This is a genomic window from Serratia sp. LSHTC3, from assembly GCF_057197125.1.
In genome coordinates, this window is record NZ_JBXUNP010000001.1 from 1,300,554 (window position 1) to 1,356,353 (window position 55,800).

The following is a 55,800-nucleotide window of genomic DNA, read 5'->3' on the forward strand; positions in this document are numbered from 1 at the left end:
ACACACCAACATCGGCATGTTGCGCGCTCGCTTCAATTACTACTGCCAGTCGATCGTCAAGAACTTCTACAAAGAGCATTTCGTCCGTTTCGATCGGCAAATCGTGCTGGTCGACTGCCTGCAGCCGCTCAACAGCGGCCCGCAGGCGTTCAACGACATGCGTCTGGCGCTGACCCAGCTGATGCAGAGCTTCCATTACGGCAAGCGCACGCTGTTTCGCCGCTTGTTCTCGCCGACCATCGACAAACTGATGTTCGCCGCCACCAAAGCGGACCATATCACCGCCGATCAGCACGCCAATCTGGTGTCATTGCTGCAACAGCTGGTGCAAGAGGCGTGGCAGAATGCGGCGTTCGAAGGCATCAGCATGGATTGCGTCGGCCTGGCCTCGGTGCAGGCGACCGAGAGCGGCATCGTCGATCATCAGGGGCAGCGTATCCCGGCGCTGAAGGGCAACCGCCTCAGCGACGGCGCGCCGCTGACGGTGTTCCCTGGCGAAGTGCCCGCCCGCCTGCCGGGGCCGGCGTTCTGGCAGAGCCAGGGGTTCCACTTCGATGAATTTCGCCCGCGCGCCATGAGCGTGGACAGCCCGTTGCCGCATATCCGTCTGGATGCGGTGATGGAATTTTTACTGGGAGACAAATTGCGATGAGCGAGCCGATCAAACCGCGTATCGATTTTGACGAGCCGCTGCAGCCGCCGCAGGAACCGGCGTTGCGCGCCGGCGTCGCTTTCGACGCCGATCAGGCGGAGAGCTTCTTTCCGGCGGCGCCGGAGCTGCAGCAGGAAGAGGAGGAAGGGCGCGCCGAAGGCATCATTAACGCCGCGCTGAAGCCGAAACGCAGCCTGTGGCGCAAAATGGTGACCGCCGGGCTGGCGCTGTTCGGCGTCAGCGTGGTGGCGCAGGGCGTGCAGTGGGTGCATACCGCCTGGGTGCAGCAGGACTGGATCGCCATGGGCGGCGGCGTGGCCGGCGGCCTGATCGTGTTCGCTGGCGTCGGTTCGGTGGTCACCGAGTGGCGGCGTTTGTATCGGCTGCGCCAGCGCGCGGAAGAGCGCGACGTGGCGCGCGAGCTGTTGCACAGCCACGGGCTGGGGCAAGGGCGCGAATTCTGCGAGAAGCTGGCGCGCCAGGCCGGGCTGGATCAGGGGCATCCGGCGCTGCAGCGCTGGCAGGCCTCGCTGCATGAAACGCAAAACGATCGTGAAGTGGTGGAGCTGTACGCCAAACTGGTGCAGCCGGTGCTCGACAATCAGGCGCGGCGCGAAATCAGCCGCTCCGCCGCCGAATCGACGCTGATGATCGCCGTCAGCCCGTTGGCGCTGGTGGATATGGCGTTTATCGCCTGGCGCAACATCCGTTTGATTAACCGCATCGCCGCGCTGTACGGCATCGAACTGGGCTACTTCAGCCGCATTCGTTTGTTCCGGCTGGTACTGCTCAATATCGCCTTCGCCGGCGCTTCCGAGCTGGTGCGCGAAGTGGGGATGGACTGGATGTCGCAGGATCTGGCGGCGCGGCTGTCGGCGCGCGCGGCGCAGGGCATTGGCGCCGGGCTGTTGACCGCGCGGCTGGGCATCAAGGCGATGGAACTGTGCCGCCCGCTGCCGTGGCTGGAAGGGGAAAAACCGAAGCTTGGCGATTTCCGCAGCCAGCTGATCGGCCAGTTGAAAGATACGCTGAAAAAGGGCGACGGCAAGGCCAAATAACCCCACGACGGCGCTCTCAGGAGCGCCGTTTTCTGAGCGGTGCCGACGCCGGACGTAATCGAGACTTGACGACAGTCGATCCCCCTGTGATTGCGTGATAAATCTCTGAAAAATTAATTATGATTGTGATAACTCTCTGTTTGCAGGCTAAAATGACGCCGATGCTGTTATTCACTTGCGTTTAAAATCAGCAACCACGGCAATAAATCAGAGTTCTGTCAACTTTTGCTGACAGATCGCTTCTACCGCCCGGTGCGAGGGAGTATCATCATCGCTAACGATCCCCGCACCTGCAGAGATAAGGCCAACACTGATGCGTTTGGAAGTATTTTGCGAAGACCGCCTCGGTCTCACTCGAGAATTACTCGATCTTTTGGTATCGCGCAGCATTGACTTACGTGGCATCGAGATCGATCCCATCGGCCGCATTTACCTCAATTTCTCCCAGCTGGATTTCGATACTTTCCGCGCGTTGATGGCGGAGATCCGCCGCATCGCCGGCGTAACCGACGTGCGCACCGTCAGCTTTATGCCTTCCGAACGCGAGCATCGCGCGCTGCGTGCGCTGCTGGAGTCGATGCCGGAGCCGGTGTTCTCTATCGATATGAAGGGCAAGGTCGAGCTGGCCAACCCGGCGGCGCAGGCGCTGTTCAGCCTGAGCGAAGACAAGATCCGCAACCAGACCGCCGGGGCGCTGATCGGCGGCTATAACTTCAGCCGCTGGCTGGAGAGCGAGCATACGGCGCCGCACTCAGAACGGGTGGTGATCCGCAGCCAGGACTTCCTGATGGACATTACGCCTATCTATCTGGAGGACGAACAGCAACAGCCGGCCGCGGTCGGCGCGGTGGTGATGTTGAAGTCCACCGCGCGCATGGGCCGCCAACTGCAAAATCTGTCGGTGAACGACGATACCGAATTCGACCACATCGTCGCGGTGAGCGCCAAGATGCGTCACGTGCTGGAGCAGGCGCGCAAGCTGGCGATGCTCGATGCGCCGCTGCTGATCGTGGGCGATACCGGCACCGGCAAGGATATTCTGGCCCGCGCCTGTCACCTGCGCAGCCCGCGCGGCAAGCAGCCGTTCCTGGCGCTGAACTGCGCCGCGCTGCCGGATGACGTGGTGGAGAGCGAGCTGTTCGGCCATGCGCCGGGCGCTTATCCCAACGCGCTGGAAGGCAAAAAAGGCTTCTTCGAGCAGGCCAACGGCGGTTCGGTGCTGCTGGACGAGATCGGCGAAATGTCGCCGCGCATGCAGACCAAACTGCTGCGTTTCCTCAACGACGGCACGTTCCGCCGCGTCGGCGAGGAGCATGAGGTGCACGTCGACGTGCGCGTGATCTGCGCCACCCAGAAAAACCTCACCGAGCTGGTGCAGCGCGGCGAATTCCGCGAAGACCTCTATTATCGCCTCAACGTGCTGACCATCACCATCCCGCCGCTGCGCGAACGTCCGCAGGACATCATGCCACTGACCGAGCTGTTCGTGGCGCGCTTCGCCGATGAGCAGGGCGTGGCGCGGCCCAAGCTGGCGAACGATCTGGGCGGCTTCCTCAGCAAATACGGCTGGCCGGGCAACGTGCGCCAGCTGAAAAACGCCATCTACCGCGCGCTGACGCAAACCGAAGGCTACGAACTGCGGCCGCAGGATATCGTGTTGCCGGAGTTCGAGGTGGAGATGTCGTTGGGCGACGAGGTGCTGGACGGCTCGCTGGACGACATCAGCAAGCGTTTCGAGCGCTCGGTGCTGACGCGCCTGTATCGCACCTATCCCAGCACCCGCAAGCTGGCGAAGCGCCTGGGCGTTTCCCATACCGCCATCGCCAACAAGCTGCGCGAGTATGGCCTGAGCAGCCGTAAAGGCGGCGCCGAGGGCGAAGAATAAGAAAGGCGCCTTGCGGCGCCTTTTGCGTGTTTCCAAAGCCGGCGAACGCCGGCTTTGTTATTTCAGCGCTGCCAGCGCCGCGTCGTAATCCGGCTCGGTGGTGATTTCGTTCACCAGCTCGCTGTACAGCACGTTGTCCTGGCCATCCAGCACCACGACCGCACGCGCGGTCAGGCCCGCCAATGGACCTTCGGCGATTTCAACGCCGTACGCCTGCTTGAACTCGGCGCCGCGCAGGGTGGACAGGGTGATCACGTTGCTCAGGCCTTCCGCGCCGCAGAAACGAGACTGGGCGAACGGCAGATCGGAGGAGATGCACAGTACCACGGTGTTATCCAGGCCGCTGGCCAACTGGTTGAATTTACGCACCGACGTCGCGCAGACGCCGGTATCGATGCTTGGGAAGATGTTCAGGACTTTGCGTTTACCCGCGAAGCTGCTCAGCGCTACGTCTGACAGGTCTTTGGCAACCAGCGAGAAGGCCTTGGCCTGTTCGCCCTGCTGTGGCAGTTTGCCCGCTACGCTGACCGGATTGCCTTGAAAATGTACTGTCTGAGTCATTGCTAGATTCCTTTTACAGGTGTTTATACAAAGGGTATGAACCTGATGGAACGGCGCGCCGGCGACGGCTATTAACATCAGGTTCACACCCTGGCGCCAGTTTATGACAAGCGGGGCGGATTGGATATCAAAGTTTGCTAAATAGTTGTATATATTAGGCTGTTCTATAAAACATCACCGGCGCATCAGCCTGCCTGGATGCGCAGTTTTCGCTCAGGAGCCGTTATGAGAGACATGCGTTTTTACCCGGAAGCCTGGCCGCTGCACACCGCCTTCGTGATCGCGCGCGGCAGCCGCACCGAAGCCCGGGTGGTGGTGGTCGAAATCGAACAGCAGGGCGTGCGCGGCGTCGGCGAATGCACGCCGTATCCGCGCTATGGCGAGAGCGAGGAATCGGTGATGGCGCAGCTGGCTGAGATGGCGCCGGCGATCGCGCAGGGCATCACCCGCGAGCAGCTGCTGACGCAGATGCCGGCGGGCGCGGCCCGCAACGCGTTGGACTCGGCGCTGTGGGATCTGGAGTGTCGTCTCCACGGGCAAAGCCTGTGGCAGCGCAGCGGCGTGACGGCGCCGGCGCAGATCAGCATGGCGCAGACCGTCAGCATCGGCACGCCGGAAGCGATGGCCTTCGCCGCGCGTGAGCTGGAGCGGCAGGGCGCCACGCTGCTGAAGATCAAACTCGACGATCACTATATCAGCGAGCGGCTGGTGGCGATCCGCGCCGCGGTGCCGCAGGCGACGCTGATCGTCGACGCCAATGAATCCTGGCAGGCGGAAGGGCTGGCGGCGCGCTGCCAGCTGCTGGCCGATCTTGGCGTGGCGATGCTGGAGCAGCCGCTGCCGGCCGGTGACGACGCCGCGCTGGAGCACTTTATCCATCCGCTGCCGATCTGCGCCGATGAGAGCTGCCACACCCGGGCCGATCTGCCGCGGCTGGCGCAACGCTATCAGATGGTTAACATCAAACTGGACAAAACCGGCGGCTTGACCGAGGCGTTGGCGCTGGCGCAGGCCGCGCGCGAACAAGGGTTCGCCATCATGCTCGGCTGCATGTTGTGCACGTCGCGGGCGATATCCGCCGCCTTGCCGCTGGCACCGGCGGCGCGCTTCGTCGATCTGGACGGCCCGACCTGGCTGGCGCGAGACGCTGAACCGGGCCTGGCGTTCGAATGCGGGGCGATCGTCGAGCTCGCCCCGTAGGGATTAATCCGGGTAGGTCAATAGCTCGGTCATCGCGTCGATGTAACGCTCGCTGGCGGCATCGGCGGAGATCGGCGGGAATTCGGCGGTGATGCAGGGCAGCGACAGATCCGCGCACCAGCTGCCGAACGAGCCGGGCGTTTCATAACCGACGCTGGTCACCAGCGGCAGCTCGAACTTGTGCGACAGCCAAACGCCGAGCCGCGAGCTGGCGGGATCTTCAATGCAGGCCAGCGGCTCATGGAACGACACCACCCAATGCGGCTTCAGGCGATGGATCAGATGACACAGCGCCTGGGTTTCCGGTTCGGAGCCGGGGCGCCCGCCGGTGGAGAGCCTAACGTCGCGCACCGGCGCCGCGCTGTTCCAGCGATAGACGGTGTCGCCGGAGCGCCAGTTGGCGGCCGGGAAGTTGCGGTTCAGATCGACGCCGTTGGCATTGGCGCGCAGCCCCAGCTGGCAGCCGTCGGGGTTGACCGCCAGCACCACGTGGTGGCGCAACTGTTCGGGGGCGATGCTGCGCAACGCGCAGGACAGGGTTACGATGGCGGCGCTCTCATCGCCGTGGGTGCCGGCGATGATCAGCCCGGTCTGCGGGCCGCTGACCGCCGCCGGGAAATAGAGCAGCGGCGCGCCCAGCAGCGAGCTGCCGTAGTTCTCTCCTGCGATGGCCAACTGGCCACGTTCACTGCGCGGTCGATGTTCGGTCATGGTGTTGTCCCTGAGTTAAAGGCCGAGAGTCATTGTCATTTTATTCAGTGTATTACGCTTTGAGACATCTTTCCCATCGCAATTGTGCGGCGTTTGCGCGATCTGTGATGCGGTAGCGGCGAAAACGCCAATTAAACCGCACCTGGCCTGAGGCTGTTGTTATACTAACGGCAGAGCTAAGCCAATCACCCGCAAGAGGATTTAACATGCCAGTAGCCAGAATCATCGCCAGCTATAGCGAAAATGAAAATGACACCATTACGCTGCTGTGCGGCGTAGACGCTGAAAACCAGATCCGCCAGGGGGAATGGTTCGGCGTGGTGAAAAACGACGACGGGCGCGGGGACGAATCGAACTATCCGTTCACCCTGCATATCGATTACCAGAAAGATGCCTTCTATCTCGACTACGGCTACGACGACGCGGATGCGCGTCAGCTGCAAAAAACCGATATCTCGGCCCGTCCGCTGGCCGAGAAAGGCTTTTTCACCGTGTTCGATGAAGAAGAGGGCGAAGAGTTCAGCTACCGCATCAACAGCATCCACCTGTACGACTGACGGTCGCTGCCGCAATCCCACCCGTGCCGCCCTGCGCCGCACGGGTTTTTTATCGCCTGAATCGCACTTTTTGCAACTTCTCGCCCGTGAGCGCTAGGCCGGACGGATCTTGTGCTATATGATAAAAAATTCAGATGGTTAACGGGGGACAAATCATAATGACGGGAAAAATAATGCAACGGGGTTTTCGTTTGGCGCTCTGCGCGGCGGCGATCGGCGCCTGTATGAGCAGCGCCATGGCGGCGCAGGTTCCCCCGGGCACCGCGCTGGCGGACAAACAGGAAATCGTGCGCCACATTAAAGACGAACCGGCCTCGCTCGATCCGATCAAAGCGGTGGGCTTGCCGGAGGCGCAGCTGGCGCGCGATCTGTTCGAAGGGCTGGTCAATCAGGACGCCAACGGCAAAGTGATCCCCGGCGTCGCCACCCGCTGGCAGACCAGCGACAACCAGACTTATATCTTCCATCTGCGTAAAGACGCGCGTTGGTCAAACGGTGACCCTGTCACGGCAAAAGACTTCGTCTACAGCTGGCAGCGGCTGGTAGAACCGAAAAATCTGTCGCCGTTCGCCTGGTTCGCGCAGCTGGCGGGGATCCAGAACGCCGAGCAGATCATCAGCGGCAAACTGCCTGCCGATCGCTTGGGCGTGTCGGCGCCCGATGACTACACGCTCAAGGTGCAGCTGGATAAGCCGGTGCCGTACTTCGTCAGCCTGACGGCCAATTTCAGCCTGTTCCCGGTGAATAAGGCGGTGGTGGAAAAATACGGCAACGACTGGACCAAGGTCGGCAATCTGGTGGGCAACGGCGCGTTCAAACTGCAGGAGCGGGTGGTGAATGAGAAGCTGGTGCTGACGCCTAACGACCATTACTGGGATCATGCGCGCACCGTGCTGACCAAAGTGACCTTCGTGCCGATCAACCAGGAATCCAACGCCACCAAGCGTTACCTGGCGGGTGACATCGACATCACCGAATCCTTCCCGAAAAACATGTATCAGAAGCTGCTGAAAGACATTCCGGGGCAGGTGTACACCCCGGATCAGCTCGGCACCTATTACTACGCGTTCAACACCCAGCGCGCGCCGACCAACGATGTGCGGGTGCGTCAGGCCTTGTCCTACGCCATCGATCGCAAGATTATCGCGGAAAAAGTGTTGGGCACCGGCGAAAAACCGGCCTACCACTTTACGCCGGACGTGACCGCCGGGTTCAAACCGGAAGCGAGCTTGCTGCAACAGCAATCGCAGGCGGAGCTGGACGCGCAGGCCAAGGCGTTGCTGCAGGCGGCCGGTTACGGCCCGAACAACCCGCTGAAGCTGACGCTGCTGTATAACACCTCTGAAAGCCACCAGAAGATCGCCATCGCCGTGGCCTCGATGTGGAAGAAAAAGCTGGGGATTGACGTCAAGCTGCAGAATCAGGAGTGGAAAACTTACATCGACAGCCGCAATACCGGCAATTTCGATGTGATCCGCGCCTCCTGGGTGGGTGACTATAACGAGGCGTCGACCTTCCTGTCGCTGCTGACCTCCACCCACAGCGGCAATATCGCCAAGTTCAAGAATGCGGACTACGACAAGCTGCTGGCGCAGGCGGGGCGGGAAACCAACCCGGCGGCGGTGACCGCCGATTACAACAAGATGGAACAGATCATTGCCGATCAGGCGCCGATCGCGCCGATATATCAATACACCAATGGCCGCCTGATCAAACCGTGGGTAAAAGGCTACCCGATCACCAATCCGGAAGACGTGGCCTATAGCCAAACGATGTATATCATCAAACACTGAGTGGGCTTATTTATCGCCCCCACGCAATGCGGGGGCGGTATTTTTTCTCGGCGGCGAAACCACGAGGCTAATTAATTTTTCCATGCGATAAACCCCGTTTAATAATAAACGGGGTTGCCATCATCACATTAATATTGTCTATTTCAGAGCGCGGTTACGCTTACAGACAGTCCCGCATGGCGTCCACCACTACGCGGCCGCTCATATCGGTCTGAGTAATGCGGTAGCTGGTGGGATAAGAGCGACGGGTACTGAAACGATCGTGGACGGAGACCTTGCCAATCTGCAGACCGGCGGCGTTTTTCACCACGAACTCACTGATCTCTTCCTGGCCCTGGTTTTGCAAATGAATATTGCTGATTTTTTCCAGCGTATCGCTGGCGTTTATTTTTAAATGGTCGCGTAACATAACTACCTCCTCGTAGTGAGAAAAGTATATGCCCCTAAAATTTGCGCTGAAACAGCTTTGTGTTGATTTATTATTATCATTTTGAATTAAAATTGATAGCAATATGTTAAGTCATAATAATAACGGCATTACCAGCGCTTTATCGGTGATATTGTCTGATTTATCGGCAAGGGTTTATTTCATTGCCGTTATTATTAGTCTGCATTAATGGGAAACAGCGCGTGCCTGGCCGCCGGAGCCGGAAAGACGCAGGCGACGTTGTGCCCACAGCCGGGTACGATCGTTAACCGATGCGGTTTGTCCGGCGCCAGATAACGTCGGTCATAGTCGGCATAGGCCAGGGCGCGCTGCAGCCGATAGGGACCCTGTAGCTGGGCGGCGCAGGACTTGTCGAGTATCCGATAGTAGGCGCCCGGCGCGGTGCCGGTATCATCGGCGGCGGCCAGATAGGTGATATCGGCGGCGGCGTAGCGCCGGCGGGCCGCGTCGGCGGTGCGCTGCAGGTGAGCGGGAAACGTTTCCAGGCCGTATTTCCAGCGGTTGGCCTGTGGACACTGTCCGGCGTCCGGCGTTTGCCAGCGGAAGCGGCAGGTTGTTTCACTGCCGCAGTTTCCCCAGCTTGTGGGCAGAGGGCGCAGGCGATCAAAATAGAGCCAGCTGCCCGGATCGGCGACGACATAGCGCAGACGCACTCCGCTTGGCGGGTTGGCGAAGCCGACATAATGCTGCACGAATTGGGCGCCGGCGGAAAAACCGGCCACGGTGATCGACTGCAGCGACGGCCAACGCCGTTTCAGATCGGCCAGCAGGTTATCCATGGCGTTGAACGAGCCGGTTTTCCCGCCATTATCCAAACCGCCTGCGATCCACGAGCCGCAGCGCCAGAGAGCGTCACCGTCTTGCGGCTGGGGCAGACCGGCGGAATGGCAGCGGGCGGCGAGTTTCACCGGCACCTGGAACAGCGGAGCGACCAGCAAGCTGTTGTCTCCCGCTCCCTGCGCGGCATCGATCGCCGCTTGCAACGTCTTGGCGGCGTCGCGTGGATGCCCGTGCATCACCACCAGCGCGGTACGCGGCTGGGGGGATCGAGCGCGAGCGACAAAATAAGGCAGGGAACCCGCCGCCGTCGGCGCGTGGTAGGGCGTGGCGAGACGTTCTAACACCGGCTCTGCGCGAACCGATTGGCCGAACAGCAGCAGGGTGGCCATGGCGATGCCGCGCAGACGGCGCAGCCTCGTCAGGTTCGGCGCAGCACCGTGCGCATTTGTCTCAGGACTTCCCGGCATCGTTGTTCCTCACGCGCGCGTTGATAGTAGCGATAAAAGGCGCGTTCCGAACTGAGGTTACCCGCGCGTGCCAACTGCCTGAAGGTCAGGAATGCCAGGCTGAACATAATCATAATAAATAATAGGCCGGGGAACAGCAGCTGCCAGCCGTCGGTGATGCGTGCATTAGGCAGATAGCGGAGTGAATGGGGCGTAATCAATACCCCAAACTGCTGCAGCCCCCATTGAGTCAAAGCGGGGAACAGCACCAGCAGCGTAACGAACACCAAATACAGCAAAAAATAGCGGCAGGAAAGCAGGAAACGTTTGAAAGCGTTATTGGCGCTTGGCCGCAACACGAAGCCAGCGGGCGTGGCGCGCAAGATTTGCTGACGGCCACCGGTGAAGCGATAGCGTTCCAGCGCCGCTACGCTGTCCGGTAACGCCAACAGCAGCTGCAGCGCAGTGAGGCTGGCGCTGCTGTTGCCGATATAGTCGCGAAAGCGCAACAGGCGTATGGGGGCGCTTTGGGGCTTCTCGACGGATTCGAGCAGGTTTAGCAGCTTATCGTGGTTTTCCCGCCGAATGCGGAAGGGCGTTTTGACGAGGGCGAAAAACATCGCGCCAAAGGCGCCTACGGTGGGTACGACGATGTCCAGAAAAGTTTTTAGCATGGCGATCTCCTGCGGTTCTCCGTTCGTTCCTTGCGGCAGAAGTATAGATCACGTTTATGGGACAACGAGAAAACTGGCGTTACAGCTTGGCCTTTGATCTCCAAAGCGTTAACGCTAGACTCAGCAACATAAGCAAGACTGAGGGGATAAATGAATGGATGTGATTGAGGGGAGCGAGCTGCAGGTCGCCGATGCGGTTTACGCCTACCAGCTGGATGGCAAGGGGGGCGTCACGCCGATCGAGCGGGATGACAAGATCACCTGCGACGCGCCTTGCTGGCTGCATCTTGATTACGCGCACCCGGCCAGCGCCGAATGGCTGAGCACCACGCCGCTGCTGCCGGACTCGGTGCGCGAAGCGCTCTCCGGCGAAAGCTCACGGCCGCGCGTCAGCCGCCAGGGCGAAGGCACCATGATCACGCTGCGCAGCATCAACTTTAACGCCAACTCACGGCCGGACCAGTTGGTCACCATTCGCGTGTACATCACCGATAAACTGATTATCTCCACGCGGCACCGCAAGGTGTATTCCATCGATCAGGTGGTGAATGATTTGCAAAGCGGCGCCGGGCCGACCAACAGCGGCAGCTGGCTGGTGGAGATTTCCGATGCGTTGACCGATCACACCAGCGAATTCATTGAGGATCTGCACGACAAGATTATCGATCTGGAGGACGCCTTGCTGGAACAGCAGGTGCCGGAGCGTGGCCAGCTGGCGCTGATCCGTAAACAGCTTATCGTGCTGCGCCGTTACATGGCGCCGCAGCGCGACGTCTTCGCGCGGCTGGCCAGCGACCGCCTGCCGTGGATGAGCGATGACGATCGTCGGCGCATGCAGGATATCGCCGATCGCCTGGGACGGGGATTGGACGATCTGGACGGCAGCATCGCGCGCACCGCCATCTTGTCCGACGAAATCACCACGGTGATGGCCGACGCGATGAACCGCCGCACTTACACCATGTCATTGTTGGCGATGGTATTTCTGCCCACCACTTTTCTGACCGGGTTGTTCGGGGTCAACCTTGGCGGTATTCCGGGCGGCGGTAATCCTTTCGGTTTCGCGGCATTTTGCCTGATGCTGGTCGGATTGGTGCTTGGCGTCGCTTGGTGGCTGAAGCGCAGCCGCTGGCTGTAGGCAAAAATGACGAAAACCCGGTTAACATTGAGCAATATCAACATTTAGCCGGGGGAAATGGGGCATGATCTCTCTCGCAGGTGAATGCAACGTCAAGCGATGGGCGTTGCGCTCCATAATTGTCTTACTTTCTTATTTTTGAATTACTGCATAGCACATTTGATTCGTACAATGCCGGTTTAATCACCGGCATTTTTTTATTCGATTTCCTTCTTCTTCAGGCCGCGCTTTCATCCCAGAAGCTGGCTTCAATCTTGTGCCCATCCAAATCACGGACAAAGCAGCCGTAGTAAGCCTCGCCGTAATGCGGCCGCGAACCGGGCGCGCCTTCATCGACGGCGCCGGCCAGCAGCGCCTGGCGATGGAATTCATCCACCTGTTGCTTACTGGTAGCGAAAAAACCGACGTGCGTGCCATTGCCGGGCGAGGCCGGCCGGCCGTCGATCGGCACCTGCAGCCAAAACTCCGGGTAGTCGCGGCCGTAGCCAATGGCGCCGGGATGCTCCAGCACGCGTCGGCAACCCAAAGCGGCCAGCGCACGATCGTAAAAGGCGGCGGCGGCCTCGAAATCGTTGGAGCCCAGCGAGACGTGGGACAGGCAGGGGGTGATGTTCATTGCGCGATCTCCATATGACTGTATAAATAAACAGTATAGGGTGAAAACGGCACTGCCCAGCAAATTTTGCGCAAACTGTGAACAGGATCGAGATCGTCGGGAAAGAGAAATGTCGCCGCTCGCAGGATGGCAAGCGGCGAGGGGGCTTATTTGATTTCCAGCACGTTCAAACGCTCTGGCGCAGGCGCCGCGTCGTCCGCGTCTTCCGGCTGCCAGCCGACCGGCTGCATCGGGATGTCTTCGCGATCGAAGGCCAAATCGCCGCCGTCCACCACCGCGCTGCCGTGGTGAATGCCTTTGAAATCGAACAGGTTGATATCGCTCAGGTGCGAAGGCACCACGTTCTGCATGGCGCTGAACATGGTTTCCAACCGGCCTGGGTAACGCTTGTCCCAGTCGCGCAGCATGTCGCCGATCACCTGGCGCTGCAGATTAGGCTGCGAGCCACACAGATTGCATGGAATGATCGGGAACGCTTTGGCGATCGAGAAACGCTCGATGTCTTTCTCGCGGCAATAGGCCAGCGGGCGGATGACCACGTGTTTGCCGTCGTCGCTCATCAGCTTGGGCGGCATGCCTTTCATCTTGCCGCCGTAGAACATGTTGAGGAACAGCGTCTGCAGAATGTCGTCGCGGTGGTGGCCCAGAGCGATCTTGGTGGCGCCCAGTTCGGTGGCGGTGCGGTACAGAATGCCGCGGCGCAGGCGCGAACACAGCGAACACGTGGTTTTCCCTTCCGGGATCTTGTCTTTAACGATGCTGTAGGTGTTTTCTTCGACGATCTTGTACTCCACCCCCAGGCTTTCCAGATAGGCGGGCAGAATGTGCTCCGGGAAGCCGGGCTGTTTCTGATCGAGGTTCACCGCCACCAGCGAGAAGTTGACTGGCGCGCTTTGCTGCAGATTGCGCAGGATCTCCAGCATGGTGTAGCTGTCTTTGCCGCCGGACAGACAGACCATGATGCGGTCGCCTTCTTCAATCATATTGAAATCGGCGATCGCTTCGCCCACGTTGCGGCGCAGGCGCTTTTGCAATTTGTTCAGGTTGTACTGCTCTTTTTGGCTAACGGATTGCTTTTCTGACATTTAAATCGTGCTCATTCTCAATGGGGGGCACTAGGGGCATGGCGTTATAGACCGCGAGTTTACCATTCAACCGGCCGATTTTGATCATTATTCATCATCCAGCCGCCACGCACCCGACGCGAGGCCTGTATGGTACGGATTGCGCGCCGGAATGCCAGCAGGTTTTGTTGCTGCGATTTACGTCGGCGGTAAAAGAACAGGGCGCGAATCGCTCGCGCCCTGAGGGAGGTTACTCAGCGGCGGACTTTTCCGCCTTGCCGGCCAGCAGGCTGAGGAAATCGTACTTCTCCTTCAGCTCTTTCTCGGCGGCCTGATACAGCGTGCTGGCCACCTCCGGCTGCTGCGCGTTCAGGCGACGGAAACGCTGCTCGTTCAGCAGTGTTTCAGCCAGGCTGCTGTTCGGCGGGCGCGAATCCAGCGCCAATGCGGCCTTGCCCTCGGCGCTGCGGCGCGGATCGAAGCGGTACAGCGGCCAGAAACCGGTGGCGGTCAGCTGTTTCATCTGATCGTGGCTGAGCGCCAGATCGTAGCCGTGCTCTTCGCACGGGCTGTAGGCGATGATCAGCGACGGGCCCGGATAGGCTTCGGCCTCCTGAATCGCTTTCACCGTCTGGTTGAGCTGCGCCCCCAGCGAAATCTGCGCGACGTAGACATGGCCGTACATCATCATACTGACGCCCAGATCCTTGCGCGCCTTGCGCTTGCCGTGCTCGCCGAACTTGGTCACCGCGCCCAGCGGCGTGGCTTTCGACTGCTGGCCGCCGGTGTTGGAGTAGCACTGGGTGTCGAGCACCAGCACGTTGACGTTCTCCGTCAGGCTGAGCACGTGATCCAAACCGCCGAAGCCGATGTCGTAGGCCCAGCCGTCACCGCCGATCAGCCAGATCGATTTATCCACCAGGTAGTCGGCGTCCGCCGCCAGCTGGCGCGCATCTTCGCCTTCGAAACTCGCCAACAGCGTGCGCAGTTCGGCGATCTGCTTGCGGCGCGGCTCCGGCGCCACGTCTTCCATCTGCAGGGCGTTGACCAATTGCTCCGGCAGCTGCGGCGCCAGTGCGTTCAGCAGACGCAGCACTCGCGCGCGATGTTGATCGACCGTCAGGCGGAAGCCCAGGCCGAATTCGGCGTTGTCTTCGAACAGCGAGTTGGCCCACGCCGGCCCGCGCCCTTCGGCGTTGGTGGTGTACGGCGTGGTCGGCAGGTTGCCGCCGTAGATCGACGAACAGCCGGTGGCGTTGGCGATCAGCAAGCGGTCACCATAGAGCTGGGTCAACAGCTTGATGTACGGCGTTTCGCCGCAGCCTGAGCAGGCGCCGGAGTACTCGAACAGCGGCGTGATCAGCTGCGAGGTGCGAATGTCGATGCGTTCCAGCTGCGCCGGATCGATTTCCGGCAGCTGCAGGAAGAAGTCGTAGTTGTCTTTCTCCGCCGTCAGATTATCGAGGCGCGACGCCATATTGATGGCCTTGATTTCCGGGTTCTGGCGATCTTTCGCCGGGCAGACCTCGACGCACAGGTTACAGCCGGTGCAATCTTCCGGCGCTACCTGCAGCACGTATTTCTGCCCGCGCATATCGCGCGCTTTGACATCCAGCGACTGCAGAGAGGCGGGGGCGTGTTCCATCTCCGCCGGCTGCACCACCTTGGCGCGAATGGCGGAGTGCGGGCAGGCGGCGACGCAGTGGTTGCACTGGGTGCACAGGTCGGGCTGCCAGATCGGGATCGCTTCGGCGATGTTGCGCTTTTCCCACTGGGTGGTGCCCACCGGCCAGGTGCCGTCCGGCGGGAAGGCGGAAACCGGCAGCGCATCGCCCAGCCCGGCCAGCATCGCGGCGGTAACGGTTTTGACGAAGTCCGGCGCGGCGTCCGACACCACCGGCGGGCGCATCGGGCTGCTGGCGTCGACCGGCTGCAGCGGGATCTCGGTCAGCGCGGCGCGGGTGGCGCCCAACGCCTGCCAGTTGCGCTCGACGATCTCCTGGCCCTTGCTGCTGTAGCTGCGCGCGATGGCGTCCTGCAGCTGTTGCAGCGCCACGTCGCTCGGCAGGATCTGCGTCAGGTGGAAGAACGCCATCTGCATTACGGTGTTGATGCGCGCGCCGAGCCGGCATTCACGCGCCAGCTTGGCGGCGTTGATGATATAGAAACGCGCCTGGCGTTGGTGCAACAGCGCCTGAACCTCCTGCGGCAGGCGCGACCAGACCTCATCGGCGCCGTAAGGGGTATTGAGCAGGAAGGTGCCGCCGGGCTTCAGGCGTTCGACCATCTGGTACTTATCGATAAACTGCAGCTGGTGGCAGCCGACGAAGTCCGCGTGGCTGACCAGGTAGGCCGAATTGATCGGCTGCTCGCTGACGCGCAGGTGCGACACCGTCAGGCCCCCGGCCTTTTTGGAGTCATAGACGAAATAACCCTGGGCATACAGCGGCGTGGCGTTGCCGATGATTTTGATGTTGTTCTTGGTGGCCGAGACCGAGCCGTCGCTGCCCAAACCGTAGAACAGCGCTTCCAGCGAGGCGCGCTGCGGCAGGATTTCGTCGCTCAACGGCAGCGAAAGCCCGGTGACGTCATCGAAGATGCCGACGGTAAAGCGCGGTCGCGGCTGCGGCAGGGCCAGCTCGCGGAACACCGCCAGCGCGCAGTCCGGGCCGAACTCTTTCGACGACAGGCCGTAGCGGCCGCCGATCACCCGCGGCAGCGTGGCGCGCTCCCCCCGGCTGTAGGCTTCCGCCAGCGCGGTCATCACGTCCAGATACAGCGGCTCGGCCAGCGCGCCCGGCTCTTTGGTGCGATCGAGCACCGCGACGCTGCGCACGCTGTCCGGCAGCGCGCCGAGCAGATGCTGGGCGGAGAACGGCCGGAACAGCCGCACCTTCAGCACGCCGACTTTCTCGCCGCGGGTCAGCAGGGTGTCGATCACTTCTTCGCAGGTGCCGGCGGCCGAACCCATCACCACCACCACGCGTTCGGCCTGCGGGTGGCCGTAATAGTCGAACGGCCGATAGCGGCGGCCGGTGAGGGCGGCGAAGGCTTCCATGGCGTCGATCACGTGTTGGCCGGTGGCGTCATACCACGGGTTGGTGGCTTCGCGCGACTGGAAATAGGTGTCCGGGTTGGCGGAGGTGCCGCGCACCACCGGATGATCCGGCGACAGCGCCCGGCTGCGGTGAGCGTCGATCGCCGCCTGCGGCAGCATCTGCCGCAGCGTATCGTCGCTGAGAGGCACAATCTTGTTGATCTCGTGCGAGGTGCGGAAACCATCGAAGAAATGGATAAACGGCACGCGCGCGTTGAGGGTGGCGGTCTGCGAGATCAGCGCGAAGTCCTGCGCCTCCTGCACGTTGCCGGCACACAGCATGGCGCAGCCGGTTTGGCGCACCGCCATCACGTCTGAATGGTCGCCGAAGATGGACAGCGCGTGCGTGGCCACGGTGCGCGCGGCGACGTGCAGCACGAACGGCGTCAGCTCGCCGGCCAGTTTGTACAGCGTGGGGATCATCAGCAGCAGACCCTGCGATGAAGTGAACGAGGTCGACAGCGCGCCGGTTTGCAAGGCGCCGTGCACGGTGGCGATCGCGCCGCCTTCCGACTGCATTTCCACCACCCGCGGAATATCGCCCCAGATGTTTTGCCGGCCATCGCCGGACCAGGCGTCCGCCTGCTCCGCCATGGTGGAGCTTGGCGTGATAGGGTAGATGGCAATCACTTCGTTGGTGCGATAGGCCACGGAAGCGACTGCATTATTACCATCTGTAGTTATCATCAGCGTTACCTTTTCATTGCTCACAAAGCCGCGAAAGCGCACTTTCGCAGTAATGGAAAAAAGTCTAACAGAGGGGGCGAACGCGGCTTTATCGCGTTTGTGTGGCGGGTGATAAATCGTCAAAGGCATATTTCCTCGCCGATTAGGGGCCGGCGGCAATAAATTGTTTTCACCGTTTAAAGACAATTTATTTCCGGCGCGTCATAATTGCGCATCGGCAAATTGACAGAAGAAAACCATGAGCGCATTTATGTATTTGACGATGGCGATAGTCGCGGAAGTGATCGCCACCACCATGTTGAAAGCCTCTGAGGGCTTTACCCGCCTGTGGCCGTCGCTGCTGGTGGTGCTGGGTTACGGCGTGGCGTTTTGGGGGCTGTCGATGGTGGTCAAGAGCATGCCGCTGGGCATCGTGTATGCGATTTGGTCGGGCATGGGGATTGTGCTGGTGTCGGTCGCCGCGGTGTTCGTTTATCAGCAAAAATTGGATTGGCCGGCGATCGTTGGCATGGGATTAATTATTGCCGGCGTGCTGGTGATTAATTTACTGTCGAAAGCCTCGGTGCACTGAGTGTTATTTTGATGTAAAAAAAGCCGGCGTGACAGCAAGTCGCGCCGGTTGAAGAATTCAGTCATCATTCACTGAAAATAGTGGAATGCTAATTACTTAGCGCCGCCAGCATAGACACAAATATCGTTCTCTCCGGTAGCAAAAAATGCGCCGCTGCAATGAAAGCACACGAAGATAATTAATACCGCTGTCGCGGGAAAAACTTCCTCGATGGCCGCGGTGACGTTATCACTTTTTTGCGTGCGGCCAGCGCCTGACAGCGCGTGGCGCCGTCACGGAAATATTCTGCAAACAAAATAAATGTTCGGCCGGCGCAAAAAAATGACAAATAATGGCTGGAATATATTTTCATTATTTATATATCGAGCTAGATTAAACAAGTTTGCATCAAAGATAGCGAAACGTGTCCGCCAAGTGACGCGCGTTATCAGCAATGGCGATTTTACACAGCGCAGTTCCGGGTTCAGGAGTGGGATAATGACGACATCAAAATGGCTGCTTGCCAGCGCCGTGCTGCTTTTAGCCGCCTGCAGCAGCAATAACGAAGAGCCAGTACAGCAGGGCAACAGTGCCAGAATCAATACGTTGCAGACCAGCGCCGGTTGCGCGGCGGTCGGCGGCGTTACCACCATCGCGCACAACTTGAACGGTGAAGCGCTGCGAATGTGCCAGATGCCGAACGGCAAGCAGTGCGAAGAACGTACGCTGGCCCTGGGCAGCTGCGCCGGGTAAGCCCGCGGCGCCTGGCCTGCAGGATCAATACACCCAATCGCGCAGGGTATAAATAAGCGTGTGGCCGCTGCCGGTGAGCGTCAGCTGCTGTGCGTTTAGCGTCACTTCGGCGCCGTTTTCCAGCACGGTGCCAATCACCCGATCCCAGCGGTTGCGCGGCTCATCAGGGCACAGCTTGCGCGTGGTGGCCAGCGATTTCACCGTCAGCACGCCGTCGCGTAATTGCCCCTGGCCGAAAAAGCGGTTGCACATCGTGCCGGAGACATGCAGGTTCTCGCCGAACTCCAGATTGAGCAGGCCGCCGCCCGCCGGTGATTTTGCCGTTTCGCCATCCACGCTTTGCAACACGAAGTTGTGATGCAACAGATCGCCTGGCGTGACGGCCGTGTGTGGTTTCATGCTGCACCCCGCTAAGGCCAGCGCCGCAAGGGCGGCTACCGTGGTTTTTCTCATCGCGTTCTCTCAAATAAACAGGGCGCCGCAAGGGCGCCCCGAGGTTACGCTCAGGCGTTCAACTGGTTCGGGCAGGTTTCGCCGCGATCCAACTGGCTGATGTTCTGCAGCGTGGTTTGTGAAATGCTGGTCAGCGCCTCTTCAGTCAGGAAAGCCTGATGGCCGGTGAACAGCACGTTGTGGCAGGCCGACAGGCGGCGGAACACGTCGTCCTGAATCACATCGTTAGACTTGTCCTCAAAGAACAGATCGCGTTCGTTCTCGTAGACGTCCATCCCGAGGGCGCCGATTTTTTGCTGCTTCAGCGCATCGATGGCGGCGGTGGAATCGATCAGCGCGCCGCGGCTGGTGTTGATCACCATTACGCCGTTTTTCATCATCGCGAAGGCGTCGGCATTCAGCAGGTGGTGGTTCTCCGGCGTCAGCGGGCAGTGCAGGGTGATCACGTCGGATTGCGCGTACAGCGTCTTCAGATCGACATACTCCGCGCCCAGTTCCAGCGCCTGTTCGCTCGGGAACGGATCGTAGGCCAGCAGTTTCATGCCGAAGCCTTTCAGAATGCGCATCGTCGCCACGCCGATTTTACCGGTGCCGATCACGCCGGCGGTGCGATTGTGCATGTTAAAACCGATCAGCCCTTCCAGCGAGAAGTTGGCGTCGCGGGTACGCTGATAAGCGCGGTGAATACGGCGGTTCAGGCACATCATCATGCCGACCGCGTGTTCTGCCACGGCCTCCGGCGAGTAGGCCGGCACGCGCACCACCTTGATGCCCAGTTCTTTGGCGGCGTCCAGATCGACGTTATTAAAACCGGCGCAGCGCAGGGCGAGAATTTCGACGCCCAGTGCCGCCAGTTCTTCGAGCACTTCACGGCTGCCGTCGTCGTTGACGAAGATGCACACCGCCTTGCAACCGGCGGCCGTTTTGGCGGTTTTTTTACTGAGTAAAAAGTCGAAGAATTCCAGCTCATAGCCAAACTGCTGATTCACCAGTTCGAGGTATTTACGGTCATACTGTTTGGTACTGTATATCGCCAATTTCATCGTGGTTTCTCCACCGTGATTTTGTGATCAATTTAACAGATTTTAGTAAATTCGACAATTGGTTAGCCCGTTCCGACATGGCCGAAATCGCTGCTGCAAGGCTGCGGTGGGGCTGGATACGATGGAGGGAAGACGACGGTGGCGACAGGCGGCAAAAAAATCCCCACGGGGGTGTGGGGAATGGCTTCTCTAGTACACAGTTAGCTAGCAGCTAAACTTTTATTAGAATGGTTGCAAGACTATTAATCATCAACGGTAACAACAATAACAAAAGTCTGAAAACTGTCCTGTTTATGTGATGTATATGTAACGAAAATCTACAACCCCGCACACGTTTGCGCCAAAAAGGTGCAAATCGCTTCTGCGAGCCCGCTCGGCTTCACCCTATGTCAAATTCGTGCCATCATTATTGTCAATTCAGGCATAGACTTAACCAATGCCTAACTCAGGAACGAAGCAATCATTTAATGACCAGGCGATTGAAAGTATTCATAGGGACGGTGGCGGGCTGCGCAATCCTGGTGCTGGCGTTGTGGCAAACCTTGCCGCGCTGGCTGCCGGGGGTGTTATCGCATTGGTTGCCGGCGGGGAGCCGCCTGGAATTGCAGGGCAAATTGCACTGGCGCCAGGGCGGCCTGGCGTTGGCGGGGGCGCGTTTCACTGCGCAAGATTGCCTGTTGGCCAACGTCGGGCCGACGCGGCTGGCTTACCGCCAGGGCCGCTGGCAGCTGTCGAGCGATAAGGTCAGCATCGATAGCGCCTGTTTGTCAAAACTGCCGAGCGGCGACGCCAACAGTGCGCCGCTGGCGCTCGATCAGCTGCAGCAACAGCTGCCGCCGTTGGATCTCACCATTAATGACCTGACGCTCATTCCCTGGCAGCGCTATGCCGGCAAGCTGCAGCTCTCCTCCGGCCCCGACGGGCAACGTCTGCATTATCGGGGCCCGAATCTCAGCGCCGAGGCGCAGCTGGATGAAAAACAACAGCTGACGTTGCACAGCCTGACCGTGGTTCCGCCCAACAGCGCACAACCGCTGCACCTCGCCGGCAAGATAACCATCCCGTTGGATCTGGCCAGCCTGCCGACGCAGGGTGCGTTGCAGGGGGAAATGCAGACCGCCTATCTGGAAAAACCGGTATTGCTGGACATGCGCTGGCAACAGCAGCAGGGCGTATTGACGGTGAGCGAGAAAGGCGACGATCGCCCGCTGGCGGTGTTGCCGTGGGAAGTCTCGCCGCAGCGGGTCAGCATCAAGCAGGGAGAGTGGCGTTGGCCGTACAGCGAGCAGCCGTTGAACGGCGGGCTCAGCATCGCGCTGCACGATTGGAGCAAAGGGCTGGATGAAACGGAGATCAGCGCGCGGCTGAACGTGATCACTGCGGGTCACAACGGCAAGGGCAATGCGGTGCTCACCCTCGGGCCGGGCAAGGTGGGGTTGACCGACAGCGATCTGCGCTTCCAACTGACCGGCCAGGCCAATCTGGCCGACTTTTCCACTACCGCGTCGATCCCGGGTGTGATCGGCGGCAGCATTCTCAACCCGACGCTGGTGCTGCAGCCCGGTTCGCTGCTGCGCCTGTGGGGCAAGGTGACGCCGGAAATGACGCTGGAAGAGGCGCGTTTACCGCTGGCGGGCGTGAAGGTGACCGCCGCCGGCATCACCGGCCGCCTGCAGGCGATTTTGAGCGCCAGCGACAGTTACTGGGGCCGCTTCAAGCTGCACCTGGACGGCCAGGCACAGGATTTCTGGCCGGACAAGGGCAACTGGCAATGGCGTTACTGGGGCAATGGCCGCTTGCCGCCGCTGCAGGCCGCCTGGGACGTCGCCGGCAGCGGCCGTTGGCGCGACAGTGAGTTGGTGCTCGATAAACTCTCCACCGGCTTCGATAAGTTGAAGTACGGTCTGGTGACGGTCGCCGCGCCGCGCCTGAGCCTCAATCAGCCGCTGCGCTGGCGGCGTGATGAACAAAGTCCGCAGTTCAACGGCGAGTTGCAGCTGGCGGCGGATAAGGTCAGCTTCAGCGACGGCGGCTATCTGCCGGCGCCGGTGCTGGCGCTGCAGGTGAACGGCCGTTCGCCGGACAGTTTCCAGCTGCAGGGCAAACTGCAGGCGCAACAGATTGGGCCGATCGCGCTGCGCGGCCGTTGGGACGGCGAACGTCTGCGCGGCGAAGCCTGGTGGCCGAAACAGTCGCTGAAGGTGTTCCAACCGCTGCTGGCGCCGGATCTCAATCTCACGCTGCGCGACGGCGAGTTTTACGCGCAGTCGGCGTTTTCCGCCGCTCGCGAACAGGGGTTCGAGGCCGGTGGCCACTGGGTGGTGAAAAACGGCGGCATGTGGCTGAAGGACGGCGAGATGAGCGGCCTGGATTTTATCCTGTCGTACCGGTTCAAGCAGCATCAGTGGCAATTGGGGGCCAAACAGCCGGTGTCGCTGCGCATCAAGTCTTTCACCAACCTGTTCGAGATGCAGAATATTTCCGCCGATCTGCAGGGCACCTATCCTTATAGCGAAAGGCAGCCGCTGACGTTGAGCAACGTCGGCGTGGACATGCTCAACGGGCATATCAGCCTGTCGGCGCTGCGGTTGCCGCAGCATGACGCCGCGGTGCTGAAGCTGGACAAGGTCGATCTCAGCGCGTTGTTCACCGCCCTGAAACCGAAGCAGTTCGCCATGTCCGGCCGGGTCGACGGCGAACTGCCGCTGTTCCTGAATCACCCGAAATGGCTGGTGCAAAACGGCTGGATCGCCAACGCCGGCACCCTGACGCTGCGGCTGGACAAAGACATGGCCGACGCCATCGGCAGCAATAACCTGGCGACCGGCGCGGCGATCGACTGGCTGCGCTACATGGAAATCAACCGTTCGCACGCCCGGGTCGATCTCGACAACCTGGGCGAGCTGACGCTGAGCGCGCGCATCGACGGTATCAACCCGCAGAAAAGCGCCAAACGCGAGGTGATCCTGAACTATCGCCATCAGGAAAACGTGTTTCAGCTGTGGCGCAGTTTGCGCTTCGGCGACAATTTACAGGAGTGGCTGGAGCAGGCCCTCTCACAACCTGGGGAGCAACAATGAAAATCATGAGTGTGTCGGCGCTGGCAGCGGTGCTGTGCGTTTCGCTGCTGAGCGGCTGCGTGCCGCGCATCGAGGTGGCGACGCCGAAGGATCCGATCACCATCAATATGAACGTCAAGATCGAGCATGAGATTCATATCAAGGTGGATAAGGACGTCGAAAACCTGCTGAAAACCCAAAGCGGTCTGTTCTAGGAGCCGACATGAAAAAACGTTATGTGTGGCTGGCCGGCGCCGCCTGGCTGTTCAGCAGCGTGGCGATGGCGCTGACGCTGGATGAGGCGAAGCAGCAAGGGCGGGTGGGCGAAACCCTGAGCGGCTATATTGCGCCGGTGAAACAGGATGCGGAAACACTGGCGCTGGTGAAGCGCATCAACGCCGGCCGCGCCGAGAAGTATCAGGAAGTGGCGGACGGCAACCATATCGCCGTCGACGAAGTGGCGCGCATGGCGGGGCAGAAGCTGGTGACGCGTGCGCAGAGCGGCGAGTATGTGCGCGGCATCAACGGACAATGGTTGAAGAAATAAAAAAAAGCGCGCCGTCTGGCGCGCTAAATGATACGGATAGATGATTATTATGAGGGTAGTGCAGGTTTGACAGGACTTGCCTTTTGTCCGGCAGGGGCACGGCGCCCCTGCGCAGGGTCTTAGGCAGCAACCACCTGAGACAGGGCCGCTTTGGCGTCTTCCTGGGCTTTGGTGGCCACTTCCGGGCCGTAGGCGATGCCTTCCGCGAAGACGAACTCCACGTCGGTAATGCCGATGAAGCCCAGGAACAGACGCAGGTAAGGTTCTACCAGGTCGGTTGGGGTGCCTTTATGGATGCCGCCGCGGCTGGTCAGGATCACGGCGCGTTTGTTTTTCACCAGGCCTTCCGGACCGTTTTCGGTGTAGCGGAAGGTCACGCCGGCGCGGGCCACCAGATCGAAATAGTTTTTCAGCTGGGTCGGGATGTTGAAGTTGTACATCGGTGCGGCAATCACGATGACGTCATTGGCCTGCAGCTCGGCGATCAGCTCGTCCGACAGCGCCAGCGCTTCTTGTTGACGCGGGGTCAACGGCGCATCGGAAGGACGCAGCGCGCCAACCAGTTCGCCGTCCAGCACCGGGATTGGCTGTGCGGCCAGATCGCGTACGGTGATGGTGTCGCCGCTGTGGGCGTTGCTCCATTGCTCTACGAAGAAATCGGCCAGTTGGTTAGACTGAGAGTAGGTCGCCAGGATGCTTGATTTCAGAACCAATACGTTGCTCATCGATAATTCCTTACGTTGTGACAGTGACATCAGGACTCAGCGTCCCTTGCATGAAGTACATGCTATTCACATTCCTCCAACAGTGATAGCGCAATATTTCGAGATCTTCGTTCGATTTTATTGAATGACATGCCGAGGTTTTGCTCGCGGAAGTAGGGCGAAAAAGCCGTTTGTGATAGGCTGTGCGGCTAAAGCAAAAAAATCGCTAAAAAAACATTAAACCGTTGCCAAGCCTGGTCTTGGCGGCGAAGAAACAAGGAACACCGAACGTGAAATCTCCGCTCGAGGCACTGCCGGCCCAACTGGGCGAGCTGATGCTCCGCGATCAACAACGCCTGCGTCGTCGCCTGCAGGGCGCACGAAAAATCAAAAATCCCGATGCCCAGCTGGCGGTTGCCGCCGAAGTGGAAAGCGACATCGCGGCGGCGCGGCAAAAAGTGCTGGCGCGCGCCGCGTCTTGCCCGCGCATTACCTATCCGGAAAGCCTGCCGGTCAGTCAGAAAAAGCAGGACATTTTAAACGCTGTCCGCGATCACCAGGTGGTGATCGTCGCCGGGGAGACCGGTTCGGGGAAAACCACCCAGTTGCCGAAGATCTGTCTGGAGCTGGGGCGTGGGGTGAAAGGGCTGATCGGCCACACCCAGCCGCGCCGCCTGGCGGCGCGCACCGTCGCCAACCGCATCGCCGACGAGCTGGAAACCCCGCTCGGCGGCAGCGTCGGTTACAAGGTGCGCTTCAACGATCAGGTCGGGGAAAACACCCTGGTCAAGCTGATGACCGACGGCATCTTGCTGGCGGAAATTCAGCAGGATCGCCTGCTGATGCAGTACGACACGCTGATCATCGATGAAGCGCACGAGCGCAGCCTCAACATCGACTTTATTCTCGGCTACCTGCGCGAACTGTTGCCTAAGCGCCCGGATCTCAAGGTGATCATCACCTCGGCGACCATCGATCCGCAGCGCTTCTCGCGCCATTTCAACAATGCGCCGATCATCGAGGTTTCCGGCCGCACTTACCCGGTGGAGGTGCGTTACCGCCCGGTGGTCGACGACGGCGACGACACCGACCGCGACCAGCTGCAGGCGATTTTCGATGCGGTGGACGAGCTTGGGCGCGAAGGGCCGGGCGACATTCTGATCTTCATGAGCGGCGAGCGCGAGATCCGCGACACCGCCGACGCTCTGAACCGCCTCAATTTGCCGCACACTGAAGTGCTGCCGCTGTATGCGCGCCTGTCGAACAGCGAGCAGAACCGGGTGTTCCAGTCGCACCACGGTCGCCGCATCGTGCTGGCCACCAACGTGGCGGAAACCTCGCTGACGGTGCCGGGCATCAAGTATGTCATCGATCCGGGCACCGCGCGCATCAGCCGCTACAGCTTCCGCACCAAGGTGCAGCGCCTGCCGATCGAGCCGGTGTCGCAGGCTTCCGCCAACCAGCGTAAAGGGCGTTGCGGCCGCGTATCGGAAGGGGTGTGCATTCGCTTGTATTCCGAACAGGACTTCCTGTCGCGGCCGGCGTTTACCGATCCGGAAATTCTGCGCACCAACCTGGCGTCGGTCATTCTGCAGATGACCTCGCTGGGGCTGGGCGACATCGCCGCGTTTCCGTTCGTCGAAGCGCCGGATAAACGCAACATTCAGGATGGCGTGCGCCTGCTGGAAGAGCTGGGGGCGATCGCCATCGCCGACAACGGCCACTATCAGCTGACGCCGCAAGGCCGGCAGCTGGCGCAGTTGCCGATTGACCCGCGTCTGGCGCGCATGGTGCTGGAAGCGCAGAAGAGCGGCAGCGTGCGCGAGGTGATGATCATCACCGCCGCGCTGTCGATTCAGGATCCGCGTGAGCGCCCGATGGACAAGCAGCAGGCCTCGGACGAAAAACACCGCCGCTTCGCCGACAAAGACTCCGATTTCCTGGCGTTCGTCAACCTGTGGGATTATCTGCAGGAGCAGCAAAAGGCGAACTCTTCCAGCCAGTTCCGCCGGCTGTGCCGCAACGATTTCCTCAACTACCTGCGGGTGCGCGAGTGGCAGGATATCTATACCCAGCTGCGCCAGGTGGTGAAAGAGCTGGGGCTGCCGATCAACAGCACGCCTTCCGACTACCGCAGCGTGCACACCGCGCTGTTGACCGGCTTGCTGTCGCACATTGGCCAGAAGGATGCGGACAAGCAGGAATACACCGGCGCGCGCAATGCCCGCTTCTCAATCTTCCCCGGCTCCGGCCTGTTCAAGAAGCCGCCGAAGTGGACCATGGTGGCCGAACTGGTGGAAACCAGCCGCCTGTGGGGGCGCATCGCCGCGCGCATCGAACCGGAATGGATCGAGCCGCTGGCTCAGCATCTGGTGAAACACAGCTACAGCGAGCCGCACTGGTCGAAGTCGCAAGGGGCGGTGATGGCCAGTGAAAAGGTCACGCTGTTCGGTTTGCCGATCGTCGCGGCGCGCCAGGTCAATTACGGCGCCATCGATCCATTGCTGTGCCGTGAGCTGTTTATTCGCCATGCGCTGGTGGAGGGGGACTGGCAGACGCGCCACGCCTTCTTCCGCGACAACCAGAAGCTGCGCGCCGAAGTGGAAGAGCTGGAGCATAAATCGCGCCGCCGCGACATTCTGGTGGACGACGAAACGCTGTTCGGCTTCTACGATCGCCGCATCCCCAACGACGTGGTTTCCGGCCGTCATTTCGACAGCTGGTGGAAGAATGCCGCCAAGCAGCAGCCGGATCTGCTGAACTTCGAAAAAGAGATGCTGATCAAAGACGGCGCCAACAAGATCAGCGCGCTGGACTACCCGAACTTCTGGCATCAGGGCAATCTCAAGCTGCGGCTGAGCTACCAGTTTGAACCGGGCACCGACGCCGACGGCGTGACGGTGCACATCCCGCTGCCGATCCTCAATCAGGTGGAGGAGCAGGGCTTCGAGTGGCAGATCCCCGGTATTCGCCGTGAGCTGGTGATCGCGCTGATCAAGTCGCTGCCGAAACCGGTGCGTCGCAACTTTGTGCCGGCGCCGAACTACGCCGAAGCGTTCCTCGGCCGCGTAACGGCGCTGGAGTTGCCGCTGCTGGACGCGCTGGAGCGTGAATTGCGGCGCATGACTGGCGTGACCGTGTCACGTGATGATTGGCAGTGGGATCAGGTGCCCGATCACCTGAAAATGACTTTCCGCGTGCTGGGCGAGAAAAACCAGACGCTGCGTGAAGGCAAAGATTTGGCCGCCCTGCGCCTGCAGTTGAAAGAGAAGGTGCAGGAGACGCTGTCGGCGGTGGCCGATGACGGACTGGAGCAGAGCAACCTGCATGTCTGGAGCTTTGGCCAACTGCCGGCGTTCTACGAGCAGAAGCGCGGCGGCTATTCGATGAAGGCCTATCCGGCGCTGGTGGATGAAAAGGTCAGCGTGGCGATCCGTCTGTTCGACAGCGAAAGCGAGCAGCAACAGGCGATGTGGCAGGGCACGCGCCGCCTGCTGTTGTTGAATATTCCTTCGCCGATCAAATATCTGCATGAAAAGCTGCCGAACAAGGCCAAACTGGGGCTTTATTTCAACCCGTACGGCAAGGTGCTGGAGCTGATCGACGACTGCATTTCGTGCGGCATCGACAAGCTGATCGCCGAACACGGCGGCCCGGTCTGGCAGGAAGAAGGCTTTGCGCGTTTGCAAGAGCAGATCCGCGCCGAGCTGAACGACACGGTGGTCGAGGTGGCCAAGCAGGTTGAGCAGATCCTGACGGCGGTCTTCAACATCAACAAGCGGCTGAAAGGCCGGGTGGACATGTCGTTGGCGCTGGCGCTGTCGGACATCAAGACCCAGCTCAGCGGCCTGGTCTACCGCGGTTTTGTCACCGGCAACGGATGGAAACGCCTGCCGGACACGCTGCGTTACCTGCAGGCGATCGAGCGCCGGCTGGAGAAACTGGCTATCGATCCGCACCGCGATCGCGCGCAGATGCTGCGGGTGGAGCAGGTACAGCAGGCGTGGCAGCAGTGGCTGAACAAGCTGCCGCCGAAGCGACAGCAGGAGGAAGAGGTGAAGGCGGTGCGCTGGATGATCGAAGAGCTGCGCGTCAGCCTGTTCGCGCAGCAGTTGGGCACGCCTTACCCGATCTCCGACAAGCGCATTTTGCAAACTATCGAGCAGCTTTCGGGTTAAGCTCGGGCGCACCGGCCGGCAAGCGGCCGGCGCACCACAGGCTCAACAGGCCGCACAGCAGCAGCGTGGCGGCCAAATCCTGCCCGCGCGCCGCAATCGTCAGCCCCAGGCCGATCAACAGATAGTACAGCAGCCCGAATAACGCGCCGGCGGTGCCGAGTTGCTGCCGGTAGCGGCTCAGCGCCTGGCTCAGCACATTCGGGATAGCCAACCCGAACGCCAGCATCACCAGCGCACAGGGAAGCAGCATCCACAGGCTGTGTTGCCACCCGAACAATGCCACACCGCTGACCACCGCCAGCAAACCGCCCAGCAGGATCTGACGTTTGGCGCTGACGCCGCGCGCCAGCAGGTGACGGTTCAACAGCGCCCCCGCCAGGCTGCCGAGCGCCAGCATCACACCCGAGTAGCCAAACTGTTGGCTGTTCAACCCCAGCCTTTCGAACATGAACGGCGCCAGGCTGAAGTAGCTGAACACCATAATATTGAAGCTGGCGACCAGCAGCGCCGAACACCAGATGTGCCGATCGCGCAACATCGTCGCCAGGGTAATGCCCGGCGCGGCGGCCGTTGCGGTTTGCCACGGCCGCGTTTCCGGCAATGTGCCGTAACTCCACAGCAGCAACACCAGCGCCCAGGCCGCCTGCGCGGTGAAAATCGCCGCGCTGCCGCCCCAGGCGACCAGCGCGCCGCCGGCAAACATTCCCAGCAGCGGGCTGATGGAGAGCGCGATGCCGACCAGCGCGAACATGCGCCCCAGCGCCGGGCCTTGATAGACATCACGCAGCATGGTTTGCGTGACGATTGAGCCGACCGCGGCGCCGAAGGCGATCAGCGCACGGGCGGCCAGCAACAGCGTGAAACTGCCGCTCAGCAGGGCGAGGCCGGCGCCGACCAGATAGAGCGCCAGGCCGGCCAGCATCGCCGGACGGCGGCCGAACCGATCGCAGAAGGCTCCCCAAAAGGCGACGCCGAGGGCGAAGGCGATGAAATAGATGGATAACGTCTGCCCGGCCTGCGCGGCGCTGATGCCGAAGTCGCTGCGGATGGCGGTGAGCGCCGGGCTGTACAGCGTTTCCAGGATCTGCGGCGTCATGATGGCGGTGACGAGCAGCGGTAAAGATAAGCGTTGCATGATGCAGGGTCTCCCTAAATGTTAAGGCGTCAGTATAGGGAGTCGCATTTTGTTCGATTACAATCATTCGGACAAAAAACAATAGGTATAGGACAATCTGATGGCGCTGATTCAACAGCATCACCCGTTCGACCCGGATCGGCTGCCGGCACCGGCTCTCGGCATCGCGGCGGAACTGGTGGAGCACGACTCCGGGCTGCATTGGCATCAGCGTTCGCAGCTGCTGTATGCGCCGCAGGGATGCATGACGGTCACGTTGGCGCAGCAGTGGCTGATTCTGCCGCCGACGCGCAGCGTCTGGATACCGGGCGGCATTGCGCATCGGGTGCAGTTGCGTGGCCGCGTCGCGTATCGCTCGCTGTATTTCGATCCGGCGCTGACGGCCGCCATGCCGCCACAGGCAGCGGTGCTGGCGGTAAACCCGCTGTTGGCGGCGATCGTTGAGCGCATCGCGCACTGGCCGCTGGACTATGCGTTGGCGCAGCCCCAGGCGCGCGATTTGCTGGCGGTGCTGATCAATGAGTTGGGCGAGGCGCAGCGCGAGAATACCCAGTTGCGGCTGCCGCAGGATAAGCGTCTTGCCGCCTGGCTGGCGACGCTGCCGGAGAGCGACGAGTTGCCGGCGTTGGCGGCGTTGGCGCAGCGTTTGCATCTGCACGCCAAAACGCTGACGCGGCTGTTTCAGCGGGAAACCGGCCTGAGCTATCAGCAGTGGTGCCAGCAGTGGCGGCTGATGCGCGCGATCGAACTGCTGGCGTCGTTGCCGTCGGTCAGCGCGGTGGCACAGCGGTTGGGATTTTCCAGCGACAGCGCGTTTATCGCTTTTTTCCGCCAGTTCACCGGCACCACACCGCGGCGCTATATGCAAGGGGGCTGAAAAAGCACAACGGCGCATAATGCGCCGTTGTGAGAGGGTCAGTTGCCCGCCGCCAGGGCGTCCAGCGCTTCGCGGATGCCGGGCACCGCCAGGGCGCGGTTATCGGCGCGATAGCGATCTTTCGCCGCCGGCGCCGAGCTTTGGATGGCGATCAGCTGCCAGCCGTCGGCGGTTTTCAACAGCAGCGGTGAGCCGCTGTCGCCGGGCAGGGTATCACACTGGTGCGACAGTACGCCTTGCTGGGCCCAGCCGGTGACCTTGCAGTTTTGGTGGCTGTAGAGGTCATCCAGATGATCCTCCGGGTAACCCGCCTGAGTGATCAGCCGTTTGGCCTGTTTCAGGGCCTGGGTCAGCGCCTTGCTGTCGCCTTGCCACAGCGGCAACGGTGCGATCGGCAGCGGCTTTTTGTCTTTCAGCCGGATCAGCGCAAAATCATAAGCGGCCGCAGCGGGCGGGACGATCCAGCCATCGCCGTCCGGCTTCAGCTTTTTGCCCAGCTTGCTGTCGACCAGGGTCTCGATATTGCCGGTTTGATACTGCCAGGATTTATCGCCTGCCACAAAGCGCAGAGCGATGGCTTTATCCAGTTGCCCGGGCGGCGCCAGCACGCAGTGGCCGGCGGTCAGCGCCAGGTGCGGGGAGATCAGCGTGGCGGTACACAGATTGCCGCTGGCGGTTTCGACCTGGCCGATGGCTTGCCACGGCTGGGCGGCGGTATCCGTGACCTTGATTCGTTCATCTTTGCCGAAAAACAGACGCGTTTGCTCGGCCTTGGACGGACCGTCGGCGCGTGCCGCCTGAGTAGCGATGAGCGGGAGTGAGCACAGCAACAGTAAAACGGATATGCGCATAGATCTCTTGCCTGACAAATACGGATCATCCATAAACACACTGAATGCTAACTATAGACTGATTTAGCAGCCATGTGGATGGGCAATAATTGATTTTTCAATAATTTCCCGCCGGCAACGCGGCAGGCTACAGGTAAAAAAAGACGGCGATCAGTCCGCAAAGGATCAGGGCGGTCAGAACGATCTCGAACAGGTAGCGGCGCAGCATCAATGAGAACCCCCCGATGAAAAAACACCCGGCGAACCGGGTGTCGTACACGTCAAGCCTGAAGCGGTGAGGGGACCCTCACGTCATTACGCTTTTTTGTGGCTGGTTTTCTTGTGGTGCTTTTTAGCCGCCTGGGCTTTTTGCGCCGGGGCTTTCTTCACGGCTTTTTTGTGATGCTTCTTGGCCGCCTGCGCTTTCTGTACCGGCGCTTTCTTGCCGTGGTGTTTCACCTGAGCTTTAGCCGGCGCAGCGGTGGCGGTGGTTGCGGTAGCCGCAGGTGCGGTGGTGGCAGCCTCGGCAGCGAAAGCCACGGAAGACAGACCCATTGCAGCGGCAACAACCAGAGCTAATACTTTTTTCATCGTAGAATCCTCAACATGACTTTTGGGTATCAACCCCACTGCGGGGCCGTTGAAATGATAGTAGGCAAACGGCGCCCGGCTTTCCGTGAGTGATTGGTTTCGGCATGTAACCTAATGTACAGGGCGACGGCGGCGAGGGGATTGCTGCTATAATGACCGCCAGGCACGATAAAAGGGATTTAAAATGAACGAGATAGTGATTCGTTGTGGCGTAACCGAACTGGGCGAGGTGCCGCTGGCCTATGAGGACTGGGGCGATGAGGCGCATCCGCCGCTGCTGCTCATCATGGGCATCGGCGCGCAGCTGTTGCTGTGGCCTGACGACTTCTGCCGCGCCCTGGTGGCTCAGGGGTTTCGAGTGATCCGTTATGACAACCGCGACGTCGGCCTTTCCGGCAAAACGCAGGCGCAACGTACGCAGCCGTTGTGGCTGCTGATGCTGCGCGCCCAGCTCGGTTGGCAAACGCCGGTGCCTTATACCCTGGCGGACATGGCGACGGACGCGGCGCATCTGCTCGATCATTTACGCATCCCGCAGGCTCACGTACTGGGCGCTTCGATGGGGGGGATGATCGCCCAGGTGCTGGCCGCGGAATACCCGCAGCGCGTCGCCTCGTTATGCATCTTGTTCTCCAGCACCAATCAGCCGCTGTTGCCACCGCCGGCGCCTTCGCTGCTGTGGTTGTTGGTGCGCCGGCCGGCGGCCGATTTGACGCTGCAGCAGCGCCACGAGGGAATGAAGGCCTTCCTGCGCGCGCTCGGTACCCGGTTTTATCCGCCGGAGGAGGCGGAGCTGGATGCATTGGTGAATCGGTTGTTGAAGCGGGGCGTGGATCCCGAAGGCGTGCAGCGGCAACTTTCCGCGTTGCTCGGCAGCGGCGATCTGCGTCGCTACAGCCGGCGCATAGCCGCGCCGACGCTGGTCATTCACGGCGATCGCGATCGGCTGGTACGCAAGGCGGGTGGAGTGGCGATCGCCCGCGCGGTCGTCAACGCCAAATTGCATATTATGCCGGGCATGGGGCATGACCTGCCGGCCTCGTTGAGGCCGCAGCTGGCGGCGATGATCGCCCGTCATGCACTGGGATAAGAGGCCGGAATGCCGGCGTTTTTTGCTGTTTTAGTTACAACATACTAATGGTGAGTGGCCACCCGCCACTCTGTAGCCAAGGCGATGTCGGCACAGAACGTGCGTTATGAAGCATTATCCGGTCTTGCAGGCGGGAAAAGGGCGCGGCAGGGCCGCGCCAGGGGAGATTACAGGTAGCGGTTTTCCAGATGCTGACGGAAATAGCGTGGGTTGAGCGCTTCGCCGGTTGCGTTGGCGATCAGCGTCTCGGTCGGGAAACGGCTGCCGTGGCGCCAGATGTTGTGCTGCAGCCAGTGGAACAGCGGCTGCAGGTTGCCGGCGGCGATATCTTCGTTCAGCGAAGGCAGGGCCTGACGCACGCTGTGGAACAGCTGCGCGGCGTACATCGCGCCGAGGGTGTAAGTCGGGAAGTAGCCGAAGGCACCGTCGGTCCAGTGAATATCCTGCATGCAGCCGTTGCGGTAGTTGCCGATGGTGTCGAGGCCGAGGTAAGCACTCATCTTCTCATTCCACAGCGCCGGAATGTCTTCCACTTCGATATCGCCTTCGATCAGCGCTTTTTCAATTTCGTAGCGCAGGATGACATGAGCAGGATAGCTCACTTCGTCGGCGTCGACGCGGATCAGGCCCGGTTTAACGCGCTGGTTGAGGCGAATGAAGTTGGTCTCTTCCAGCGCCGGCTGTTCGCCAAACTGCGCGGTGACTAACGGACGCAAGATTTTCAGGAATTCATTGCCGCGCGCCAGCTGCATTTCGAACAGCAGGCTCTGCGATTCGTGGATAGCGGTAGAACGGGCCAGGGCGACCGGCTGGCCGAGCAGATCGCGCGGCAGGTTTTGCTCGTAGCGGGCGTGGCCGGTCTCGTGCACGATGCCGAGCAGCGCGGTCAGAAACTCTTTCTCGTTGTAACGCGTGGTGATGCGTACATCTTCCGGCACGCCGCCGCAGAACGGGTGGGCGCTGACGTCGACGCGGCCATTGTCGAAGTTGAAACCGAGCAGTTTCATCACGCTCAGGCTCAGCTGACGCTGGGTGTCCACATTGAACGGGCCTTGTGGCGCCTGGCAGGGCTCATTAGCTTGTTTGGCCACCACGCGCTGCAGCAGATCCGGCAGCCAGGTTTTCAAATCGCCGAAGATGCGGTCGAGATCGCTGCTGCGCATGCCCGGCTCATACAGGTTGAGCAGAGCATCGTAACGGCTGGTGCCGGCCGCCTGCGCGCGGATCTGCGCCTCTTCCCGGCTGAGCTTGACCACCTCGCGCAGGTTGTCGGCGAAGCCGTCCCAATCGTTGGCCGGGCGCTGGGCGCGCCAGGCGTGTTCGCAGCGCGCACCCGCGAGCGACTTGGCCTCGACCAGCGACGCCGGCAGCAGCACGGCGTCTTCATATTGGCGGCGCATTTCGCGCAGGTTGGCGCGGTCGAGTTCGTCCAGCGTCTCTTGCTGCGCGCGATCCAACAGCGCGCCGGTGCTTTGTGCCGTTAAAATCTGGTGCTGCAGTACGCTCAGCTCGGCCAGCGCTTCGGAGCGCGCCTTGCTGCCGCCCGGTGGCATCATGGTTTGCATGTCCCAACCGGCGATGGCGGACAGGTGGCCGAAACGCGACAACCGGCTGAACAGGGCGCGCAGGTGATCGTAAGCAGACGTGTTGGAATGTGCAGATGTCATTATTATTCGGCTCCAATGAGAAGGTCTGGCGGCATTATGCCAGATCGGCTTTTAAACTGAATGTCGGCTTTACCGGCCAGCAGAAACGGAAACTGGCGCCGCCGAGCGAACTGCCTTCGACGAACACCTGCCCCTGGTAGGCGACGGCGATGGAATGGACGATGGCCAGTCCCAACCCGCAGCCGCCGGTAGCGCGATCGCGGCTGGGGTCGAGACGGACGAAAGGTTCAAACACCCGTTCACGCTCTTCCGGCGGAATACCCGGCCCGTCATCCTCGACCTGCAAGCAGGCGAGGTCGCCGTCAAACCACAGGCCGACGCGCAGACGCTGTTCGGAATAGCGCAGCGCGTTGTTGACCAGGTTGTCGAGCACGCGCTCCATCAGGCGCAGATCGACGCCGCCGAAGTCGCCGACGTGTGGGATATCGAGCTGGATGTCACGTTCCTGATGAATAAGACGGATATCATCGACCTTGTCCTCAAGCCATTTTGGCAGATCGATGGGTTCAATGTTTAACGCAACCTGCGGGCGGTCCAAACGGGCATAGGTCAGCAGCTCGTCGATCAGCGACTCCAGCTGGCCGATATCGCGGTTCAGCGCCTGCTGCTCGCTTTCGGACAGATTATCGCTCATTTCGAGCCGGTAACGCAGGCGCACCAGCGGCGTTCGCAGCTCGTGCGCGATGCCGTCGATCAGCTGTTTCTTGCTGGCGATCAGGGTATTGACGCTGTCGGCCATCTGGTTGAACGCCACGCCGAGCCGGCTCAGGCTGGAGGTGGGATCGAAGTGGGTGCGCTCATCCAGATGCCCGGCGCCGAGCCGCTGGGCGGCGTTTTCCAATTTGAGCAGGTCTTGCCAGTGCGGCCGCATCCACAGAAACACCGGCAGCGCCAGCGACATGCCGATAAACACCAGCAATACCAGATCCAGCAGGCGCATCTGGTGCAGGTAGAACAGATAAGGAATGGGGCCGACCACTAACACGTAGTGGCTGCGCGGAATGCGCTGCATAAAGGTGTACTGATCGTCGAGGGCGATGATTTCCCCCAGCCGCAGCCGTTTTTTCAGATCCTCGCTCAGCGCCTGTTTGCCGAGCGGTTCGATATGCAGTTTGAACGACAGATTGAGATCCAGCGTGGCGATGGTCTTGTTCCAGTCCTTCAACGGGATTTCGCGCAGCTCGCTGCGCATCAGGTACAGCGAACTTTTCATCAGATCGTCCATCGACTGGCGGCCGGCGCGCTCGGCGGTCACCTTGTACACCAGGCCAACCAGCATCGCCATCACCAGAAAACAGACGAACAGCAACAGGAAGAACTGGACGAAAAGTTTTCTCATTGTTGCACCGATGCCCAGGCGTTAGGGGCGAACAGATAGCCTTTATTGCGCACGGTCTTGATGCGGAACGGTTCTAGCGCGTTATCGTACAGCTTGCGGCGCAGGCGGGAGATCGCCACGTCGATGCTGCGATCCATGCCGTCATAGCTTACGCCGCGCAGGTTTTGCAGCAACGCCTCACGATCCATGATCTGCCCGGCGTGGGTCGCCAATTCCCACAACAAATCGAAATCCGAGGTGGACAGGGTGATCGTTTCTTCGCCCAGCGTGACCTGCCGGTTGACCGGATCGATGCACAACAGCCCGAAATGCAGCGCGTTGTGCTGGGTGAGCGGCTGAACCGACTCTTCTTTCGGCTGCTGGCTGTGTTGGCGCAGGTGCAAACGCAGGCGGGCCAGCAACACCGCCGGCGGCGTGGTTTTCAGGATATAGTCGTTGGCGCCCATCTCCAGCGACAGAATATGGTTCATGTCGCTGTCGAGCGAGGTGAGCAGCACGATCGGGCCGGGGAAGGTAGGGCGCAGATCGCGGCACAGCGTCATGCCGTCTTTGCCGGGCAGCATAATGTCCAGCAGCACCAAATCGGGTTGCTCGCGCTCAATGCGCGCCTGCGCGCTGTCGCCGCGCGGTTCGATCAGCACCTCGATGTCGTGTTTGCCCAGATAGGCGGCGATCAGCTTGCCGACTTCAGGATCGTCTTCCACAAAAACAATTTTATGCATATGCCCGTGTTTTAATAAGAAAAGCGGATTTCAGCATAGCGCGGCCTACAGCGATGCGCCATGCGGATCTTTGCCTCAGCGCAGCGGCCGCCCGCCGTCGACGCCGTGGGTGCGGCCGGTCACGTAACGGCTCTCCAGCAGGTAGCTCACCAGATTGACCACTTCGCTCTCGCCCGGCGCGACCTTCATCAGCGATTTCGCCAGCGCTTGTTGGCGGTAGGTTTCATCGTCGCCCGGATTGAAGATGATCAGCGCCGGCGCGATGGCGTTGACCTTCACCTCCGGCGCCAGCTTGCGGGCGAACGATCGGGTCATATTGTCCAGCGCGGCCTTGCTGGCGGCGTAGGCGATATGTTTGTCGCTGCCTTTTTCCACCACGTAGTCGGTCAGATGGATAATGTCAGCGCCCGCCTGGCCCTGGCCGGTCAGGCAAGATTCGAGCAGTTGGTTGAGCAAATAGGGCGTATAGACGTGAATTTGCAGCATCGCCGCCATCACTTGCTCCGGCGGCACTTCCGCCGACTCGGCCTGCCAGGCGCTGGCGTTGTGGATCACCGCGCGCAATTTGGGCGCCACCTGCCGCACCTGGTCGGCGAAACGGTAGATACCTTCGTGCGTGGAAAAATCGCCTTGAATGCAACTGGCGCCCAAGGCTTTCAACTCGGTCATCGCCGGATATTCGCTGCGATAGGCGATGATGACCGGAACGCCGCGCTGGAGAAACGCTCTGGCGAGCGCCAGCCCGATGCGCCGCGCGCCGCCGGTAATCAGCACCGGGGCAGAGTTGGGGTGTTCCATTGATTAAAGCTCCTGGACAGACTGGCAAACAATAGGGGAATTATGCCATCATACGGCGGAAAGTCGTTAAAGCTTCGCATGATTATCCATTTCTGGATGTAAGATCCCCAATGCGTTTCAGGTTGCCGCCCGGCGGCGGCTTGAAAGACCACGGGTTAACACTGGCCATGAGAGGAATGAGGGGATGAACAGCAATCACCTTGCATCCATCGCGCGCAGTGAGAAAATCTGTTTCGACTATATGGATTTTCTGTCCGCATCGTGCAGGAAGCACTGGCGCTTTGTTGATGCTATTTATGGTGTGATGCCGATCTTCGGCATGGTGTTGAAATCGCGCGTGACCACGTCACAAACGCGCAAAGAGCAGTTGAAAGAGCTGGCGCTGCAAGTGGTGTCGACACAGGTCAGCGATGAAACCAATATCGTGCGCCTGATTGACCTGGCGCAGCAGCAGGGCCTGACGGTGTTTGATATTCAGTTGCCCTATGCGCTGGAAGCACAACAGCTGGCGGCCATTCAAAAAGAGTGCGAGGAAGGCATTGCGATCGCCCTGGTGGGTGAGCGCATGACCATCACCATTCCCCCTAAAAGCTGACCGGGTGTACCGACCCGGCCGCCCGTTCATGGTTAGGCAATTGACTTACCGCGATGGCCTAACCATGAACGTGATGTCTCACGCCGCATGACGGCCGGTGTCTAGAGCTGGGTCCCGGCATTCGGGCCGGAGCGCAGGGTATAAATACTGTCTATATGAATTAACACCGCGTACTTCGGCGGCTTCATCCCATTTTTTTCCGCAAACGTCAACGCATCGTCAAACGGCTTGCCCGCCAGAAACAGTTCGGGCGTGCCAACGAAGCGGTAACCGTCCAGCGCCTCGCGATCGATGATCACCACGGCCATTTTCGAGCCGGCCTTGATGTTTTTCAGCGTTTGGCCACCGGTATTTTCGTTGTAAATCAGCGTACGGTCATCATAGAGGCGCAAAGAGCGCTTGGGGCCGATATCGGGAACGCCGTTCGGGCTGCTGGTCGCCTGCACAGGCAGCTGTTTAGCCAGCATCTTCTTCATCTCGTCATTCAATTCATTCATTACAGATGACCCTCAGATTGGTGTGTCACTTTTAATGCAAGGTAGCGGAAGCGTTGGCTGCCGGCGCGCAGACGCTGGTTTCCGGCAGCCGGTGTTCGCGCAGCAAGTGCAGAGTTTCAATCCTGAAACGCAGCAGGTGCCGTTCGGCGATCTGCTGCATCTGTTCGCACAGCGACGTATCGTCCAACAGTTGCTCGATAGCGACTCGGGCCTGATGAACATGCAGCTCGACGCCGCGAAGAGGCTTCTGCCGCAGGCGCAGATGGGTAATGTTGTTGAACGTGACGATCAGCGCGGCAAGGGCAGACTCGAAAATATTCAGCGCTTCAAATCTGGCGGTATATTCCGCATTCAGCCAGGGCTTCTCGGCGATGATCGCCTGAGCCCCCTCCAGCGCCTGTTGATAGCGCGCCATCGCCAGGCGATCGCGCCGCTGATTGAATGCCGTGTTGCCCTCAGCGATCCGTGCTTCCCAAGCGGCAAACAAGGGTAATGCGTGCAGCAGTTTCTCAGCCATGAAATGCCTTCCATTTTCAGCCTGTCTTCATCCGCCGCCTGACGCCTCTCGCCAGGGGCACTCGCGTCTTACTATTGACCAATAAATGATAATGATAATTAATTGCATTTGAGATCGCAAGCGTGGCGCATGGCTGACTGTACAAAGGGGGGAAACGCGGTAGCAGGGGAAAAAGAGGAAGCAAAATGCGGCTGACGGGCAGCCGCATTGACGGGGCACTTTAGTGCAGCATAAACCAGCCGGCGGGCAGCGTGGCCACCAGCAGCAGTAAGATGCTGCCTTTTTCCAGGCGATTGAGCAGATTGATATCCTGATGGCCGCGGCGGGCGTACATGAACACCAACAGGCCCGGCGCATACAGCAGCACCGACATCAGCAGGTGCATCAGCCCGGAAGCGTACAGCAGCCATAAACCATAGACGCAGGCGCCGGTGGCGGCGAAGATCAGGCGTTTGTCGCGGCGGCGGTAAGCCACCTTGAACAGAAACGCGCCGACCAGGAAGTAAGGCACCAGGATCATCTCTGACGCGATGGTCAACAGCGAGTTGTAGTTGCTGCCGGTCAGCCAAATCAGCACCAGCGCCAGTTGCACCGCGATGTTGGTCAGCCACAGCGAAGAGGACGGGGCGTGATGGCGGTTCTGCTTGCCGAACACGCGCGGAAACGCGCCGTGCTGCGCGGCCAGCAGCGGCACTTCCGCCGCCATGATGGTCCAGCTCAGGTAGGCGCCGCACACGGAAACGATCAGGCCGGCGGCAATGAGCACGTCTCCCCACGGGCCGATCAGTTCTACCATCAGCACCGCCATCGACGGATTGCGCATCTCTGCCAGTTCGCTGCGCGGCACCACGCCCAGCGACAGCAAGGTGACCATCAGATACACCGCCAGCGCCGACAGCACCGCCAGCATAGTGGCGCGGCCCACGTCTTTCTTATTGCGGGCGCGGGCGGAAACCACCACCGCGCCCTCCACGCCGATAAACACCCACAGGGTGATCAGCATGGTGTCCTTGACCTGTTCCCATACCGGCTTGCCGAGGGCGATCCCCTGGAAGTCCAGCGTGAACACGTCCATTTTAAAGGCGATCGCCGCCAGAACGGCGAACATCCCCAGCGGCAGCAGCTTGGCGAGAGTGGCCGCAAGATTGATGCTGGCGGCGGTTTGCACGCCGCGCAGCACCAGCGCGTGCACGATCCACAGCAGGGCGGATTCGGCGATCAGCGCCTGCCAGGTATTGCCGTCACCGAGAATAACGTTGCCGCCGCGATCGGTGAAAATGCTCAATGCCGCGAACACGATCACCAGATACGAGACGTTGGCGATTACGGCGCACAGCCAGTAACCCCAGGCAGAGCAGAAGCCCATCAGCTCGCCGAATCCCTCTTTGGCGTAGGTGAAGATGCCGCCGTCCAGATCCGGGCGCAGACGCGTAAGCAACAGCATGGCAAACGCCAAAAACAGAATGCCGACGCCGGTGATCCCCCAACCCAGCAGCAGCGCGGCGGGGCTGGCGACCTGCGCCATGTTTTGCGGCAGACTGAACACGCCGGCGCCCAGCATCGAGCTGAGCACCAAAGCGGTTAGCGCGGTAAGACCGAGTTTTTTTTCCAATGACGGATCCTGAACGCAGAATAAACAACTGGAAGGGAACTGCTTGGCGGCAACAATGTGTTAACAACCATTGCGCTAATAGACAATAGCCCTAAAAATTGGCGCAAATTCTACGGAGGGATGATTAGAGATGCAATGATTGAATATGCGGAATTTACAAAAAACTATTCAACGAGCGGCGAAAAGAGCGGCAATAAAAACGGGCAGCTCAAGGGCTGCCCGATGGTAAACCGAAAAGCGGGTTTTATTTGAACAGATCGGCGCTGACGGTCAGGTTGCCGCCGCTCTTGTTCTGCCACTGGCGAGTGACGTGGTAGTACTTGGCGCCTTTCTCGGCCGCGCGTTTCGCCACTTCGGTGGAGACATCGGTCATGCTGTTGAAGTGGCCGGTGAAGGTGACGGAATCGAACGGCACCATCTGCGCGGCGGTGACGTTGTTCACTTCCTGAATTTTGGTGCCGTTAGGCAGCGTGACGGTATAGCGTTGGCCGGTAGAGGACTGGGTTTCGAAGAAACGGCCCACTTCGCGGCTTGGTGAACCGGAAGACGCGACGCCAGGAATTTCGACTTTCGCGGCTGCGGCGCCGCCGGCGGCCAGCGCAGCGCGGCCGGCGTCAGAATCGGCTGGGATGGCGTCCGGGCTCTGCACGCGGCGTTTCGGCGCATCGGCCTTATAGATGTAGGCGGTGACGAACTGGTTGCCGCCGGAGTTGGCGTCAACCTGGCGCACGATGAAGAATGAGGCGGCGCCTTTTTTCTGCGCTTCTTTGGAGATGGCGTCGTTAATGTCCGGCTGGCTGCGGTAGAAACCGCTGACGCTCACGGTATCGTAAGGCTCCAGCAGGTAGGCTTCCTCTTTAGGCAGTTCATTCACGCCGTTAAATACGCGGTATTTTGGTGTTTTGCTCACTTCTGGCGCATCTTTATGATAAAGGTCTGCGGTGACGCGCCAGTTGCCGCCGTTGTTGCTGTTGTTGCTGTCCTGGATATAGAAGGAATCGGCACCCAGTTTGTCTGCACGGCGGGATACGGCGTCGACGGCTTCATTGATCGCATTGAAGCGGCCGGTAATCGTGATGCGATCAAACGGCTTCAGCGCCGCTGCTTTCTCAGGAGTTAACTCTTGCGCCGCATGAGCGGACAGCGCGGTGAGTGATAACAAGGCTGACGCGATGATCGTGGTCTTCAGCTTCATAAAAAATCCTTTCGCCTAGCGCATTAACGTTTATAACGTACTGAACTGTTTAAGTGTAATTCAGCCGTCGATTATTACATGTAATTCTGAAAACTGTCTCAGCATTTTATGTTATCCCGTGCGACAAATCCTTGACGGTGACGCGGGTCGCACGGATGGCGCCGCCGCCATAAGTTTCCATAATAAAGGCTTTGGTGTCATTAGTGTTAATTATTCACAAAATGATAACTTTTATGCTTGTCCGCCCCGCATGGCGATAAATCGTTACGCCGGGCGCAAACCTCTAATCATGCAGAATGTGCTGTTCTGTATGCATTTTTTCACTGTAAATTGCGATTTGTCATATCGCGCCCGGCGTTTTTATGTAAAAACAGGGCTGAATGCGTAAGCAATTATGGATCATCGACCTTATTTTCAGTAGGTTATAGTTGGCGTCTGAAATCAGTGCGGGCAAGTTGACGCCTCGCTCGCCGATGGCGCCGTTCTATGGGCAGGAAAATAATAAACATCATCCAAGACAGGTGAGAAGGGAACATTATGCGTATTGGTGTACCAAGAGAGCGGTTGGCCAATGAAGCCCGGGTCGCAGCCACGCCGAAAACGGTGGAACAACTGCTGAAGCTGGGTTTTACCGTCGCGATTGAACGCGAGGCGGGCAAACTGGCCAGTTTTGAGGACGTCGCCTATGAAGCCGCCGGCGCGGCGCTGGTCGACGAAAGCGAAGTGTGGCAGTCGGATCTGATCCTGAAAGTCAACGCGCCGCAAGACGACGAGATCGCCTTGATGCGTGAAGGCAGCACGCTGGTCAGCTTTATCTGGCCGGCGCAAAACCCCGAATTGATGGCCAAGCTGGCGGCGCGCAACGTCACCGTGCTGGCGATGGACTCGGTGCCGCGCATCTCGCGCGCCCAGTCGATGGACGCGCTGAGCTCGATGGCCAACATCGCCGGCTACCGCGCGATCGTCGAAGCGGCGCATGAGTTCGGCCGTTTCTTCACCGGCCAGATCACCGCCGCCGGCAAAGTGCCGCCGGCCAAGGTGATGATCATCGGCGCCGGCGTGGCCGGCCTGGCGGCGATCGGCGCCGCGGGCAGCCTCGGCGCCATCGTGCGCGCCTTCGACACCCGCCCGGAAGTGAAAGAGCAGGTGCAGAGCATGGGGGCGGAGTTCCTCGAGCTGGATTTTGAAGAGGAAGCGGGCAGCGGCGACGGCTACGCCAAAGTGATGTCCGAAGCCTTTATCAAGGCCGAGATGGCGCTGTTCGCCGCGCAGGCGGCGGAGGTTGACATCATCGTCACCACCGCGCTGATCCCGGGTAAACCGGCGCCGAAGCTGATCACCAAAGAGATGGTGGCGTCGATGAAGCCGGGCAGCGTGATCGTCGATTTGGCGGCGCAAACCGGCGGCAACTGCGAACTGACCGTGGCCGACACCATTACCGTGACCGACAACGGCGTGAAAATCATCGGCTATACCGATCTGCCGAGCCGCTTGCCGACCCAATCTTCGCAGCTGTACGGCACCAACCTGGTCAACCTGCTGAAGCTGCTGTCGAAAGAGAAAAACGGTGAGATTGACATCGATTTCGACGATACGGTGATCCGCGGCGTTACCGTGGTGCGCAGCGGTGAAATCACCTGGCCGGCGCCGCCGATCCAGGTCTCGGCCCAGCCGAAAGCGGCGCCCGCCGCCGCACCGGCCGCCAAACCCGAAGCCAAACCGACCTCGCCGTGGCTGAAGTATGGCCTGATGGCCCTGGCGATCCTGCTGTTCGGCTGGCTGGCGGACGCGGCGCCGAAAGAGTTCCTGTCGCACTTTACCGTGTTCGCGCTGGCCTGCGTGGTCGGTTACTACGTGGTCTGGAACGTCAGCCACGCGCTGCATACCCCGCTGATGTCGGTTACCAACGCGATCTCAGGGATTATCGTGGTCGGTGCGCTGCTGCAAATTGGCCACGGCGGCTGGGTGAGTTTCCTCTCCTTTATCGCCGTGCTGATCGCCAGCATCAATATTTTCGGTGGGTTCACCGTCACTCAGCGCATGCTGAAGATGTTCCGCAAGAACTAAGGGGTAACAAATGTCTGGAGGATTGGTTACAGCTGCATACATTGTTGCCGCTATTTTGTTTATTTTCAGCCTGGCGGGCCTGTCGCGTCATGAAACGTCGAAGCAGGGCAACCTGTTCGGCGTCGCCGGCATGGCGATCGCGCTGATCGCCACCATCTTGGGGCCGGATTCCGGCAACGTCGGCTGGATCATCATCGCCATGATCATCGGCGGCTCGATCGGCGTCTATCTGGCCAAGAAGGTCGAGATGACCGAAATGCCGGAGCTGGTGGCGGTGCTGCACAGTTTCGTTGGCCTGGCGGCGGTGCTGGTCGGCTTCAACAGCTACCTGGATCACGGCGCGCCGATGGAGCCGGTGATGGCGAATATCCATCTGACCGAAGTGTTCCTCGGCATCTTTATCGGCGCCGTGACCTTCACCGGGTCGATCGTCGCTTTCGGCAAGCTGCGCGGCATCATTTCTTCCAAACCGCTGATGCTGCCGAATCGCCACAAGCTGAACCTGGCGGCGTTGGTGATCTCGTTCCTGTTGCTGGTGGCGTTCGTGCGCACCGACAGCGTGGGCTGGCAGGTGATAGCGCTGCTGCTGATGACGGCGATCGCGCTGGCGTTCGGCTGGCATCTGGTCGCCTCGATCGGCGGCGCCGACATGCCGGTGGTGGTGTCGATGCTCAACTCTTACTCGGGGTGGGCGGCGGCGGCTGCGGGCTTCATGCTGAGCAACGATCTGCTGATCGTCACCGGCGCGCTGGTGGGCTCTTCGGGGGCTATACTGTCTTACATCATGTGCAAGGCGATGAACCGTTCGTTTATCAGCGTGATCGCCGGCGGTTTCGGCAGTGACGGTTCATCCACCGGCGAAGCCGAAGAGATGGGCGAATACCGTGAAACCACGGCGGAAGAAGTGGCCGAGCAACTGAAGAACTCCACCTCGGTGATCATCACCCCGGGCTACGGCATGGCGGTGGCGCAGGCGCAGTATCCGGTGGCGGAAATCACCGAAAAACTGCGGGCGCGCGGCGTGAAGGTGCGTTTCGGCATTCACCCGGTCGCGGGGCGCTTGCCGGGCCACATGAACGTGCTGCTGGCGGAAGCGAAGGTGCCGTACGACGTGGTGCTGGAGATGGATGAAATCAACGACGATTTCCCGGATACCGATACCGTGCTGGTAATTGGCGCCAACGACACGGTGAACCCGGCGGCGCTGGAAGATCCGCGCAGCCCGATCGCCGGCATGCCGGTATTGGAAGTGTGGAAAGCGCAGAACGTGATCGCGTTCAAACGCTCGATGAACACCGGCTACGCCGGCGTGCAGAACCCGCTGTTCTTCAAGGAGAACACCCAGATGCTGTTCGGCGATGCCAAAGACAGCGTGGAAGCGATTCTGCGGGCGCTGCAGAAGTAGAATTGGGCAACCAAAGAAAAACGGGCCGCTTTTCAGCGGCCCGTTTCTTTATGAGCGAAGCCTAATCTTCGTCGTCGTGTTCGTCGTCTTCATCCGCTTCGATCGGGCAGTTGAAGTTTTCCGGTTTAATCACCAGCAGGTCGCATTTCAGATGATCGATCACATGTTCCGCGGTATTGCCGATAAAGGCGGCTGAAATGCCTGTGCGGCCCAGGGTGCCCAGCACCACCACGCCGGCCTGCAGATGTTCGGCCAGATCGGGGATGACCTCTTCCGGCAGGCCTTTTTCCACGTGGGTGAACTCTTCCTTAATGCAGAATTTCTGCCGCAGCGCCTTCATGGCGATCAGATGCTGGCCGCGAATGGCGTCGTTGTAGACACTCGGGTCGAAGTCGGGCAATTCGATGGCGATGTTGATCGGGGTAACGGGATAGGCGCCGACCAGGTGAACCTCGGTCTGATTGACGTTTTGCGCCAGTTCGACGGTTTCTTGCACCAGTTTGATATTGAGCGGGTCGTGATAGGGTTCTTCGCTGGCCAGATTGACCGCCACCAGCGCCTTGCCGCCTTCCGGCCAGGGCTGGTCTTTCACCATCCACACCGGGCAAGGGCATTTGCGCAGCAGGTGCCAGTCGGTGGGGGTAAAGATCACCGACTCCAACCGGTCGTGCTGGTGCGCCATTTTCAGCAGCAGGTCATGTTGACCGGACAGCACTTCCTGAATGATGGCTTCGAAGGGGCGGTTATGCCAGACCACTTTGATTTCGATCGGCACGCCGTCGTTGAGATAAAAGCGGCACTGCTCGTTGATCCAGGCGGCGCGTTGGCTGATCACACCTTGCCGCATCGCCGTTCTTTCATCCGGGGAGAGCAGGGTCGTCATTTCGTAAGAGAAGTCATAGATGGGCAGGAAGGCCTTGATGCGCCCGCCGTTCCGTTTTACCAGGTACACGGCGCGGCGCAATGCCGGCTGATCGTCCTGATTGGGGTCAATAGCCACCAGAAGATTCTGATACTTCGCCATAGGGCCTCCTTACAGCTGAAATCAACAGTCTGTTAATTTACAGAGTAACCCAACATTGAAAAACAGAACAACAACGGAAGCGTGCCGGATCAACAATTTCGGTGAAATGTTGATCCGGCGGGGGGATCAGGCGTTGACGGTCACGTTGATGCGCGGCGTACCGGCCAGCACCGACAGCGCGTCGGCGTTTTCGATGGTGATGTATTTGCCTTTCACGCTGAGAATTTCGCTTTTCTGGAAGCGGCCCAGCAGGCGGCTGATGGTTTCCACCGTCAGGCCGAGGTAGTTGCCGATGTCGCCGCGGGTCATGGTCAACCGGAACTCACGCGGCGAGAAGCCGCGCTCCGCAAAGCGGCGCGACAGGTTGTAAACGAACGCCGCCAGGCGCTCTTCGGCGTTTTTCTTCGACAGCAGCAGGATCATGTCCTGGTCGCCTTTGATCTCGCCGCTCATCAACCGCATGATTTGCTGACGCAGGTTCGGCATTTTGCCGGACAGATCGTCGAGGGTCTCGAACGGGATCTCGCACACCATCGAGGTTTCCAGCGCCTGAGCGAAGCTCGGGTGCTTCAGGCCGCCGATGGCGTCGAAGCCTACCAGGTCGCCCGCCAGGTGGAAGCCGGTGATCTGCTCATCACCTTGCTCGGTGATGGTGTAGCTTTTGATGGTCCCGGAACGGATCGCGTACAGCGATTTCAGCTCGTCGCCGGCCTTGAACAAGGTCTGGCCTTTCTGGATGGGCTTCTTCCTCTCGATAATGTTGTCGAGCTGATCCAGCTCGTGAGCATTGAGGGTGAAAGGAATGCACAGCTGGCTGATGCTGCAGTCCTGGCAATGGATCGCACAACCACCAGACTGGATACGACGAATCACGCGTTTTTCCGGGATCATAGATTACGCTCATTCAATAATTGATATGAGTCAATTTTAACATCTTTTGCTGCAGCTGATAAGGGTGGCATTAGCATGAATAGGGGTATTGTGTGCGAATTTTGCGCACACATGCCGCCGATTGTTCTGTATCGGACTGAAGTTATGAGTATTATTTGTGACTTATGCGTTTTATTCACACAAGTTATTAATAGTGCCCTGCGGGCACGAGCGCGGCGTTGGGCACTGTGCTTTATTAAGCAGCGCCAAACAATGGCGCTGGATAAGCCGATCGCAGCGGCTACAGCAAACTTTTCGGCAGGTAGCCTTCATGCTGCAGCAGCCACTGCTTGCGCTGTACGCCGCCGGCATAGCCGGTCAGCGCGCCCTGCGAACCGATCACTCGATGGCAGGGCACCACGATGCTGATCGGATTTGAACCGTTGGCCATGCCGACGGCGCGCGAGGCGGTCGGACGACCGATGCGTTGCGCCAGCTGGCCGTAGGTCAGGATCTCGCCACAGGGGATTTGGCGCAGCTGTTGCCAGACGGTGCGCTGGAACTCGGTGCCGGCGGTCATCACCGGCAACCGATCGATAATGCTCAGTTCCCCGGCGAAATAGCGCTGCATGGCGTCGGTTAGCCCGCTGGGATCGCGCTGTTCGCGCAGGGTGAACCGCTCGGCGCGGTAGTGGGTGTTCAGCAGCTTCATCAGGCGCGCTTCGTGATCGGTCCAGTCGATCGCCCGCAGGCGCCCCTGTTCATCGGCAATCAGCACCAGTTCTCCCACCGGCGTGGCGGTACGATCAATCAAAAAAGTCTGCATCTGGCTCACTCCTCAGTTTAGTGTGGCGATTATCGCATGAACTGGGAGGGAGCGATGGCGGATTTCGGACATGCTGATGGGCAACCGCAGGGTTGCCCGAATAGCCGGCTTACGGTAAGGCGGGGAGTTATTGTGCGATAAATTTATAAAACAAATTTATAAGTCATCAAGACAAGTTGTGTCTTGTTTATTATTTCAGCAGGCAGTAACGCTTTGTGCTTACTTATAGCTGATAGTCACGCGCTTTAAATGGGGATCGTTATTCACCAACTCACTGCTGACGGCAGAAACTAATTCTTTTGGCATCTCTTTTAACGAAGAGGATATATACCCGTTCTGATATTCCGTCACTTTACCGAAGCAGCTGGAGATAAGCTTTTCATCCTGATGTTTGACGGTGCAGGCCGGCGTGGTAATGGCGCCGGTGAAGCGCACGACGCCGGAGGCGACCTGGCTGCCGGAAAGCGGTTTTGCTTGCAGAGCGAAGGGCAGAATGACCAATGCGCTTAATACGGCCAAGTAATGGTTCATATGCTGTTCCTTTCAGAGTAAAAACACTGCCAATTAAAAAACAAGTGCGCTTGTTTTCATCAAATAAGCTATTTCGCTTGGAGAAATAAAAACGAATGGGCAAAAATCCTACTGCCCGCATTCAATGAATTTGATAATAGGGAGGTAGGATGAGTAAAACCATGATTTGGATCATAGTGAAGGCCGGTTAATGATTTCAGGCGCAGGCGGGATAACAGGCTGTGATCGTTCTCTCAGGAAAGTCGGACAAGGGCGGGCCGTTTTCGTCCCCGTTGCGCGGCGGCAGCAACGGGGGCGAGAGCGGGATTACAGCATGCCGCTGCTGCCGCAGATGCGGATCTTTTCCGCCACCACTTCTTTCATCGCCAGCTTGCCGGGGACGATGTATTTACGCGGATCGTTGGCATCCGGGTGCTGTGAAAAGTAGCTTTTTACCGCATCGGCGAAGGCGATTTTCAATTCGGTGGCGACGTTGACCTTGCAAACGCCGAGCGAGATCGCGCGCTTGACCATCGCTTCCGGAATGCCGGAGGCGCCGTGCAGCACCAGGGGGACGTCCACCTGTTCGCGGATCAGCGCCAGGCGCTCAAAATCCAGCTTGGGTTCGCCGTGGTACAGGCCGTGGGCGGAACCGATCGCCACCGCCAGTGAATCGATGCCGGTGGCGGCGACAAACTCGCGTGCCGCCACCGGGTCGGTATAGAAGCTGTCCGCCGTATCGACGATCAGATCGTCCTCTTGCCCGCCCAGGCGGCCCAGTTCGGCCTCCACGCTGGCGCCGTAGCGATGGCACAGGGCCACTGCGGCGGCCACCTTGGCGATATTCTGCTCGAACGGCAAATGGGAACCGTCGATCATTACCGAGCGGATGCCGCTTTTCACCTTGTGCTCGATGTCGTCCAGCGCTTCATGATGATCCAGATGCAGCGCCAGCGGCAGATCGTAGCGGTGCGCGGCCGCCTGACAGATACCGATCAGGTAGTCGGTGCCGGCATAGCTGAAGGTGCCGGGCGTGCCGGCCATGATCACCGGCGAGCGCAACTCGGCGGCGGTCTCCGCCACCACCTGCACGGTTTCCAGATTGTGGACGTTAAACGCCGGAACGGCGTAACCCTGGCGCTGCGCCTTGAGCAGCATGTCTCGGTTGGCTATCAGATACATGGGATCTCCTTACAGCTCGGGGGAAGGAAAACGGTAAATCGTCACGCCTTTCACCACCCGGTTAACCTCGCCGGTCGGGCAAGGGTTGTCCGGGGTCAGCCCCAGCGCCAGCGAACTCTCGAAGGCCAGCATTTGGCTGAACAGCAGATACGGGAACAGCAGCCAGATATCGTCAGCGGCATCGTGCATATGCAGCAGGGCATCGGCGAGAGGTTGGCGTTCGCCGGTCAATCCGACCAGCTGCATTGCCAGTCCGTCGCGCTGCAGTTCGTTCCACAGGTCGCGGTCATACTGACGGGCGTAGTCGTGGTGGGAGAACATCAGCACCACCAATGTCTGGCCGTCGACCATAAATTTCGGGCCATGGCGCAGGCCAAGCGGCGAGTCGTAGCGCGTAACGATGCGGCCGGCGGTCAGCTCCAGCATCTTGAGCGAAGCCTCTTCGGCGAGGCCGGTAAAGCAGCTGCCGCCGAGGGTGATATAGCGGCGGAAACCGCTGGCGGCCAGCGCCTTCACCTGCGGCTGCAGCGTTTCGCGCAGTGTGCGGCAGCGCTGCACCATGGCGTTCAACGGCACCTGGGCGGCCTCAAGCGACGTTGGGCCGAGCAGCAGCGCGGCGCTCAGCATCATGCAGCTGAAGCTGGAGGTCATGGCGAAGCTCTGATCGTTGGCGCCCTGCGGCATTACCAGCGAGCAGACGTTGCCACGCTGATGCGCGTACTGCGCCAGCCGGCTGTCCGGGTTGCACACCAGCATCAGATGATAGCTTTCCGGCAGCAATTGATCGGCCAGCTCCACTGTCGCCACGCTTTCCGGGCTGTTGCCCGAACGGGCGAAGGAAACCAGCAGCGTCGGCCGGTCAGGGTCGAGATACTGCAGCGGGTTGGCGACAATATCGGTGGTGCCGTAAGCCACCACGTCGCGGCCGGTGCGTTCGCGCAGCCAGGGGGCCAGGGCGCGGCCGGCAAATGCCGAACTGCCGGCGCCGCACAAGACGATTTGCAGGCGCGGATTGGCCAGCAGCGGCGCCAGGAACGGCTGCCATTGCGCCTGTTGATCCTGCAGTTGGCGATGCAGCGTCGCCCACAAATCCGGCTGTTGCCAAATTTCTGCGGCGGTATGCCAGGCGTTGCGCTGCTTCAGCCAATTCGTCTCGTAAGAGAAATACGCGTTCATGATGACAGCTCCTTAAAAAGCCTCGGTTAACGGTCGGCGATAATCACGTCGATCCCTAAATGGTGCAGCGCCTGCAGATAATGTTCAGGAATGCGGCTGTCGGTGACCAGGCGGTGGATCTGGCCGATGTCGCGGATCATGCAAAAGCTGGTGCGGCCGAATTTGCTGGCGTCGGCGATGGCGATCACTTCGCGCGCCACCTCGCACATCACCCGGTTCAGCTGCGCTTCGCCCGGATCCGGCGTGGTGATGCCGCTCGCGAGATCGAAGCCGTCGACGCCGAGAAAAAGCTTGTCGAACCGATACTGGCGCAGTTGTTGTTCGGCGGCGGGGCCGTACAGCGACCAGGCTTTGCGGCGCACGCTGCCGCCGACCACCATCAGGTCGATCTGCTCGTTGTTGGCCAGTTCGAAAGCGATGTTGAGCGCGTTGGTCATCACCACCAGATCCTTTTTCCCCGCCAGCTGCGGCGCCATTTGGCTGGTGGTGGAGCCGGAGTCGAGGATGACGGCGTCGCCGTCTTCAATCAGCGCCGCCGCCGCGCAGGCGATGGCGTGTTTTACGTCGCGATTGATGCGGCCCTTGTCCTGCAGCGGGCGGTCGAAGGCGAACTGTTTGTTCAACATGGCGCCGCCGTAGGCGCGCACCGCACAGCCGTGTTGTTCCAGCTGACGCAGATCGCTGCGGATGGTGACGCTGGACACCGAAAACTGCTGGCTGAGCTGCTCCACACGCACCGAGCCCTCGCGGCACAGCTGGTCGATAATTAATTCCCGGCGTTTTGCGGTATTGATCATTAATGCAGACTCCTGATTTACCTGTAGCCGTGCCCGACCGCGGCTTAATAAGCCGCAGCGATACCGACCGGAGCGCTTTCAGTTGTTCGTGGCGAATTACAGCAAACGAAACACTGAAATGCAATCGATTAATTTTAAAATATCTATATCTATCAGTTGGTTATATTTGATTTTGCTTTCGGTTGAGCGGCAACCGAAAGCGGTGTTAACGCAAAGTGAAAACGGCAAATTCGTTATTTTTCAGTCGCCAATTCCCTGCGCTTATTCATTCAGCCCATCGATGCCGAAAGCCGCAGCGATCGCTCGACAACCGCCGGGCTTTCACTGTTTTTTTTTATGCCGGCGCGCTTAAAAGCGCTGCGCCGCGCACGCCGCTGCTGTCACCGTGCACCGGCGGGAACACCGCCGCCGGCTCCATGCCAGGCAGCAGCCAGCGCCGCATCGCCGGCGGCAACAGCCGGTACAGCTCGCCGACGTTGGACAGCCCGCCGCCCAGCACGAAAGCATCGACGTCCAACAGCAGCTGTAAGCCGGCCAGCGCGCAGGCCAGGATGTCGACGTACATGGTCATCAGCCGTTGTGCGAGCGCATCACCGGCACGATAGCAGGCGACCAGCGCCGGCACGTCGGCGGCCGGATGGGAGAAATGGCGGCTCAGCGCCAGCAGCCCGCTGCCGGAGACGTAGCGTTCAAAGCAGCCGGTCAGCCCGCAGTTGCAGCTGAACAGCGGCAGATCGTAACGCTGCGCCAGCTGGGCAGATATCGGCATATGGCCCCATTCGCCCGCCACGCCGCTGCGCCCCTTGTGCAGTTGCCGGTTCACCACCAGGCCGCCGCCGGCTCCGGTGCCGATGATGGCGCCGAACACCAGCGGCAGGTGCGCGGTTTGCGGCGTGCTGGCTTCCGACAGCGCGAAGCAGCGGCAGTCGTTCTCGATGGCGATAGGTCGCGCCAGCGCCTGCGTCAGGTCATCCGCCAGGCAATGGCCGGTCAGGCAGGGCACGTTGACCGCTAACTGGCGGCGGCTGACGGGATCGGTGATCCCCGGTAAACCGATGCCGATGCTGCCGCGCGTGTGCAGTTCGCGATCCGCCTGCTCGGCCAGCCCGGCGATGCAGGCCACGAACTCGCCGTAATCGCCGGTTGGGGTGCGCACCCGCTGGAGCAGCACCTGATTGAACCGGCGATCGTAAGCGGCCATTTCAATTTTGGTGCCGCCGATGTCGAAGCCGTAACGCATCTGTCTCATCGCCATGCTTTAGGCTCCGCTCAGGGCGATCACCGCCGCCTCGCGGCGCGCGCGTTCGGCGGCGAACACCATCAGATGGCTCTCCAGCGCTTCCGCCGGGCCGGCCAGCACCTGGCTCGGATCGTTGGCGCGAATAGCCGCGATAAAGTGCTGCATCAGGTAGTAGTCGCCGCCGCCGTGGCCGGCCATGGCGTGCAGATCCTGGCCGGCGTCGGTGTCGTAATGCGTTTCACCGTCGTCGAGGAACGAGGTGATGCGAATATGGCGGCCGTCGCCCTCCAGGCAGCCGCGGCTGCCAAAGATGCGGGTGTGCCGATCTTCGTGGCGGGTAAAGGCCGTCATGGTGAACGACGCGGTGCGGCCGCCGGCGAACTGCATATTGACCACCTGATGGTCGACCACGTTATTGTCGCAGCGGTAGACGCAGCGGCCGTAAGGCCCGTCGCGCAGCGCCGCCCGCAGCGTCGTCTGGTCGGGCTCTGGCGTCAGCACCCGCAGAAAACCGGGCGTGGCCTTGTGATTGTCGCCCAGATAGATGCGTTTGGCGGAATAGGGGCAGTTTGCCTCTACCGCGCAATCCAGGCAGTTGTCCGCCGCGCCGGCCGGTTGGTTTTCCTGGCGGAAGTGGCGCAGGTTGCCGAAGGAGCTGACCTGTTCGCAGGGCTGCTCCATCACGTAGCGGATCCAGTCGATGTCGTGGCAGGATTTCTGCAGCAGCATAAAGGCGGCCTGCCGATCGTTGCGCCAGTTGCCGCGCACGAAGGAGTGCGCCTGATGCCAGTAGCCGACCGGTTCCAAATGTTGCAGGCTGATGATGTCGCCGATCGCGCCGTCGCGCAGCAACTGTTTGAGCTTTTGGGTATAGCGGGTGTAACGCAGCACGTGGCCGACCGAGAAGATCAGCTTTTGGCGCGTCACCTCGGCGACGATGGCGCGGCACTCGTCGGCGTCCGGCGACAGCGGTTTTTCCAGCAACATGGCGTAGCCCTGGCGGGCGAAGGCCAGCGCCGGTTCGAGGTGCATCCGATCCTGGGTGCAGATCAGCACCGCGTCGGCCAGCTTGCCGGCGTCGGCGGCCAGGCGCCAGTCGGTGAAGACGTTTTCCGGCGCGATGGCATGCTGCGCCACGAACGGCTCGCGGTAGGCGTCGCGCGGTTCCGCTACCGCCACCACCTGCATCAAATCGGGATGCGCCAGCGCATAGCGCGAGTAGATTTCACCGCGCGCCCCGGCGCCGACCACCAGCACCCGCACCGGGCGATGGGCAAAGCTGTTGGGTTGTGTTGACGACATTGCTGGATACTCCGCTGTTGTTATTTGAGGTTTTGGCCGCTGAGCTCGTCGAACAAATGCGCGCGCGTCAGATCGAATGCCAGATGAATGTTTTCGCCGAGGCGCGGCTCCCAATCCGGCAGCGACGCCATGCGCAGCACGAAGCGCAAATCGGCCAGTTCGCAGTGCAGCAGCTCTTCGTTGCCCATGCGCTCGATAGTGACGATCTGCGCCGGGAAACAGTTGGCGCTGCCGGGCGCGCACAGCCGCAAGGACTCCGGCCGGATGCCGAGACACACCCGCGCATGCGGGTAGTCCGCCAATTGCCGTTGCAGCGCAGGCGGCAGATCGAGCTGGTGCTGCAGGCCGATACGCAGCCGCACCGTTTGGCCGTCGCGCACGATCGCCAGATCGTGCAAATTCATCGACGGGCTGCCGATAAACTCGGCGACGAAACGGTTGGCGGGGTGGTGGTACAGGTTGATCGGTTTATCCACCTGCATGATGGCGCCGCGGTTCATCACGCAAATGCGATCGCCCATGGTCATCGCCTCGACCTGATCGTGGGTGACGTACACCATGGTGGCAGCGGCGCCTTCCTGCTTCAGCTGATTGTGCAGTTCGATCAGTTGCACGCGCATCGACACCCGCAGCTTGGCGTCGAGGTTGGACAGCGGCTCGTCAAACAGAAACACCTTGGGTTTACGCACGATGGCGCGGCCGACCGCCACCCGCTGACACTGGCCGCCAGAGAGCTGGCCCGGCTTGCGCTGCAGCAGGTTGGTGATCTCCAGCTTTTCCGCCGCGTCGCGCACCCGGCGGTCGATCTCGGCCTTGCTCTCTTTGCCGATCAGGCCGAACGCCATGTTCTTGTACACCGTCATGTGCGGGTACAACGCATAGTTCTGGAACACCATGGCGACGCCGCGATCCTTCGGCATGCTGTCGTTGACGCAGCGATCGTGGATCAGGATCTGCCCCTCGCTGACGCTCTCCAGCCCGGCGATCATCCGCAGCAGGGTGGATTTGGCGCAGCCGGACGGGCCGACGAACACCATAAATTCCCCATCCTCAATGTCCAGATCGACGCCGTGCAGCGCGTGGAAACCGTTGGGGTACACTTTTTTAACGCTGTTTAACTGAATTCCGGCCATGTCGTTTACCTTGTCTGCGCGTTAGCCTTTCACCCCGGCGCTGGCGATGCCCTGGATGAAATAGCGTTGGAAAATAATGAACAGCATCAGCATCGGGATCACCGCCATCAGCGCCCCGGCCATCAGCAACGGGTATTCCACCCCGGCGC

Annotated in this window: 53 protein-coding genes (2 of these 53 running past the window's edge); 19 read left to right on the forward strand and 34 right to left on the reverse strand. The window is 60.3% G+C overall.

What is annotated here, in order from left to right; translation table 11 throughout:
- The 3 genes from AC2CGI_RS06205 to tyrR all read left to right on the forward strand — a co-directional run.
- Positions 1-652 carry the 3' end of a YcjX family GTP-binding protein gene (locus tag AC2CGI_RS06205; protein WP_049188991.1) on the forward strand. It extends 746 nt beyond the left edge of the window, so only the last 652 of its 1,398 coding nucleotides appear in the window; its start codon lies beyond the left edge, outside the window; it ends in the stop codon at positions 650-652.
- On the forward strand, positions 649-1,710 hold the full coding sequence (locus tag AC2CGI_RS06210; RefSeq protein ID WP_076741186.1) for a YcjF family protein: 1,062 nt from the start codon (positions 649-651) through the stop codon (positions 1,708-1,710). The genes AC2CGI_RS06205 and AC2CGI_RS06210 overlap by 4 nt, the downstream gene beginning before the upstream one ends.
- A gap of 313 nt (positions 1,711-2,023) precedes the next feature.
- Positions 2,024-3,595, forward strand: coding sequence for a transcriptional regulator TyrR (tyrR, locus tag AC2CGI_RS06215; protein ID WP_049188990.1), 1,572 nt, complete (start codon positions 2,024-2,026; stop codon positions 3,593-3,595).
- A gap of 57 nt (positions 3,596-3,652) precedes the next feature.
- On the opposite strand, the gene tpx is transcribed toward tyrR, so the two are convergent.
- Entirely contained in the window at positions 3,653-4,156 is a 504-nt protein-coding gene (gene tpx / locus AC2CGI_RS06220) for a thiol peroxidase (RefSeq protein WP_076741187.1), read from the reverse strand.
- Between the two features lie 225 nt (positions 4,157-4,381).
- On the opposite strand from tpx, the gene ycjG reads away from it, so the two are divergent.
- Entirely contained in the window at positions 4,382-5,356 is a 975-nt protein-coding gene (gene ycjG, locus AC2CGI_RS06225; protein WP_085336620.1) for an L-Ala-D/L-Glu epimerase, read from the forward strand.
- A 3-nt stretch (positions 5,357-5,359) separates the two neighbouring features.
- Here ycjG and mpaA read toward each other — a convergent pair whose 3' ends face one another.
- Entirely contained in the window at positions 5,360-6,067 is a 708-nt protein-coding gene (gene mpaA, locus AC2CGI_RS06230) for a murein tripeptide amidase MpaA (RefSeq protein WP_004930517.1), read from the reverse strand.
- 206 nt (positions 6,068-6,273) lie between these two features.
- Between mpaA and AC2CGI_RS06235 the strand changes: the two genes are divergently transcribed.
- Both AC2CGI_RS06235 and AC2CGI_RS06240 read left to right on the forward strand, forming a co-directional pair.
- On the forward strand, positions 6,274-6,624 hold the full coding sequence (locus tag AC2CGI_RS06235) for a hypothetical protein (RefSeq protein WP_015378006.1): 351 nt from the start codon (positions 6,274-6,276) through the stop codon (positions 6,622-6,624).
- Positions 6,625-6,797: 173 nt separating this feature from the next.
- Positions 6,798-8,417 (forward strand): peptide ABC transporter substrate-binding protein, encoded by a 1,620-nt coding sequence (locus AC2CGI_RS06240; RefSeq protein WP_004930510.1) that lies wholly within the window; start codon positions 6,798-6,800, stop codon positions 8,415-8,417.
- A gap of 160 nt (positions 8,418-8,577) precedes the next feature.
- Here AC2CGI_RS06240 and AC2CGI_RS06245 read toward each other — a convergent pair whose 3' ends face one another.
- The 3 genes from AC2CGI_RS06245 to AC2CGI_RS06255 all read right to left on the reverse strand — a co-directional run bounded on the left by AC2CGI_RS06245 (position 8,578) and on the right by AC2CGI_RS06255 (position 10,765).
- Positions 8,578-8,826, reverse strand: coding sequence for a hypothetical protein (locus AC2CGI_RS06245; RefSeq protein ID WP_004930507.1), 249 nt, complete (start codon positions 8,824-8,826; stop codon positions 8,578-8,580).
- Positions 8,827-9,020: 194 nt separating this feature from the next.
- Entirely contained in the window at positions 9,021-10,112 is a 1,092-nt protein-coding gene (locus AC2CGI_RS06250) for a hypothetical protein (protein ID WP_080497853.1), read from the reverse strand.
- A complete protein-coding gene (locus tag AC2CGI_RS06255) occupies positions 10,064-10,765 on the reverse strand; it encodes a hypothetical protein (RefSeq protein WP_076741190.1) in 702 nt (233 codons plus the stop codon). The genes AC2CGI_RS06250 and AC2CGI_RS06255 overlap by 49 nt, the downstream gene beginning before the upstream one ends.
- A gap of 154 nt (positions 10,766-10,919) precedes the next feature.
- On the opposite strand from AC2CGI_RS06255, the gene zntB reads away from it, so the two are divergent.
- Positions 10,920-11,903 (forward strand): zinc transporter ZntB, encoded by a 984-nt coding sequence (zntB, locus tag AC2CGI_RS06260; RefSeq protein WP_004930499.1) that lies wholly within the window; start codon positions 10,920-10,922, stop codon positions 11,901-11,903.
- 217 nt (positions 11,904-12,120) lie between these two features.
- On the opposite strand, the gene AC2CGI_RS06265 is transcribed toward zntB, so the two are convergent.
- The 3 genes from AC2CGI_RS06265 to nifJ all read right to left on the reverse strand — a co-directional run bounded on the left by AC2CGI_RS06265 (position 12,121) and on the right by nifJ (position 17,367).
- The gene (locus AC2CGI_RS06265; RefSeq protein ID WP_004930496.1) at positions 12,121-12,519 is read right to left on the reverse strand and encodes a VOC family protein; all 399 of its coding nucleotides are present in this window, start codon (positions 12,517-12,519) and stop codon (positions 12,121-12,123) included.
- 146 nt (positions 12,520-12,665) lie between these two features.
- Positions 12,666-13,604 (reverse strand): tRNA 2-thiocytidine(32) synthetase TtcA, encoded by a 939-nt coding sequence (gene ttcA / locus AC2CGI_RS06270; RefSeq protein ID WP_049239791.1) that lies wholly within the window; start codon positions 13,602-13,604, stop codon positions 12,666-12,668.
- Positions 13,605-13,833: 229 nt separating this feature from the next.
- A complete protein-coding gene (gene nifJ, locus AC2CGI_RS06275; protein ID WP_041922244.1) occupies positions 13,834-17,367 on the reverse strand; it encodes a pyruvate:ferredoxin (flavodoxin) oxidoreductase in 3,534 nt (1,177 codons plus the stop codon).
- Between the two features lie 238 nt (positions 17,368-17,605).
- Here nifJ and ssmE point away from each other — a divergent pair, with 238 nt between their 5' ends.
- Both ssmE and AC2CGI_RS06285 read left to right on the forward strand, forming a co-directional pair.
- A complete protein-coding gene (ssmE, locus tag AC2CGI_RS06280) occupies positions 17,606-17,938 on the forward strand; it encodes a multidrug efflux SMR transporter SsmE (RefSeq protein ID WP_004930487.1) in 333 nt (110 codons plus the stop codon).
- 477 nt (positions 17,939-18,415) lie between these two features.
- A complete protein-coding gene (locus AC2CGI_RS06285) occupies positions 18,416-18,670 on the forward strand; it encodes a DUF333 domain-containing protein (RefSeq protein ID WP_004930482.1) in 255 nt (84 codons plus the stop codon).
- 24 nt (positions 18,671-18,694) lie between these two features.
- Here AC2CGI_RS06285 and hslJ read toward each other — a convergent pair whose 3' ends face one another.
- The gene (gene hslJ, locus AC2CGI_RS06290) at positions 18,695-19,123 is read right to left on the reverse strand and encodes a heat shock protein HslJ (protein WP_004930479.1); all 429 of its coding nucleotides are present in this window, start codon (positions 19,121-19,123) and stop codon (positions 18,695-18,697) included.
- A 50-nt stretch (positions 19,124-19,173) separates the two neighbouring features.
- The gene (locus tag AC2CGI_RS06295; protein ID WP_015377997.1) at positions 19,174-20,166 is read right to left on the reverse strand and encodes a 2-hydroxyacid dehydrogenase; all 993 of its coding nucleotides are present in this window, start codon (positions 20,164-20,166) and stop codon (positions 19,174-19,176) included.
- A 467-nt stretch (positions 20,167-20,633) separates the two neighbouring features.
- Here AC2CGI_RS06295 and AC2CGI_RS06300 point away from each other — a divergent pair, with 467 nt between their 5' ends.
- Genes AC2CGI_RS06300 through AC2CGI_RS06310 form a run of 3 tightly spaced genes read left to right on the forward strand, consistent with a single transcriptional unit; the run spans position 20,634 to position 23,772 of the window.
- Positions 20,634-23,246, forward strand: coding sequence for a YdbH family protein (locus AC2CGI_RS06300; protein WP_076741191.1), 2,613 nt, complete (start codon positions 20,634-20,636; stop codon positions 23,244-23,246).
- Positions 23,243-23,440 carry a YnbE family lipoprotein gene (locus AC2CGI_RS06305; protein WP_004930472.1) on the forward strand — a complete coding sequence of 66 codons (198 nt, stop codon included), beginning with the start codon at positions 23,243-23,245 and terminating at the stop codon, positions 23,438-23,440. Before AC2CGI_RS06300 ends, AC2CGI_RS06305 begins: the two co-directional genes overlap by 4 nt.
- Before the next feature lie 8 nt (positions 23,441-23,448).
- Positions 23,449-23,772 (forward strand): YdbL family probable chaperone protein, encoded by a 324-nt coding sequence (locus tag AC2CGI_RS06310; protein ID WP_015377995.1) that lies wholly within the window; start codon positions 23,449-23,451, stop codon positions 23,770-23,772.
- Positions 23,773-23,891: 119 nt separating this feature from the next.
- Here AC2CGI_RS06310 and azoR read toward each other — a convergent pair whose 3' ends face one another.
- Positions 23,892-24,497 (reverse strand): FMN-dependent NADH-azoreductase, encoded by a 606-nt coding sequence (gene azoR / locus AC2CGI_RS06315; protein ID WP_015377994.1) that lies wholly within the window; start codon positions 24,495-24,497, stop codon positions 23,892-23,894.
- Positions 24,498-24,766: 269 nt separating this feature from the next.
- On the opposite strand from azoR, the gene hrpA reads away from it, so the two are divergent.
- Positions 24,767-28,654 carry an ATP-dependent RNA helicase HrpA gene (hrpA, locus tag AC2CGI_RS06320; RefSeq protein WP_076741192.1) on the forward strand — a complete coding sequence of 1,296 codons (3,888 nt, stop codon included), beginning with the start codon at positions 24,767-24,769 and terminating at the stop codon, positions 28,652-28,654.
- Here the strand turns inward: hrpA and AC2CGI_RS06325 are convergent.
- A complete protein-coding gene (locus AC2CGI_RS06325) occupies positions 28,632-29,789 on the reverse strand; it encodes an MFS transporter (RefSeq protein WP_076741193.1) in 1,158 nt (385 codons plus the stop codon). The genes hrpA and AC2CGI_RS06325 overlap by 23 nt on opposite strands.
- A gap of 100 nt (positions 29,790-29,889) precedes the next feature.
- On the opposite strand from AC2CGI_RS06325, the gene AC2CGI_RS06330 reads away from it, so the two are divergent.
- Complete coding sequence (locus tag AC2CGI_RS06330) at positions 29,890-30,666, forward strand: AraC family transcriptional regulator (protein ID WP_015377991.1); 777 nt, start codon at positions 29,890-29,892, stop codon at positions 30,664-30,666.
- Between the two features lie 38 nt (positions 30,667-30,704).
- Here the strand turns inward: AC2CGI_RS06330 and AC2CGI_RS06335 are convergent, their stop codons facing one another.
- The 3 genes from AC2CGI_RS06335 to asr form a co-directional block, all read right to left on the reverse strand.
- A complete protein-coding gene (locus AC2CGI_RS06335; RefSeq protein WP_015377990.1) occupies positions 30,705-31,517 on the reverse strand; it encodes a trypsin-like serine peptidase in 813 nt (270 codons plus the stop codon).
- A gap of 127 nt (positions 31,518-31,644) precedes the next feature.
- Complete coding sequence (gene ydgU, locus AC2CGI_RS06340) at positions 31,645-31,725, reverse strand: small membrane protein YdgU (RefSeq protein WP_455677416.1); 81 nt, start codon at positions 31,723-31,725, stop codon at positions 31,645-31,647.
- 86 nt (positions 31,726-31,811) lie between these two features.
- Entirely contained in the window at positions 31,812-32,087 is a 276-nt protein-coding gene (asr, locus tag AC2CGI_RS06345; protein WP_004930450.1) for an acid resistance repetitive basic protein Asr, read from the reverse strand.
- 184 nt (positions 32,088-32,271) lie between these two features.
- Between asr and AC2CGI_RS06350 the strand changes: the two genes are divergently transcribed.
- Entirely contained in the window at positions 32,272-33,177 is a 906-nt protein-coding gene (locus tag AC2CGI_RS06350) for an alpha/beta fold hydrolase (RefSeq protein ID WP_075684407.1), read from the forward strand.
- Between the two features lie 167 nt (positions 33,178-33,344).
- Here the strand turns inward: AC2CGI_RS06350 and AC2CGI_RS06355 are convergent, their stop codons facing one another.
- From AC2CGI_RS06355 to folM, 4 genes are all read right to left on the reverse strand, one after another.
- A complete protein-coding gene (locus AC2CGI_RS06355) occupies positions 33,345-34,844 on the reverse strand; it encodes a carboxypeptidase M32 (protein WP_015377988.1) in 1,500 nt (499 codons plus the stop codon).
- 34 nt (positions 34,845-34,878) lie between these two features.
- The gene (rstB, locus tag AC2CGI_RS06360) at positions 34,879-36,183 is read right to left on the reverse strand and encodes a two-component system sensor histidine kinase RstB (protein WP_031299665.1); all 1,305 of its coding nucleotides are present in this window, start codon (positions 36,181-36,183) and stop codon (positions 34,879-34,881) included.
- On the reverse strand, positions 36,180-36,905 hold the full coding sequence (rstA, locus tag AC2CGI_RS06365) for a two-component system response regulator RstA (RefSeq protein ID WP_004938307.1): 726 nt from the start codon (positions 36,903-36,905) through the stop codon (positions 36,180-36,182). The genes rstB and rstA overlap by 4 nt, the downstream gene beginning before the upstream one ends.
- 75 nt (positions 36,906-36,980) lie before the next feature.
- A complete protein-coding gene (folM, locus tag AC2CGI_RS06370) occupies positions 36,981-37,703 on the reverse strand; it encodes a dihydromonapterin reductase (RefSeq protein WP_076741194.1) in 723 nt (240 codons plus the stop codon).
- A 184-nt stretch (positions 37,704-37,887) separates the two neighbouring features.
- Here folM and AC2CGI_RS06375 point away from each other — a divergent pair, with 184 nt between their 5' ends.
- Positions 37,888-38,298 carry a hypothetical protein gene (locus AC2CGI_RS06375; RefSeq protein WP_004938301.1) on the forward strand — a complete coding sequence of 137 codons (411 nt, stop codon included), beginning with the start codon at positions 37,888-37,890 and terminating at the stop codon, positions 38,296-38,298.
- A 101-nt stretch (positions 38,299-38,399) separates the two neighbouring features.
- Here AC2CGI_RS06375 and AC2CGI_RS06380 read toward each other — a convergent pair whose 3' ends face one another.
- From AC2CGI_RS06380 to AC2CGI_RS06390, 3 genes are all read right to left on the reverse strand, one after another.
- Positions 38,400-38,795, reverse strand: a complete 396-nt coding sequence (locus tag AC2CGI_RS06380; RefSeq protein ID WP_004938299.1) for a pyridoxamine 5'-phosphate oxidase family protein — start codon at positions 38,793-38,795, stop codon at positions 38,400-38,402.
- Between the two features lie 31 nt (positions 38,796-38,826).
- Entirely contained in the window at positions 38,827-39,312 is a 486-nt protein-coding gene (locus AC2CGI_RS06385) for a hypothetical protein (RefSeq protein ID WP_015377985.1), read from the reverse strand.
- A gap of 220 nt (positions 39,313-39,532) precedes the next feature.
- On the reverse strand, positions 39,533-40,924 hold the full coding sequence (locus AC2CGI_RS06390) for an amino acid permease (RefSeq protein ID WP_076741195.1): 1,392 nt from the start codon (positions 40,922-40,924) through the stop codon (positions 39,533-39,535).
- A 57-nt stretch (positions 40,925-40,981) separates the two neighbouring features.
- Between AC2CGI_RS06390 and AC2CGI_RS06395 the strand changes: the two genes are divergently transcribed.
- Positions 40,982-41,176 carry a hypothetical protein gene (locus AC2CGI_RS06395; RefSeq protein ID WP_127897184.1) on the forward strand — a complete coding sequence of 65 codons (195 nt, stop codon included), beginning with the start codon at positions 40,982-40,984 and terminating at the stop codon, positions 41,174-41,176.
- Here AC2CGI_RS06395 and ydgH read toward each other — a convergent pair.
- A complete protein-coding gene (gene ydgH, locus AC2CGI_RS06400) occupies positions 41,169-42,119 on the reverse strand; it encodes a DUF1471 family protein YdgH (RefSeq protein WP_025302966.1) in 951 nt (316 codons plus the stop codon). The genes AC2CGI_RS06395 and ydgH overlap by 8 nt on opposite strands.
- 537 nt (positions 42,120-42,656) lie before the next feature.
- On the opposite strand from ydgH, the gene pntA reads away from it, so the two are divergent.
- Both pntA and pntB read left to right on the forward strand, forming a co-directional pair.
- Positions 42,657-44,186 carry a Re/Si-specific NAD(P)(+) transhydrogenase subunit alpha gene (gene pntA, locus AC2CGI_RS06405; RefSeq protein WP_076741196.1) on the forward strand — a complete coding sequence of 510 codons (1,530 nt, stop codon included), beginning with the start codon at positions 42,657-42,659 and terminating at the stop codon, positions 44,184-44,186.
- Between the two features lie 10 nt (positions 44,187-44,196).
- Entirely contained in the window at positions 44,197-45,591 is a 1,395-nt protein-coding gene (pntB, locus tag AC2CGI_RS06410) for a Re/Si-specific NAD(P)(+) transhydrogenase subunit beta (protein ID WP_015377983.1), read from the forward strand.
- A 61-nt stretch (positions 45,592-45,652) separates the two neighbouring features.
- Here the strand turns inward: pntB and uspE are convergent, their stop codons facing one another.
- From uspE to AC2CGI_RS06465, 11 genes are all read right to left on the reverse strand, one after another.
- On the reverse strand, positions 45,653-46,615 hold the full coding sequence (gene uspE / locus AC2CGI_RS06415; RefSeq protein ID WP_004938281.1) for a universal stress protein UspE: 963 nt from the start codon (positions 46,613-46,615) through the stop codon (positions 45,653-45,655).
- Positions 46,616-46,741: 126 nt separating this feature from the next.
- Positions 46,742-47,506: a fumarate/nitrate reduction transcriptional regulator Fnr gene (fnr, locus tag AC2CGI_RS06420; protein WP_004938278.1), complete on the reverse strand. Its 765-nt coding sequence runs from the start codon at positions 47,504-47,506 to the stop codon at positions 46,742-46,744.
- A 280-nt stretch (positions 47,507-47,786) separates the two neighbouring features.
- A complete protein-coding gene (ogt, locus tag AC2CGI_RS06425; protein WP_044031154.1) occupies positions 47,787-48,311 on the reverse strand; it encodes a methylated-DNA--[protein]-cysteine S-methyltransferase in 525 nt (174 codons plus the stop codon).
- Positions 48,312-48,530: 219 nt separating this feature from the next.
- Positions 48,531-48,842 (reverse strand): hypothetical protein, encoded by a 312-nt coding sequence (locus tag AC2CGI_RS06430; RefSeq protein ID WP_015377982.1) that lies wholly within the window; start codon positions 48,840-48,842, stop codon positions 48,531-48,533.
- A 306-nt stretch (positions 48,843-49,148) separates the two neighbouring features.
- A complete protein-coding gene (locus AC2CGI_RS06435) occupies positions 49,149-50,003 on the reverse strand; it encodes a tagatose bisphosphate family class II aldolase (protein WP_004938268.1) in 855 nt (284 codons plus the stop codon).
- Between the two features lie 9 nt (positions 50,004-50,012).
- Positions 50,013-51,179: an SIS domain-containing protein gene (locus AC2CGI_RS06440; protein WP_015377980.1), complete on the reverse strand. Its 1,167-nt coding sequence runs from the start codon at positions 51,177-51,179 to the stop codon at positions 50,013-50,015.
- Between the two features lie 26 nt (positions 51,180-51,205).
- Positions 51,206-51,976 carry a transcriptional repressor AgaR gene (gene agaR, locus AC2CGI_RS06445; protein WP_015377979.1) on the reverse strand — a complete coding sequence of 257 codons (771 nt, stop codon included), beginning with the start codon at positions 51,974-51,976 and terminating at the stop codon, positions 51,206-51,208.
- 334 nt (positions 51,977-52,310) lie between these two features.
- Complete coding sequence (locus tag AC2CGI_RS06450) at positions 52,311-53,216, reverse strand: ROK family protein (RefSeq protein WP_076741262.1); 906 nt, start codon at positions 53,214-53,216, stop codon at positions 52,311-52,313.
- Positions 53,217-53,234: 18 nt separating this feature from the next.
- A complete protein-coding gene (locus AC2CGI_RS06455) occupies positions 53,235-54,518 on the reverse strand; it encodes a Gfo/Idh/MocA family protein (protein ID WP_049240894.1) in 1,284 nt (427 codons plus the stop codon).
- Positions 54,519-54,538: 20 nt separating this feature from the next.
- Entirely contained in the window at positions 54,539-55,651 is a 1,113-nt protein-coding gene (locus AC2CGI_RS06460) for an ABC transporter ATP-binding protein (protein WP_004938255.1), read from the reverse strand.
- A 21-nt stretch (positions 55,652-55,672) separates the two neighbouring features.
- Positions 55,673-55,800 carry the 3' end of a carbohydrate ABC transporter permease gene (locus AC2CGI_RS06465; RefSeq protein WP_004938251.1) on the reverse strand. The gene runs 691 nt beyond the window's last position, so the window shows 128 of its 819 coding nt (coding positions 692-819); the start codon falls outside the window, past its right edge; the stop codon is at positions 55,673-55,675.

Bases quoted from the DNA above. Each gene is read 5' to 3' on its own strand.
- AC2CGI_RS06210 (WP_076741186.1), top strand. From the start codon at position 649: ATGAGCGAGCCGATCAAACCGCGTATCGATTTTGACGAGCCGCTGCAG.
- tyrR (WP_049188990.1), top strand. From the start codon at position 2,024: ATGCGTTTGGAAGTATTTTGCGAAGACCGCCTCGGTCTCACTCGAGAA.
- tpx (WP_076741187.1), bottom strand. From the start codon at position 4,156: ATGACTCAGACAGTACATTTTCAAGGCAATCCGGTCAGCGTAGCGGGC.
- ycjG (WP_085336620.1), top strand. From the start codon at position 4,382: ATGAGAGACATGCGTTTTTACCCGGAAGCCTGGCCGCTGCACACCGCC.
- mpaA (WP_004930517.1), bottom strand. From the start codon at position 6,067: ATGACCGAACATCGACCGCGCAGTGAACGTGGCCAGTTGGCCATCGCA.
- AC2CGI_RS06235 (WP_015378006.1), top strand. From the start codon at position 6,274: ATGCCAGTAGCCAGAATCATCGCCAGCTATAGCGAAAATGAAAATGAC.
- AC2CGI_RS06240 (WP_004930510.1), top strand. From the start codon at position 6,798: ATGCAACGGGGTTTTCGTTTGGCGCTCTGCGCGGCGGCGATCGGCGCC.
- AC2CGI_RS06245 (WP_004930507.1), bottom strand. From the start codon at position 8,826: ATGTTACGCGACCATTTAAAAATAAACGCCAGCGATACGCTGGAAAAA.
- AC2CGI_RS06250 (WP_080497853.1), bottom strand. From the start codon at position 10,112: ATGCCGGGAAGTCCTGAGACAAATGCGCACGGTGCTGCGCCGAACCTG.
- AC2CGI_RS06255 (WP_076741190.1), bottom strand. From the start codon at position 10,765: ATGCTAAAAACTTTTCTGGACATCGTCGTACCCACCGTAGGCGCCTTT.
- zntB (WP_004930499.1), top strand. From the start codon at position 10,920: ATGGATGTGATTGAGGGGAGCGAGCTGCAGGTCGCCGATGCGGTTTAC.
- AC2CGI_RS06265 (WP_004930496.1), bottom strand. From the start codon at position 12,519: ATGAACATCACCCCCTGCCTGTCCCACGTCTCGCTGGGCTCCAACGAT.
- ttcA (WP_049239791.1), bottom strand. From the start codon at position 13,604: ATGTCAGAAAAGCAATCCGTTAGCCAAAAAGAGCAGTACAACCTGAAC.
- nifJ (WP_041922244.1), bottom strand. From the start codon at position 17,367: ATGATAACTACAGATGGTAATAATGCAGTCGCTTCCGTGGCCTATCGC.
- ssmE (WP_004930487.1), top strand. From the start codon at position 17,606: ATGAGCGCATTTATGTATTTGACGATGGCGATAGTCGCGGAAGTGATC.
- AC2CGI_RS06285 (WP_004930482.1), top strand. From the start codon at position 18,416: ATGACGACATCAAAATGGCTGCTTGCCAGCGCCGTGCTGCTTTTAGCC.
- hslJ (WP_004930479.1), bottom strand. From the start codon at position 19,123: ATGAGAAAAACCACGGTAGCCGCCCTTGCGGCGCTGGCCTTAGCGGGG.
- AC2CGI_RS06295 (WP_015377997.1), bottom strand. From the start codon at position 20,166: ATGAAATTGGCGATATACAGTACCAAACAGTATGACCGTAAATACCTC.
- AC2CGI_RS06300 (WP_076741191.1), top strand. From the start codon at position 20,634: ATGACCAGGCGATTGAAAGTATTCATAGGGACGGTGGCGGGCTGCGCA.
- AC2CGI_RS06305 (WP_004930472.1), top strand. From the start codon at position 23,243: ATGAAAATCATGAGTGTGTCGGCGCTGGCAGCGGTGCTGTGCGTTTCG.
- AC2CGI_RS06310 (WP_015377995.1), top strand. From the start codon at position 23,449: ATGAAAAAACGTTATGTGTGGCTGGCCGGCGCCGCCTGGCTGTTCAGC.
- azoR (WP_015377994.1), bottom strand. From the start codon at position 24,497: ATGAGCAACGTATTGGTTCTGAAATCAAGCATCCTGGCGACCTACTCT.
- AC2CGI_RS06325 (WP_076741193.1), bottom strand. From the start codon at position 29,789: ATGCAACGCTTATCTTTACCGCTGCTCGTCACCGCCATCATGACGCCG.
- AC2CGI_RS06330 (WP_015377991.1), top strand. From the start codon at position 29,890: ATGGCGCTGATTCAACAGCATCACCCGTTCGACCCGGATCGGCTGCCG.
- AC2CGI_RS06335 (WP_015377990.1), bottom strand. From the start codon at position 31,517: ATGCGCATATCCGTTTTACTGTTGCTGTGCTCACTCCCGCTCATCGCT.
- ydgU (WP_455677416.1), bottom strand. From the start codon at position 31,725: ATGCTGCGCCGCTACCTGTTCGAGATCGTTCTGACCGCCCTGATCCTT.
- asr (WP_004930450.1), bottom strand. From the start codon at position 32,087: ATGAAAAAAGTATTAGCTCTGGTTGTTGCCGCTGCAATGGGTCTGTCT.
- AC2CGI_RS06350 (WP_075684407.1), top strand. From the start codon at position 32,272: ATGAACGAGATAGTGATTCGTTGTGGCGTAACCGAACTGGGCGAGGTG.
- AC2CGI_RS06355 (WP_015377988.1), bottom strand. From the start codon at position 34,844: ATGACATCTGCACATTCCAACACGTCTGCTTACGATCACCTGCGCGCC.
- rstB (WP_031299665.1), bottom strand. From the start codon at position 36,183: ATGAGAAAACTTTTCGTCCAGTTCTTCCTGTTGCTGTTCGTCTGTTTT.
- rstA (WP_004938307.1), bottom strand. From the start codon at position 36,905: ATGCATAAAATTGTTTTTGTGGAAGACGATCCTGAAGTCGGCAAGCTG.
- folM (WP_076741194.1), bottom strand. From the start codon at position 37,703: ATGGAACACCCCAACTCTGCCCCGGTGCTGATTACCGGCGGCGCGCGG.
- AC2CGI_RS06375 (WP_004938301.1), top strand. From the start codon at position 37,888: ATGAACAGCAATCACCTTGCATCCATCGCGCGCAGTGAGAAAATCTGT.
- AC2CGI_RS06380 (WP_004938299.1), bottom strand. From the start codon at position 38,795: ATGAATGAATTGAATGACGAGATGAAGAAGATGCTGGCTAAACAGCTG.
- AC2CGI_RS06385 (WP_015377985.1), bottom strand. From the start codon at position 39,312: ATGGCTGAGAAACTGCTGCACGCATTACCCTTGTTTGCCGCTTGGGAA.
- ydgH (WP_025302966.1), bottom strand. From the start codon at position 42,119: ATGAAGCTGAAGACCACGATCATCGCGTCAGCCTTGTTATCACTCACC.
- pntA (WP_076741196.1), top strand. From the start codon at position 42,657: ATGCGTATTGGTGTACCAAGAGAGCGGTTGGCCAATGAAGCCCGGGTC.
- pntB (WP_015377983.1), top strand. From the start codon at position 44,197: ATGTCTGGAGGATTGGTTACAGCTGCATACATTGTTGCCGCTATTTTG.
- uspE (WP_004938281.1), bottom strand. From the start codon at position 46,615: ATGGCGAAGTATCAGAATCTTCTGGTGGCTATTGACCCCAATCAGGAC.
- fnr (WP_004938278.1), bottom strand. From the start codon at position 47,506: ATGATCCCGGAAAAACGCGTGATTCGTCGTATCCAGTCTGGTGGTTGT.
- ogt (WP_044031154.1), bottom strand. From the start codon at position 48,311: ATGCAGACTTTTTTGATTGATCGTACCGCCACGCCGGTGGGAGAACTG.
- AC2CGI_RS06430 (WP_015377982.1), bottom strand. From the start codon at position 48,842: ATGAACCATTACTTGGCCGTATTAAGCGCATTGGTCATTCTGCCCTTC.
- AC2CGI_RS06435 (WP_004938268.1), bottom strand. From the start codon at position 50,003: ATGTATCTGATAGCCAACCGAGACATGCTGCTCAAGGCGCAGCGCCAG.
- AC2CGI_RS06440 (WP_015377980.1), bottom strand. From the start codon at position 51,179: ATGAACGCGTATTTCTCTTACGAGACGAATTGGCTGAAGCAGCGCAAC.
- agaR (WP_015377979.1), bottom strand. From the start codon at position 51,976: ATGATCAATACCGCAAAACGCCGGGAATTAATTATCGACCAGCTGTGC.
- AC2CGI_RS06450 (WP_076741262.1), bottom strand. From the start codon at position 53,216: ATGCGTTACGGCTTCGACATCGGCGGCACCAAAATTGAAATGGCCGCT.
- AC2CGI_RS06455 (WP_049240894.1), bottom strand. From the start codon at position 54,518: ATGTCGTCAACACAACCCAACAGCTTTGCCCATCGCCCGGTGCGGGTG.
- AC2CGI_RS06460 (WP_004938255.1), bottom strand. From the start codon at position 55,651: ATGGCCGGAATTCAGTTAAACAGCGTTAAAAAAGTGTACCCCAACGGT.